Consider the following 56,273-nt stretch of genomic DNA (forward strand, 5'->3'; position numbering starts at 1 on the left):
CGCAGCACGGCAGTTGTGGCCGCGCCAGAAGCACGAGGCGGCCGATCCCGGCACCGCCACGAGCCGTTCGGCCGGCGCCGACCGGCAGGAACAGCAGCTGTTGCGCGCCGTGTTCCAGCGGCTGCCGCTGCCCGTGGCCCTGGTGGACCGCGAGGCGGTGGTGCGCCGGATGAACTTCGCCGCGACGATCTTCACCGGGGTCCGCGCCGGCTACGCGACCGGCCGGCCGCTCACCGGCCTGTTCGCGCACGCCGACCGGGCCGCGTTCCGCTCTCAGGTCGCGGCGGTCGCCCGCGGCGAGGGCGACCGGGGGCTCACCGTGCATCTGCAGCAGGATCCGCACGCCCCGGTCCACACGGTCCTCACGGGGCTGCGCCCGGGCAACGAGCCGCGCACCACCGTCCTCGTCCTGCTCCACCCGGAGGGCGACGGCACCGCCAGGGCCGCGGGCCCGGCCGCCGCGGGGGCACCGGTGCCCGACCTCGCGGAGACGACGCGGCACACGGCCCAGCTCGACCTCATGGACCTGATGACGCGGGAGCTGCTCGGCGCGCCGGCCGGCGACCCGGCCGAGGTGCTGCGCCGCGCCGCCCGGGCGCTGTACGTACGGTTCGCGGACTGGGTGATCGCCGACCGCGGGGCGGCGCGAGTGACGCGTACGGCCGTGCTCGGCGGGGACGACGACGTCGCAGAGGACATCGCCGCGCAGGATCCCGCCGCGAGCCCGCTCGTCATGGAGGCGGCGCGCGGCGGTTCTCCGGCGCTGCTCGTGCGCCCCGAGGACCTGGAGGCGCTCGGCGCGGACGCGTCGGGCGCGCCGGTCCTGGTCCGCGCGGACGTCACGTCCCTGTTGTGCGTGCCGCTGATCGCGGCGCCCGGCGAACCGGTCCAGGGCGTGCTCACCCTGTTCCGGTCCGCGGGCCGCCTGGCGTTCTCCATGGCGGAGGCCAGGGCGCTGGATGTGATGTCCCGTCATATCGCGTTGGCGATGCGCAGATAGGCGCGACGGGACGGTCAACTGGGCTGCTGACTAGGCGGCGTCGGCGAGGACTTCGTCGCGCAGCCGGTGGCAGCAGCGGTTGATGAGCCGGGACACGTGCATCTGGGAGATGCCCAGCTCTTCGGCGATGCGGCTCTGTGTCATGTCGCCGAAGAAGCGCATGTACAGGATCCGCCGTTCGCGCTCGGGCAGCGCGGCGATGCGGGGTTTGACGGCCTCGCGGTCGACGACCACGTCGAGCGCGGGGTCGGCCGAGCCGAGCGCGTCGGCCAGCGAGTAGCCGTCGTCGCTGCCGGGCAGCTCCGCGTCGAGGGAGAGCGCCGTGAAGCTGTCCAGGGCCTCGAGGCCGGTGCGCACCTCGTCCTCGGTCATGTTGGCGTGCGCGGCGATCTCGGCGAGGGTCGGGGCGCGGCCCGGGATGCTCTGGGAGAGCTCGTGCTGCGCGAACCTGACGCGGTTGCGCAGGTCCTGGACGCGGCGCGGTACGTGCAGCGTCCACATGTGGTCGCGGAAGTGCCGCTTGATCTCGCCGGTCACCGTCGGGACGGCGTAGCTCTCGAAGGCGTTGCCGCGCTCCGGGTCGTACCGGTCGACGGCCTTGACCAGGCCGAGCGCGGCGACCTGGCGCAGGTCCTCGTAGGACTCACCGCGGTTGCGGAAGCGGCCGGCCAGTCGCTCGGCCATCGGCAGCCAGGCCTCGACCGTGTCGCGGCGCAGCCGGTCGCGCTCGGGCCCGTCGGGCATGGCGGCCAGTTTCGCGAAGGCCGCGGTGGTGTCGGGCGCGTCGTCGTGCGGGTGCCGTCGACCGGATTTCACCGGGTTCACGGGTGTGCTCGTAGGCGTGCGCATGAATCGCAACTCCCTGGAAAATGTGCCCTGGGTTCGGTGGTCACCGTGGGAGTCGCGCGCCTCAAGGCGGCATCGGACACACCCGGGGCGCATACGCGAGGTAGCTCTCCCACGGACGTGCCTCCTGTCCGAAGCACTGACTTCCGCCTGCCCCGGCCGCTGCCCGGCAAACACGCATGGGCACCGGTACGAGGGGTACTGCGGCCTGGGTCACACCCGGCACGATCGCGCCCCAGGAAGCAGAAAGGCCGAAGGCGATGGCCCATGCGGTGAGGTTGGTGAGGGACGTCATGACCGAGGGCGTCGTGGCGGTGCGCCCCGACGCCTCGCTGGTGGAGGCCGCTCAGTTGATGCGCGCGCAGGGCACCGCGGACGTCCTGGTGACGGACGGCGGCCAGCTCGTCGGGGTGCTCACGGACCGGGACATCACGGTGCGGGCCGTCGCCGACGGCGCGGATCCGCTGACGGTGAGCGCGGACGCCGTGTGTACGCCCCGGCCGGTGACGGTGGGGCCCGACGAGGCGGTGTCCGCGGCGGCGACGCTGATGCGCGCGCACGCGGTGCGGCGGCTCCCGGTCGTGCAGGACGGCCGTGCGCTCGGCACGGTGAGCCTCGGCGATCTGGGCGCACCGACGGGCCCGGTGCATGATTCTTCGAGGGGGAGCCCGGGCCCGCAGGCGGATGCCGGCCCGGCGGGGTAGGGCCGGGCCGGGCGTCGCCGGAATCCGTCACGGCCTCCGGTCCGGGAGCGGCAAGCACCCGGGTCCGGTGACCGGCCCCCGACAACACTTCGACGCTAGACCAGGGTCCGTCCCACCGGCGATCCGGCGAACGAGCCCGCTGTCCGCATAGCGCGGCGGCCCGTCAGGCGTCGCCGTGCCGCACCGCGGGCTCCCGCAGTGTCGTCGAGGGGAGCCGCCCGTACTTCGCCCGGTACTGCTCGGCGAAGCGGCCCAGGTGCCCGAAGCCCCAGCGGTACGCGACGTCCCCGACGGTGGCGGTGCCCGCGGGGTCCGCCGCGCGGAGGTCGGCGTGGGCCCGCTCGAGTCGGATCGCGCGCAGGTACGTCATCGGGGGCATGCCCACGTAGCGGGCGAAGGCCTCTTGGAGCCAGCGCACGCCCACCTGGGCCTCGGCCGCCAACTCGGTGGTGGTGAAGGGGTGTTCGGGCCGTTCGCGCATCGCGTCGATCGCCCGCTTGACCGGCGCGGGGCGCAGCCGGCTCGCGGGGTGGTCGAGTTCCTCGCGGTAGCGGTGCCCGGCCGCCAGCAGCAGCCCGTTGAGCACGGCGTCCTGCAACGGGGCGGCGACCAGGGGGTGTTCGAGCAGCCGCGTCGCGTCGTGCAGGTCGTCGATGAGGACCTGCACGAGGCGGGCCCAGTCCTTGCCGCGCCCCCGCGTCAGGTCGAGTTCGGGGTCGAGGACGACGGGGGTGCGCGGCGGGCGCCCGGTCAGTTCCTCGACGCGGCGCTCGACCAGTGCCCGGTCCATCTTCAGGGCGAGCACCCTGCCCGCCCCTGCCCAGCGGTCGACGACGGTGGTGCCGACGGGCTGGAACAGGGCCGCCCGGCCGGGCATCGTGCCCAGCTCGGGCCGGTGCGCCTGGTGCCAGACGAGGGGTTCGCCGAGCGGGATGTTGACGTGGTAGGCGCCCAACTCCCCGCAGCGGACCCGGACATCGGCCCCGCAGGCGAGTTCGCCGACGGTGATCCCGCCGAGGTCGAGCACCTCGAGGGCGGCCCCGAAGCGCTCGGGGGCGGCCAGTACGTCCAGCCGGTTGGTGTAGAAAGCGGCCTTGATCGCTTCCATCGCCCGGTCGACGTCACTCGTGCGGAAGGACGTCCTCACCACCGCGTCTCCTCACGCCTCGAGCCATCTCGTCGTACGCCCGACTCAGCAGCGTACGACGAGATGTGAGGCGTGACGACAGGGTCTGGGGCCTGTCGTCACAAGGTCCTAGGGCATGTCTTCAAACTCCCGTCGTCGCCCGGAGGGCGGCCTTGCGGCGTCTGGTGCGTGCTCTCGGCGTGCCGGGTGCCGACCCTCGTACTGGATGTACTTGGGTCTGCGCCCGGTGCGGCGAGAGTGCGTGCCAGGCGTCGTGAGGCAGACGGGAGTTTGAAGACACGCCCTAGCGGCTGCGCTCCACCCGGCGCTCGTCCCAGACCGGTTCCGATGTCTCGCGCACGTTCCCGTCCGAGCCGAAGACCAGGTAGCGGTCGAAGGAGCGCGCGAACCAGCGGTCGTGGGTGACCGCGAGGACCGTGCCGTCGAACGCCTCCAGGCCCTCCTGGAGCGCCTCGGCGGATTCCAGGTCGAGGTTGTCGGTGGGCTCGTCGAGCAACAGGGCGGTGGCGCCCTCGAGTTCGAGCAGGAGGATCTGGAAGCGGGCCTGCTGGCCGCCGGAGAGCCGCTCGAAGTTCTGCTCGGCCTGCGCCGTCAGTTCGTAGCGGCGCAGCCGGGACGAGGCGGCTCCGCGGTCCTGCGCGTGGTCGCGCCACAGGATGTCGAGGAGGGTGCGGCCCTGCAGCTCGGGGTGGGCGTGGGTCTGGGCGAAGTGGCCGGGCACGACGCGGGCGCCGAGCTTCCACTCGCCCGTGTGGGACACGGACGCGTCCCCGGCGAGCAGGCGCAGGAAGTGGGACTTGCCCGAGCCGTTCGACCCGAGGACCGCGACGCGCTCGCCGTAGAAGACCTCCAGGTCGAAGGGTTTCATCAGGCCGGTCAGCTCAAGTCCCTTGCAGGTCACGGCCCTCACTCCGGTGCGGCCGCCCTTGAGGCGCATCGTGATGTCCTGCTCGCGCGGCGGCTCGGGCGGCGGCCCGGCCTCCTCGAACTTGCGCAGCCGCGTCTGGGCGGCCGCGTACCGGGACGCCATCTCGTGGCTGACGCTCGCCGCCTGCCGCAGGGTGACCACGAGCTTCTTCAGCTGGGCGTGCTTCTCGTCCCAGCGGCGGCGCAGCTCCTCGAAGCGGGCGAAGCGCTCGCGCCGGGCCTCGTGGTACGTGGCGAAGCCGCCGCCGTGCACCCAGGCGTCGGCGCCGCCGGGGCCCGGCTCGACGCTGATGATCTTCTCGGCGGAGCGGGCGAGCAGCTCGCGGTCGTGCGAGACGAACAGGACCGTCTTGCGCGTCTCGCGCAGCTTCTCCTCCAGCCAGCGCTTGCCGGGCACGTCGAGGTAGTTGTCCGGCTCGTCGAGGAGGAGGACCTCGTCGGTGCCGCGCAGCAGCGCTTCGAGGACCAGACGCTTCTGCTCGCCCCCGGAGAGGGTGCGTACTTCACGGAACTGGGCCTTGTCGTACGGAACGCCGAGCGCGGCCATGGTGCACATGTCCCACAGCGTCTCCGCCTCGTACCCCTGCGCCTCGGCCCAGTCGGAGAGCGCCTGCGCGTACGCCATCTGCGCGGCCTCGTCGTCGACCGTCATGATCGCGTGCTCGGCCTTGTCCACGGCGGCCGCGGCCTCGCGGATGCGCGGGGTCGCGACGGACACGAGGAGGTCGCGCACGGTCGTCTCGTCGCGCACGGAGCCCACGAACTGGCGCATCACGCCGAGCCCGCCCCCGACGGTGACGGAGCCGCCGTGCGGCTGGAGCTCGCCCGAGACGAGCCGCAGCAGGGTCGTCTTGCCCGCCCCGTTCGGCCCGACCAGGGCGACGACGGCGCCCTCGCCGACACGGAAGGAGACATCACCGAGCAGCGCCCGCCCGTCCGGCAAGTAGTACTCGAGGTGTGCGGCTTCCAGATGTCCCATGATCCCGCATTGTGGACGCCCGTGCGGGTGACGGGCAAACGAATAGGACCTCCGGCCCTGGGTGCGGGTGTCCGCGTGGGGTACTCGTCGTTCCATGTGTGCCGACTTCGACCTCACCGATGCCCCGACGACCGTGGCCCCCGCGTCCCTGCGGGGCCGCCTTGCCGCGCTCGACTCGCGCGTGTTCGACTACGCCGCCAGTGCCCGCTGGCCGGGCGCCGAACGGGTGCTGCCGAAGCTGAGCCGGGCCGCGAACCACGGGGTGCTGTGGTTCGCGGTGGGCGGGGCGCTTGCCCTGAGCGGCTCGCCGCGGGCCCGTCGCGCCGCGGTGCGCGGGGTGGCCTCGCTGGCCGTCGCCTCGGCGACGATCAACACGCTCGGCAAGCGGTCGGTGCGCAGGCCGCGGCCCGCCCTGGACGCCGTGCCGATAGTGCGCCGGCTGAAGCGGCAGCCGTTCACCACGTCGTTCCCTTCGGGGCACGCCGCCTCCGCCGCGGCGTTCGCCACGGGCGTCGCCCTGGAGTCGCGCGGGTGGGGTGCGGCCGTCGCCCCGGTGGCGTTCTCGGTAGCTGCCTCGCGGGTGTACACGGGCGCGCACTTCCCCGGTGACGTGCTCGCGGGCGCGGCGCTCGGCGTGGGCGCGGCCTTCGCGGTACGCGGTCTCGTGCCGACGCGCGACCAGCTGCCGTCGCCGGGGCGCCCGCTGGTGGACGACGTGCCGGCGCTGCCGGGCGGCGAGGGCCTGGTGATGGTGGTGAACACGGGGGCCGGTACGCCGGAGAAGGTGCGCAGCCTGCGGGACGCGCTGCCGCTGGCCGAGTTCGTGGAGTGCGAGGGCGAGGAGATCCCGGAGGCGCTGGAGAAGGCGGCGCCCCGGGCCAGGGCGCTCGGCATCTCCGGCGGTGACGGCTCGGTGAACACGGCCGCGCAGGTGGCGCTGCGGCACGGCCTGCCGCTCGCGGTGTTCCCCGGCGGCACCCTGAACCACTTCGCGTACGACCTCGGCATCGAGGACACCGGCGACCTGGTGCGGGCCGTCGAGGGCGGGGACGCGGTGGCGGTCGACGTCGGCCGGTTCCGCTCGGACGACGCGTCGGGGATCTTCCTCAACACGTTCAGCCTGGGTGTCTATCCGGAGCTGGTGCGCGAGCGCGAGCGCTGGTCGGCGCGGATCGGAGGGCGGCTCGCGGATGTGGTGGCGGCGCTGCACGTGCTGCGTCGCGACCATCCGCTGGAGGTCGAACTGCACGGCGAGAAGCGGCCGTTGTGGCTGCTGTTCGCCGGGAACTGCACGTACCGCCGGATGGGCCTCACGGCGGGCAGGCGCGCGGACCTCGCCGACGGCCTGCTCGACGTGCGCACCGTCAACGGCGGCCGGCTGCCCGGCGTACGGCTGATGGCGGCGGCCCTCTCGGGCCCGCTGTCCCGCTCCCCGTTCCATGCCGCGACCCGGTTGACGCGGTTGCGCGTCTCGGGCGTCACGCCGGGCACACCGCTCGCGTACGACGGTGAAGTCACGGAGTGCGGACGGGAGTTGACGGTCGACAAGCAGCACGAGGCGCTGCGCGTATACCGCCCGCTGACCATACTGTGAGACAGGTATCTCAATATTCGGCCCACCCGCGTACGGTGATCACATCGCCCGGAGCGCTCGCTCCGGGCGAGCCGTCGCACCGTGAAGGGGATCGGGCCATGTCGCAGGAGACCGCCGTGTACACCCACGGCCACCACGAGTCCGTGCTGCGTTCGCACACCTGGCGCACCGCCGCCAACTCGGCTGCCTACCTGCTCGGTTCACTGAAGCCGCACATGAAGATCCTCGACATCGGCTGCGGCCCGGGCACGATCACCGCGGACCTGGCCGCACTGGTCCCCGACGGGCACGTCGTCGGCGCCGACCACGCCGCGGGCATCCTGGACCAGGCGCGCGCCACGGCGGCCGAACGGGGCCTGGACAACGTCGAGTTCACCACCGCCGACGTGCACGCCCTGGACTGGCCGGACGACACGTTCTGCGTGGTCCACGCCCATCAGGTGCTGCAGCACGTCGGCGACCCGGTGCAGGCGCTGCGCGAGATGCGCCGCGTCACGAAGCCCGGCGGCATCATCGCGGTCCGCGACTCCGACTACGCGGCGATGACCTGGTACCCGCAGTCGCCGGGCATGACGGACTGGCTGGACCTGTACCGGCGCGTGGCGCGGGCCAACGGGGGCGAGCCGGACGCCGGGCGGCATCTGAAGTCCTGGGCGCTGCAGGCGGGTTTCGCCACGGCGGACATCACGTCCACCGCCGCCACGTGGTGTTACGCGACGCCGGACGAGATCGACTGGTGGAGCGGACTGTGGGCGGACCGCACCGTCGCCTCGGCGTACGCGGACCGGGCGACCGAGGGCGGCCATGCGACGCCGGAGCAGCTGACGGCGGTGTCCGAGGCCTGGCGGGAGTGGGGCACGCACGAGGACGCCTGGTTCACCGTGCTGCACGGGGAGATCCTGTGCCGTAAGCCCGAGTAACCGATCGCCCTTCGCACAAGGGGAGTTCAGCTGCGCGGGAGCAGCGGGCCGAGCGGCCCGAGGTCGATGTTCAGGTCCTCGGGCCCCAGGCCGTAGCGCTCGCGCAGCTGCTCCATGCGGTCCTCCAGGAGCATCAGTGTCAGACCGATGCGCTCCTCTTGATCCTCCGTCAGATCACCGGTGTCGAAACGGCGTACGGCCTGCCGCTCCATGAGCTGCCGCAGCAGCTCCACGACCGTGAGGACGAGCTTCATCAGGTCACGCTCGACCGTGTCGGGTTCCAGCTCGATGCGCCGCCGCGATTCGCTCATGTCGACTCCGGCCAGGGTGAGGGGACTTGTTCGTTCACCGAGCTGATGAGGGCGTTCAGGTCGATGCGGACGAGGTCGACGTCCGCGATGCGCAGGGTCACGTCGCCCGCGAGGACGACGCCGCCCGCGAGCAGCCGGTCGAGCAGGTCGACCAGGGCGATCTCGCGGCGCTCGATGACGGTCATCGCACCTCCTCCCCCGCGTCCGCTTCCTCGTTCGCGTCCGCTTCCTCGTTCGCGTCCTCGTTCGCGGTGAACGAGTAGCCGGCCCAGGGCCCGGTCAGCTCGACGCGCAGGCCCGGCTCCCTGTGCTCGGCGTCCGCCACCCGCTCGACGAACTCCTCCGAGGCCGAACGGTCGACCAGATAAGCCGAGTTCAGGATGTTGCGGCCCGTCGCGCGGGCCAGTTCGCCATTCTGCGGCGGGTGGACGCGGGCGGCCGCCGCATGGTCGCTCAGTTCCGTGTGCAGCACCTGCGCGAAGCGTTCGGCGCGCTGCCAGGTCTCCTCGGCGGCGGCGCGCTCGGCGCGGCGGCGGCGCAGGTAGTCACGGCCCGACGCGGCGCGGGGCGCGGCGGCAACCGCGTCGGCCTTCTCGGCCTCCCCAGCCTTCTCGGGCTCCCCAGCCTTCTCGGCCTTCCCAGGCCCCTCGGATTCCGCGGGTTCCTGCGTGTAGACCTTCACCCCCCACTCGACCCGCCCGGCGAGCCGGTCGAGGCCGGCCCGGAAGCGCTCGCCCTCCTGTTCCAGCATGGCCCGTACGCCGCTGTCGTCACGGAAGACGGTGGCCAGACGCAGCGGCAGCGGGCTGGTGAGCGTGGTGAGGGCGGCGATCACGCTCTCGTGGGCGCGGGCCGTCGCCGCCAGCCAGTCGAGGTCCTCCAGGTGGCTGCGGAGCGGCCCTTCGGCGAAGTCCGCCTCCGGCACGGAACCGACGACGGCGACGAGGCCGTGGTGCGCGAGCTGTTCGGGCGGGGTGCCCGCGACTCCCGTGAGCTCGGCCTGCAACGGGGCGCCGAGCGGCCGGCAGACCGCGTACACGTAACGCAGGGCGGCGGTCCTCGTCATGCGGTGTCCCTCTCCCTCCGAGGTTCTCCCGCCTCCTCCAGCTCGGCGAGGCGCTGCTTCAACTCCGCGTTCTCCCGGGCGAGTTCCTTGCGGCGGGCGCCGGACGACAGGGCCGGGTCGTCCTCCCACCAGTCGATGCCCATCTCCTTCGCCTTGTCGATCGAGGCGACGATCAGCCGGAGTTTGATGGTGAGCAGTTCGATGTCGAGGAGGTTGATGCGGATGTCGCCCGCGATGACGATGCCCTTGTCGAGGACACGCTCCAGGATGTCGGCGAGATTGGCCCCGCCTCCTTCACCACCCCGGAGCGCTTCCGGATAACGGCTGGCCATGGTCATCGGGCGGCCCCGCTGCCGGCGCGCTGCCGCCGACGGGCCCGCTCACCCTCACGCCCGTCGGACTCGCGCTCCGGTTCCGGCTCCGGCTCGTCCTCGTAGGCCTCCTCGTACTCCTCCTCGCCCTCGAACTCGTCGTCGTAGCGCTCCGGTTCGTCCTCGTCCTCGGTGTCGTCCTCGGTGTCGTCGGCGACGTCGTCCGCCTCTTCACCGTCCTCGTCCTCGTCCTCGGACTCGAAATCGTGCTCGGACTCGTACTCGTCCGACGGCTTGCCGGTCTCCTGCTCCCGGCCCTCCTGATCTTCCTGATCTTCCTGTTCCTGCTGTTCCTGCTGTTCCTGCTGTTCCTGCTGCTCGCGTTCCTCCTCCTCGACCGCGTCGTCATGGGTCGTGACGACCTCGCCGTCGCGGATCTCCCCGCGCCAGCCGTCGCTCGCCTCGCCGCGCAGCGTCACGAAGCGGGAGAAGTGCTTCAGGTCGAGCCGGGCCCTGCGGCCCTGGGCGCGCCAGATGTTGCCGGTCTTCTCGAACAGGCCCTTGGGGTAGTACTCGACGACCAGCAGGACCCGGGTGAGCCGATCGGCGAGCCGGTGGAACGTGATGACGCCCTTGGTCGTGCCCTTCGCGCCCTCCGACGTCCACTGGATGCGGTCGTCGGGCACCTGCTCGGTGGTGTGCGCCTTCCAGCTGCGGCTCGACCAGAAGATCTTCATCTGCCAGTCGGAGGTGACGTCGTCGGCGCGGTTGGCGTTCTTGACGCCCCGCGCGAACGTGGAGAACTCCTGGTACTGCGTCCACTGGTCGTACGCGGTGCGCAGGTCGACGCCGACGTCGATGAACTCCATGATGACGGTCGGCTTCTTGCCCGCGCCGCCCTTCTTCTTGCCGCCCTTGCCGAACAGGCCCTTGACCCCGCCGACGACTTTCTCCTTCAGGTGTCCCGCGCCCAGTTCCACGGCGCTGCGCATGGGGCCCTTGCCCTCGGCGATCTTGCGGCCGCCGTCGAGTGCGAGCCTGGCGAAGCCGGGGCTGTTGCCCTCCGCGATGTCGTTGAGCTTCACCGTGGTGGCACCGAGCTTGCGGCCGGCGCCCACCAGCAGCTTCTGGGCCTGCGCCGCCAGGAAGTCCTGTGCCTCGCTCTTGAGGTGGTCCACCGCCGCGCTCTTCGCGAGGCCACTGACCGGGTTCTTCGGGGAGTCAGCCACGGCCGCCGCCTCCCTTCGCGGTGCGGGTCGCGGTGCCCGCGGTCTTCTTCGCGGCGGGCACCTTGGCGGCCGTCTTCTTGGTCGCGGACGTCCTGCCGCCGCCGGACCGCCGCGCGGCGGCCGTCTTCGCGGCGGGCCGCTTCGCCGGTGCCTTGCGTTCCTCGCCGGAACCGCGGCCGGAGGGGTTCTTCTCGGCCGACCGGGTGCGTCGGCCGGAAGACTCTGACGCACGGCGCCGCGGCTTCTCGTCCTCGACCTCGAGCTCGTCCTCGGCCTCGTCCGCGTGTCGCTCGCTGTCGTCCTCGTCCTCGTACCTGTCGTCGGTGTCGGCTTCCGCTCCGGCGTCACCGCCGTCCTCGTCGTACGGCTCCTCGTCGCGGCCTCGGCCGCGCCTCGACACCACGCCGGTCACCTTCTCCCCCGCACCCCGTACGTCGTCCACGTCGGGCACGTCGGGGGCGACACCGGAGATCTGGTCGCGCACGCCCTGCGTACGGGAGTGGAGCCGGCCCGCGAGGCCCTCGATCTGGCGCTCCACGAGCGCACCCGTGGCCGCCTTGCCCACTCCGCGCAGATCCTGCCGGAGCTGGTCGCCGATCTCCTTGAACTGCGGGTTGTTCTCCAACTGCGTGCTCACCATCTCGGCGAGCGCACGGGGGCTCAGCTTCATGCGCTTGCCCGCGACCATCGTGCCGACGGCGAACGCCAGCTTCATCTTCTTCGTACGTCCCAGGACGTATCCGGCCCCTACCGCGAGGCCGAGAGCTGCTCGATTCACTTTCCCTCCAGCCGGTCGAGGAGCTCGTCCTCGACTCGGTCGAATGTCTCCTGGTCGATCTCTCCGGATGTCAACTGCTCCTCGAGACGGGCCAGTTCGGCGCGCACGGCGCCGGGGTCGTAGTACTGCCGCTCGGCCTCGGCGAGCACTTTCTCCATGGCCCACAGGGACCCGCGCACCGGCGCGAGCGGCAGCAGCAGCACTTCCGAGATCAGTCCCACGCGCTCACTCCGCGGCCTCGGCGGGGCCCGGCTCCACGAAGCTGTACGGCGGAAGCGGGCCGTTGACCGTCAGGCCGATGTGGGAGTGGCTGCGGCGGATCTCCTCGATCGCGGCGAGGAAGTGCTCGGACTCCTTCTGGGGCACGAGGAACGAGAGGTTGGCCAGCCAGCCGGTGCTCTCGGGCCCGACCGAGACCGCCTCGGCCGCGGGTTCGAGGAGCCGCCGCAGCTCGATCGCGTCCTCGACCTCGCGGTTCTGCACCGCGGCGACGACCATCTCGCCGAGCCGCAGCCGCTCCTCGTAACTGCCGCCGCCCGCCTGCCGGTTGGCGTCGGTCATGGTGCGGACCTCGGAGTTCTCCGCCATCACGCGGTGCAGTACGGCCTCTTCGTCGTGCTGCGCCTTGACGTTGTACTCGACCTTGCCGTCGAGGGCGTGCAGCCGTTCCCGGTAGTGCTCGACGCGCTCCGCGAGCACGTCCGCGACCGCCTTGTCGTCGGGGGCGAGGCTGCCGAACCGCATGGGCAGGACCGGGCCGCCGCCGCCCGCCTCGGCCAGCACGCTCTGGTGCGCGAGCAGGTCACGGCGCTTGGGCCGCAGGTCGTCGGGCGCATCGCTGACGACGGCCGCGAGCGGGCCCTCCTTGACGATGCGCACCGTGCGGGGCGGTTCCCCGATGCCGCCCATGCCGTCGGGCAGCGAGGGGTGCTCGGAGCCGGCGATGCCGTAGATGTAGGTGCTGCTCACTCCTGCTCCTCCTTCCGGCGGCTCGGGGCGGCGCGCCGGGTGCGCTTCGGCTCGGCCTGGCCCTCCTCGCGGGCCTGGTTGAACGCCTCGGAGATGGTCTGCGCGGCACCGGACAGCGCGCCCTTCGACTTGCCGCGCGCACCGGACTCGGTCATCTCACCGACCAGGTCGGGCAGTCCGGGGCTGCGGTGCGGGCCGGCCTCCAGGTCGAGCCGGTTGCAGGCCTCGGCGAACCGCAGATACGTGTCGACACTGGCGACGACGACCCTGACGTCGATCTTCAGGATCTCGATGCCGACCAGTGAGACACGGACGAACGCGTCGATGACGAGCCCGCGGTCCAGAACGAGTTCGAGAACGTCGTACAGGCCGCTGGTGCCACCACCACCGCCTGACTGTTGTGCCGGGACAACGGTCATGGAGACCTGTCCTCCTTGTCTGTCTTTTTCGTATGTTCCGTCTCTGTGTGCTTCACCTCGGGCGGGCGGCGGTCTAACGGCCGCCGGGCCTGCTCGACTCCGCGCGTCCCCGCTCGTAACGGCGGACACGCCGGTAGCCCGTGAGGACCCCCTGCGGGTCCAGGCTCACCTGGTAGCTCGCCAGCAGGCTCATGGTGTCGGGGACCCGGGCCACTTCGAGGACCTCGATCTCCAACTCCCAGCCGTCCTCGGTGCGTTCGAAGGACGACACGGACTCGGCCGCCATGCCGGTGAGCTCCGCCAGCTGGGCGCGCGCCTCGCGCAGCACCTCCATGGGTCCGGGCTCCCGGCTCGCGTCGCCCTGCGTCTTGTTCATGCGGGCCGAGTCACCTCATGAGCCGTGGCCAAACCTTCAACTCACCCGGTGTGTACGGAGTTTGCGGCGCGCCGGGCCGAGCGAGCGGCCCGTGCCGAGCAGCCCGGACCAGGGGTTGGTGCGGGCCTGTTCGGCGGCGTCGGCGACGGTCCAGCGGCGGGCGTGGACGGCGGGGTCCGCCAGCTGCTCCCAGGTCAGCGGCGCGGCCACGGGGGCGTCGGCCCGGGCCCGCACGGTGTAGGGCACGACGGCGGTCTGGGCGTAGCCGTTGCGCAGGACGTCGAGGTAGAGGCGGTCGCCGCGGTCCTTCTTGCGGGCGGCGGTGGTGAGCGCGTCGGGATGCTCGGCCACGAGCGTGTCCGCGACGGCCCTGGCGAACTCCCGCGTCTCGTCGAAGTCGTGGTGTCCGTTGATCGGTACGACGACGTGGACCCCGCGGGATCCGGTGGTCATCGGGGCCGCGGGCAGCCCGAGTTCGGCGAGGAGTCCGTGCAGCTGCCGGGCCGCGTCGCGCACCGCGGCGAAGTCGTCCTCGGCCGGGTCGAGGTCGAAGACCAGGCGGTCGGGTCGGTCGAGGCGGCCGACGCGCGACTGCCACCGGTGCAGGGTGACGGCGGCCTGGTCGACGAGGTACATCAGGGTCGCGGTGTCCTCGCACACCGTGTGGGTCACCGTGCCGCCCTCTTTGGTGACCTCGACGCGGCGGATCCAGTCGGGGTAGTGGCCGGGGGTGTCCTTCTGCATGAAGCGCGGGCCGTCGGGCCCGTCGGGCCTGCGCTCCAGCATCAGGGGCCGCCCGCGCAGGTGCGGCAGCATGAACGGAGCGATCTGCCGGTAGTAGTCCGCGAGGTCCGACTTGGTGATGCCGGGGAGCAGTTCCTTTCCGGGTTTGTGCACCTCGACGCTGCGTCGACCGGCACGGACGGTGCGCGCGTCCGTCATCAGGAGCCGCCGGGGATGTTCTGCTCCAGGAGCAGCGCGACCCCCGCCACGATCGACTCCGCGTCGATCCCGGCCGCCCGCAACTGCTCCCCCGGCGAGGCCGAACCGGGCATCACGCGTACGGCGAGCCGCACGAGCCGCGGCACGGGTGCGCCGTCGTCGAACGCCTCGGCCACCGCGTCCCCGAGTCCGCCCTCGGCCCGGTGGTCCTCCACCGTGACCAGGCACCCGGTGGCCCGGGCGGCGTCCCGCAGGGTGCGGCGGTCGACGGGCTTCACGGAGTACAGGTCGATGACCCGCACCGGGATTCCGGCCCGCCCGAGTTCGTCGGCCGCGCGGAGCGCCTCGTGCACGGTGACGCCCGCCGCGACGAGAGTGAGGCGGTCGTCGTCCCCCGCCCGCAGCACCTTGCTGCCGCCCACGGCGAACTCCTCGTGCGGCGGATAGATGACGGGGGTCGCGCCGCGGGACGTGCGCAGGTAGCGGATGCCGCCCAAGTCGGCCGAGAGTGCGAGGAGTTGGGCGGTCTGGTTGGCGTCGCAGGGGTACAGGACCGTCGAGCCGTGCACGGCCCGGAACATCGCGAGGTCCTCCAGGCCCATCTGCGAGGGCCCGTCCTGCCCGATGGCGACCCCGGCGTGCGATCCCGCCAGGTTGAGGCCGGCGCCGGTGACCGCCGCCATGCGGATGAAGTCGTGGGCCCGGGTGAGGAACGCCGCGAACGTGCACGCGTACGGGAGCCGCCCGCGCAGCGCGAAGCCGATGCTCGTGGCGACGAGTTGCTGTTCGGCGATGTAGCACTCGAAGTAGCGCTCGGGGTGCTCCTTCGCGAAGTACTCGGCCCGGGTGGAGTCGCCCACCTCGCCGTCGAGCACGACGACGTCGCCGCGCGCATTGCCGAGCGCGGCGAGGGCCTGCCCGTAGGCGTCGCGGGTCGGGACCTCGTCGCCGATCTCGTAGCGCGGCAGGTCGAGGTGGCCGCTGCGCACGGCGTGCAACGTCCGTGCGGCGGGGGGCTGTTGGACCTCGACGCGGATACCGCGGTCGCCGCCGAGTTCGGCGACGGCCTCGTCGGGGTCGGCCAGCGGTTTGCCGTGCAGGCCCTCGCGGTCCTCGGCGGCGGCGACGCCCTTGCCCTTGAGCGTGCGGGCGAGGATCGCGGTGGGCTGCCCCGCGGTGTCCCGCGCCTCGGCGTAGGCGCGGTCGACGGCGGTGACGTCGTGCCCGTCGATCTCGACGGTGTGCCAGCCGAAGGCGCGGAAGCGGCGCGCGTACGCGTCGAGGTCGTGGCCGTGCCGGGTGGGGCCGCGCTGGCCGAGCCGGTTGACGTCGACGGTCACGGTGAGGTTGTCGAGGTGCTCGAACCCGGCGTGCTCGGCGGCCTCCCAGACCGAGCCCTCGGCCAACTCGCTGTCCCCGCACAGGACATGGACGCGGTATCCGATCCGTTCGAGGCGCTTTCCGGCGAGTGCCATGCCGACGCCGACCGGCAGGCCCTGGCCGAGCGAGCCGGTGGCCGTCTCGACCCAGGGCAGGCGCTGCGGCGTGGGATGCCCTTCGAGTCGGCTGCCGAGCCGCCGGAAGCTCAGGAGTTCGGCGTCGTCGATGGCGCCGGCCGCCTTGTAGGCGGCGTACAGGAGCGGCGAGGCGTGGCCCTTGGAGAGGATGAAGCGGTCGTTGCCGGGGTGGTCGGGGCGGTCGAAGTCGTAGCGGAAGTGGCGGGCGAGGAGGACGGCCATCAGCTCGGCCGCGGACATCGACGAGGTGGGGTGTCCGGACCCGGCCGCGGCCGCCGCGCGGACGGAGTCGACCCTCAACTGCTGGGCGAGCGCGTGTAGTTGGCTGTCGGTGTACGTGGTCACTGGGTACCTCCGTCGGATGGGTGGGGGGTGTCGTCGGGGACCCTGGCGAGCTCGGGCGAGGCCGTGTCGAGGGGTACGGCGCCGGACCTGACGAGGCCCAACTGCACGCCCTGGCGCGGGAGCAGGGCCTCCAGGAGCCAGTCGGCCGCGACCCTGATCCGGTTGCCGGGCAGCGCCACGAGGTGGTGGCCGCGGGTGACGGCGCCCGCGAGGGGTCCGGCCAGCGGGATGCCGAGCGGGTTCGCGGCCGCCTGGGCGCCGCCGAGGTCGACGGTGAAGCCGAGGTCCTTGTGCCGGTAGGAGCGCGGGGCGCCGTGGCCGAGGGAGGCGACCACGTTGAGTCCCGCCACCCGGCCCTGGCGCCAGGCGTGTTGGGCGGTCATCGGGGTGTACTCGCCCGGGTTCGCGAGGTCGGGCACGGCGGCCGCGTCGCCGCACGCGAACACCTCGGGGTGTCCCGGCACGGTGAGGTACGGGTCGACGAGGAGCCGCCCGCGCTCCAGCGGGATGCCGAGTGCCGCGACCAGCGGGTCGGGGCGGACGCCGACGCACCACACCAGGGTGCGGGTGTCGACGGACTCGCCGTCGTCCAGGAGCACGCCGTCGCCCGTGGCCTCCTTCACGGAGGCGCCGGTGCGCACCTCGACGCCGCGGCCGTGCAGCACCTTGCCGGCGGTGCGGGACAGCCGTTCGTCGAGTTCGGGCAGGACGCGGGGTGCGGTGTCGAGCAGCAGCCAGCGGGGCCGCACGCCGTGCGGCAGCGGCCGCCTGCGGACGAGCGCTGCGGTCAACAGCTGTCCCTGCGCGGCGACTTCGGTGCCCGTGTAGCCGGCGCCGACCACGACGAAGGTGGCGCGGGCCCGGCACGTGTCGGGGTCGTCCGCGACGGCGGCGAGTTCGATCTGCCGGGTCACGTGGTCGCGCAGGTACAGCGCTTCGGGCAGGCCCCGGAAGCCGTGGGCGTGCTCGGCGATGCCCGGCACGGGCAGCAGCTTGTTGACGCTGCCGACGGCGAGCACGAGCCGGTCGTAGCCGAGGGTGCCGCGCTCGCCCTCGGGGCCCGCGTAGCGCACCGTACGGGCATCGAGGTCGACGCCGTCGGCCTCGCCGAGCACGAGCCGGGTGTGCGGGAGGGTGCCGGTCAGCGAGACGGTGGCGCGGCGCGGTTCGAGGACACCGGCGGCGACCTGCGGCAGCAGCGGCAGGTACAGGAAGTAGTCGGTCGGGTTGAGCAGTGTGACGTCGGCGTTGCGCCTGGCGACTCGGGCGAGCGTGCGGGCGGCCCGGTACCCGGCGAATCCTGCTCCGACGATCAGAACGCGCGATCGGCTCACGGTTTTCCTTCGGGGGGCGCGTGACGGTTCGCATGGCGGTTCGCATGGCGGTTCGCATGGCGGTTCGCGGGAGGGGAGCTTCCCGCGTCCCCGCGATCGCCGGGAGGCAAACACCCGGGGTCTACGCTCCCGCCATGGAGATCACGGGGAACCGCACCGAGCTGCTGCTCGTCGGGGGACGCTCGGGGGCGGGGAAGACGTCCGTGGGGTGGGAGGTGGCGGCGCTGCTGCGCGCCGCGGACGTCCCGCATGCGTACATCGAGGGGGACGCCCTGGACGCGGTGCATCCGGCGCCGCCGGGCGACCCGGACCGCTCGGGGATCACCGGGCGCAATCTCGCCGCCCGGTGGTCCAACTACCGTGCCCTGGGCCACCATCGCCTCGTCTGCACCAACACGGCCTCCGTCCTGGCGAGCGGGGTTCGGAGCTCGAACGGCAGCTGCGGCGCAGCGCGTTGACGGCCCTGCGCCTCGATGCCGGGGTGCCGCCGGACACCCACCGGGTGCCCACGGACGGCCGCACGGTGACCGAGGTGGCCCGTGCGGTGATCGCCGCGGCGGGGTGGATTCCCTGACGGGGGCGGGGAGTTCACGCTCCGGGCGGCGGTCCCGTCGGCATCGGCGGCGCGGCGGGGGCCGCGGGCTTCGCGGGCCGGGCGGCGGCGCGCAGCAGGTGGGCGGCGACGCCGAGCACCGCCGCGACGACCAGGGCCGCGCCCCAGTCCGGCAGACCCAGGGCGAGCACGAGCCCGAGGGCCAGGGCCAGCGCGGCTCCGGCGTACAGCGCCGCCGCACCGGCCCCCGCGTACAGGGCGGCCTTGCGGCGCTGCCCCCGGGCGCCCTCGCGCACGGCGTCGCGCAGCTCGTCCCGCACCGTGGCGCGGACGGCCCGGGTCAACTCGTCTGTCAGTCGTTGGTCCAAGCGTTCCATGGCGGCCGGGTACCCGCGCCGCCCGCCCCGTAACGACGCCTTCCGGGAAGTGATCACGTCGCGGACAGGCGCCAACTAGGCTTCCCCGTATGGAGATCCTGGGCACCACGCTGCGCATCTGCGTCGAGGACCTGGAGTCCTCGGTCGCGTTCTACGAACGGATCACGGGCAGCCGGGCGCTGCGCTTCGAGCGCGGCGGGGTCTCGGTGGCCGCGGTCGGCTGCTTCCTGCTGATGAGCGGTCCCGAGCAGGAGATCGAGGTGCTGCGCAAGGTGTCGGCCACGGTCGCCGTGCGGGACGTCGTCGAGGCGGGCGCGGTCCTGACGGCATCGGGCGCCCGGGTCATCGCGGGCCCGGTGCCGACCCCGGCGGGCCGCAACCTGATCGCCGTGCACCCCGACGGCTCGGTCTTCGAGTACGTGGACCGGCAGGGGCCCGGCAGGGGCCCGGTCAGTCCTGAGAGCCGTCCGTGAACCCCGCCCGTGCCCGTATCCTCGCCCGCAGTACGAGGTGAAGGACGGTGCGCACGTGGCGGCCAGGCAGGACGGACCGGGACAGGGGCGTACGCCGCTGAGCGCGCAGGCGCGCGAAGAGGTGCGCCGGCGGATCGTCGACCGCCGCTACCCGATGGGCGCCCGCCTCGTGGAGCGCGAGGTCGCCGAGGAGCTGCGGATGTCCCGGGTGCCGGTCCGCGAGGCGCTGCGCGCACTGGTGACGGAGGGCCTGCTGGAGCTGCTGCCGCACAGCGGCGTACGCGTGCGGCACCTGGAGCGGGACGACGTACGGCATCTGTACGAGGTGTGGGAGCCGCTGGCCGTCCAGGCGTCGCGGCTCGCGGCCCGCGCGGTGACGGCGGCCGCCCCGCAGGACCCGCCGGGCCTGGCCGCGCTGCGGGACCTGCTCGACCGGGCCGAGCGGGCCGCCGCCGAGGACGAGGGACCGCGCGAGGTGGCGGCGCACACCGCGTTCCACGAGGAGGTCGTCGCGCTCGGCGGCAATCCGCTGCTCGCCCGCACCATGGAACAGCTGAGCTGGCAGCTGCAGCTGCTCTTCGGCCTGCGGGAGGAGCCCGCGCACATGCGGGCCCAGCACGCCGACATGTTCCGGCACATCGCGGCGGGCGACGAGGAGGCCGCGGCGGCGAGCACGCTGCTGCACGTCAGGGACAGCCGCACGGTGGCGCTGAAGTCGCTCTTCGGCGACGCCGATTTGTATACCAAAAGGGAACGGCCCGACGGGACCCTGGATCGAACCCGCTAGAATATCCGGGCATAAGCCGCGCAAGCGTGCCCGACTCCTCGCCGACGCCTCGGGGTGTCCTTGCCGCGCCCTCCCCCTTGGTATACAAAAAGGCGGGCCAGCTCAGCCCTTCCCCCTCAAGGAGATTCCGCCATGACTCCTCCTCCCCTGTCCCGGCGCGGCGTTCTCGCCGGTGCCGCCTCGCTCGGTGCGGCCATGGCCCCGACGGCGGCCTCCGCGTCGACGGCCGAGTCCGGCGGCGGCGCGGCCCACCGCCCGAAGAAGGCCGTGGTCTTCCGCGACGTACGCCCCTTCGGTGCCCGGGAGGCCGTGGACCTGGTCGTCGTCGACGGCCTGATCAGCGACGGGCCCGCCCCCAAGGGGGCCAAGGTCGTCGACGGCGGCGGACGGCTCGCGCTGCCCGCGCTCGTCGACGCGCACATCCACCCCGACAAGACGAGCTGGGGCGGCGACTGGGTCACCCGCAAGCCGGCGAGCGGCATCGCGGAGTACTGCGCGCAGGACGTGGAGCTGTTCCGCTCGCAGAAGCGGCCCGTCGGCGAGCGCGCGTACGGTCTGATGGCGCACGCCGTGACGCGCGGCACCCGCGCGATGCGGGCGCACGCCGACGTGGCGCCCGCCTACGGCCTGGCCGGCGTCGAGGGCATCGCCGAGGCGCGCGAGCGGCTCGCGGACGCGCTCGACGTGCAGATCGTCGGATTCCCGCAGCACGGTGTCGTCCGTACGCCCGGGACGGCGAAGCTGCTCGAGGACGCGGCGCGCAGCGGCCTCGTCGACATGATCGGCGGCATCGACCCGATCAGCTTCGACCACGCCCTCGACGAGCAGCTGGACCTGGTCTTCGACCTCGCCGACCGGTACGGCGTCGGCGTGGACATCCACCTGCACGACCGCGACGAGAAGGGCACGAAGGTGCTGCGCGGCATCATCGAGCGCACCCGCGCCCTGTCGCTGCGCGGCAAGGTGACCGTCAGCCACGTCTTCTGCCTGCCGTTCCTCTCCGAGGGCGAACTGGCCACCATGGCGGGCGACTTGGCGGACCTGGACATCGCCCTGACCACGGTCGCGCCGAACGAGTCCCTGGTCCTGCCGATCACCGAGCTGAAGAAGCACGGGGTGCGGGTCGGGCTCGGCTCGGACGGGGTGCGCGACTCGTGGAGCCCGTTCGGCAACGCGGACATGTTCCACCGCGCGCACATCCTCGGCTGGGTCACGGACGTCCGCCTCGACGACGAACTGACGTCGTGCTTCACCGTGGGTGCGCACGGCGGCGCCGACGTGATGGGCCTGCCCCACGCCGACCTCACGCCCGGGTCGCCCGCGGACTTCGTCCTGCTGCGCGGCGAGTGCGTGCCTCAGGTCGTGGTCGACATGCCGCAGCGCGACATGGTCGTGCACGGCGGTCACGTCGTGGCCAGGAACGGCGAGTTGGTGTAACTCGGCCCATCCGGCCGACCCGGCCGACCCGACCCGGGTCTAACTCGGGCGCATCCTGAAGTCGTACCGGGCGGGCAAGGGCTCGTCCGGTGCGACCTGCGCCCAGACCTCCCCGAGGATCTCCGCGCCTTCCCGCAGGTCCGCCACCTCGAACCCGGCCTCGAAGACCTCCCGGGCCGCCGCCAACTCCCCTTCTGCAACCAGGAGTTGTGCCTCAAGGAGCCGGAACCGGCCCCGGGCCCGCGTCCCCGCGTGCAGCCGCGTCCACACCGCCCGGGCCTCGGCGAGCCGCCCCACCAGGAGCAGCGACTCGATCGTCTCCCGGCCGAGCGCGGCCGTGGCGGCGACCCAGGCCTCCCCCTCGTCCCGCCGCTCGGCGCACAGGTCGGCGAACGCCTCGGCGTACCGGTCCGCGGCCCGCTCGCGGTGCCCGTCCGTCGCGTCGGCCACCGCGAGGCAGCGCAGGAACGGCCAGTCGGACGCGGCCAGTTCGAGCCCGCGCTCCCAGCTGCGCACGGCCTGCGCCCGGTCCCCGGCGTGCCACTGCGCGACGCCCAGGTGGTACTCGGACAGCGGCCTGGCCGGTGCCGTCTCCAGCATGTCCCGCCAGGCGGGGGCGACCAGGGTGGGTCCGGGCGCGCCGACGCGCCGCGGCTCGGGGAAGGCGCCCGTCTCCATGAGCGCGCGCCACGGCGCCTGCTCCGCGCCGAGCGTCGACTCGTCGAACGGGGTGCCCGCGGGCTTCCAGCCCGTGCGCAGCACCTCCAGGGCGCCCCATCCGGAGCCGACGGCGAGCCGCTGTCCTGGTTCGGCGTCGGCGTGCGCCCGCCACTCCTCGTACGCCGCGTCCACGTCGGCCCGCGGCAGCGCACGCTCGAGACGCCCCTCGACCTCGTCGACGACGCGGCCCCAACTCCCCACGGAGCGAACCGTTTCCGCGTCCGCCGACAGCGGCCCGTACGCCTCCAGCCAGCTGATCTCGCCCTCCGACTCCAGGCGTACGTGTTCCAGCTGCGTGCGCGCGAGGCCCGCCTGGATCTCCGCGTATCCCCCGGTGCCGGGCTCGGTCAGCCACTCCTGCCAGCGCCTGCCGCCGCCCCCTGCGCCCCACAGGAACAGCTTCCGGCCGCGCAGCGCATCGGTCGACGTCTGCACGAGCCCGTGGCCCTCGCCGTCGAGCGCGGCGATCCAGCGCCGCCGGCCGTCCTCGACCTCGTAGAAGTAGTCGGCCGGGAACTCGCTGTTCAGCGGGTACGTGCGGTCGATCCCGTCGAGCTCCGGCACCGGGACGCGGCGCAGCGCGCGCTCGTACCCGAAGTGCCAGGCCTCCCGCGCGGGCGCGACGACGCGGCGCTCCTCGGGCACGGCGATGTTGGACCACCAGTACACCGGGGCGGCCTTCTCGTGCGGGTTGCGGATGCGGACGCCGACGTGGAGGAAGTCGGAGCCCTCCGGCAGCCACAGGTCGACCTGGAAGGGGAGGTCGCGCAGCCGCTCCCACTCCCACAGGCGCACCATCTCGCCGCCGTCGGGCGCGGTGACGCGCGCGGCGTGCAGGGGTGCGCAGGACAGGGTGGAGTGGCCGGTCGCGCCGATGTTCCACTCGATGCCGCCGGAGAACCAGGCGCCGTTGAGCGCGAAGGCGGCGGGCTGGAACACCGGGTTGCGGTACAGGAGTTCGCGGCCGGTCGGCTTGTGGAAGAGGGACGCCACGCGGCCGCCGAGGCCGGGCAGGACGGTCGCCCGCAGCCGGTCGTTCTCCAGCACGATCGTGTCCAGGTCGACGGGTCCGCGCCGCCGGCCGTAGCCGTCGCGCAGGCGCTCGGGCAGCAGGCTGCGCAGCGGCTGCCAGCCGAGCTGGCGGGCCATGTCGAGCGGCAGGTCCTCCTTGGAGCGCTCGTCGAGCTCGTGCACCTCGTCGAGGGGGCGCAGCGGCGGCAGCGGGTTCACGGGGCCGAGCTCCACGCCCGGCAGGGTCAGTACCTCACGTCGTACGACGGTCACGTCTGCCTCCCGTTGCCGCGGGGCGGACGCCCCCGACCGCCATGGAACATGATCACCGCCGTCCTGACCAGGGGCTGCCCCGGTCAGGATTGCGCAAAGGCGGCAGGGGCCGATATTCCGCGTGGGCGGCGCCGCGGTCGACGTACGCTGACGCCTTCAGCAGCCGCGCAAGCCGAGGAGTCCCGCTCACCATGGCCGAGAGCCACACCTACCGCGTCATCGTCCGCGGCACCTTCGACGGCCTGACCGACGCGGCGCGGGAGCGGTTGCTCGCCGAGGTCGCGGAGCACGAGGGCATCGCCGGGATGCGGTTCGGCCCCGAGGGCTCGCTCGCGTACGACCGGACGCTCAAGCACTTCTCGATGCGGTACGTCGTCGAGTCCGACCCGGACGACGGGGACGAGATGGCGGGCGCGCTCGCCGAGGAGCGGGCCGAGGCCCAGCTCGGGGAGCGCGGGTACGGGCACGCGGGGCTGCGTTCGACGGTGACCGACATGGACACGATGAAGATCAACCGGAAGGCTTCTCGGCCATCTCCGCGGTGATCGCCCACCGCTCGTGGTCGCGCCAGGCCCCGTCGATGAAGAGGAAGTCCGGTGAGAACCCCTCGAGGCGGAATCCGGCGCGGCGGGCCAGCGCGAGTGACGCTGCGTTGCCGGGCTGGGCGTTGATCTCCAGGCGGTGCAGGCCCAGCGGCCCGAAGGCGTACCGGACGACGAGTCCGAGGCCCTCGGACATCAGGCCGCGCCCCGCGGCGTGCGCGAAGGCGCCGTAGCCGAGGGCGCCGCAGCGGAAGCCGCCCTGGACGACGTTGTTGATGTTGATGAACCCGGCGATCGCGCCGCTGTCGCGCTCGCACACCAGGAAGCCGTGCTTCGCGGGGTCGTCGACGAGCCCGCCCGCGTACGCGGCGAACGTCTGCGTGCTGAGCGGCGGAAAGAGCCAGGGCCTGTGCAGGTCCTGGCTCTCGCGCGCCCGGGCGGTGAACTCGTCGGCGTCGTCGCGCGTGATGTGCCGCAGGGCGACACGGGGTCCTGCGCTGAGCGTGGGGTGACCGGCCATCCGGTCACCCTACGCAGCCGCTACTTCGCGGGGGCCTTGGGGCACTTCTCGTCGTTCTTGACCACGCCGACGCGGACGGTCGAGTCGCCGATCTCCTTGCCGACGGCCGGGGACTGGGTGCACACCTTCCAGCTCAGCGGCCACAGGACGTGCCGGTGGGTGCCGCTGACGTCGCTCACCTCGACCCGGGTGCGGTAGTCGACCGTGCTGAAGACGTGCATCAGGCCGCGGCCGCGGAAGTCGGGCATCTTCGGTCCGTCGGCGGCCACCGCGGCGCCCACCGGGACCGTGAGCGCCAGCAGGGCCCCGGCGGTGATGGTCGCCACTCGTCTCACGTGCGTCACTTGCGTCTCCTCGCCATGAAGTAGCCCCCGCAGATCCCGCCGATGACGAAGACGAGACCGAGCACCAGGTACAGCGGCATGGAGACTTCCGGGATCAGCAGCCGGATCTTCACCTGTCGGGTGTTCTCGAAGATGAAGATCACGGCGAGGACGAACAGGACCAGGACCCCGATCCTGGCCGGCGTGAACGCGCTGGAGCCGCCGCTCTTCGAGGAGCTCGCGGTGTCCTTGGGGCTCATCGGTGGACCCTTCCGTCGTTCCCCCGGAGGTCGTCGCCGCCTCCCCGCCCAGCATGGGCGGGCAGACGGCGATCGCGCATCGGCCGGAGGCCCGTACGGGTGACGGGCGGGTGACGGGCCTACTGGGGCACGACGGGCAGCTCCACGGTTCCGGTGTCCCCGGGGGCGCTGGTGACGGTGACCGGCTTGATCCCCTTGTTGCCGCCGTACGCGTCGTCGCTCGCGGCGATCACGAACTGGATCCGGTGCCCCTTCTCGTAGCGGTGGACGATGCCGGGCAGGGTCACGGTGAAGGGCCGGGTGACGTCCGGGACGCGGACCGGGGAGACCAGCCGGTGCACCAGCGTCTTCGTGCCGTCCGGCGCGATGTCGTACAGCTTGGCGAAGAGGACGAGCTTGTCGGCGGCGTCCGCGGAGTTCTGCACGCGCTCGGTCCTCGGCGAGATCACCTTGAGGGTGGCCTTGGGCGCTCCGACCACGTCGGTCGCGGCGGCCAGGGGTTCGGTGGTCCAGCCGAGGTAGGTGCCGGGGGTGTCGTGCGGGGCGGGGTCGGGCAGGCCGATCATCCCGGCCAGGGACGACTCGGAGTGGCTGGTCGGGATGAGCCAGTTGCGGTACTCGCGGGCGCCGCGGGCGACCTTCTTGCGGTTGTCGACCAGCTTGCCGTCGCCGGACAGGTACAGCTTCCGCGTCAGGGCGGGCACGGCGGAGGCGGTGCCGTACGTCTGGTTCGGGTCGCCGATCCAGTCCCGGTAGTAGGCGAAGGAGGGTCCGGTATCGACGCCCTTCTTGTGCTGCAGGTACCGGTCGAACCAGGCGAGGACCCGCTTGCCGACGTACGAGGTCTCCAAGTTGCCCGCGGACAGGTTGAGTTCACCGCTCGCGGGGTCGGTTACTCCGCCGCTGTGCCCCCACGACTGCCAGATCATCTTGGCCGTGGTGCCCTGCTTGCGGAGGGTGTCGTACGTCGCCCGGGCCTCGTTCAGATTGAACAGGCTGTCCGTCTGCCCCTGCACGAGCAGCGTCGGCGCCTGCACGTCCTTCAGGTACGAGACCGGGGACACGCTGCGTGCGTAGTCGAGCAGCGCCTTGGTCTTGTCCGCCGGGTACCGGCCCGAGTTGAGGGTGCGGATGGTGTCGCAGGCGTCGTCGACGAAGTGCAGGCAGGTCAGGTTGTTGAAGCGGGAGGGGTCGAGGGAGGGTTCGAGCAGCGGCTGGCCCTCGCCGATCAGGTAGAACCCGTTGGTCCACTGCCACTTGAAGACGCCGGGGACGTTCCGGTCGGCGGCGTTCTGCGGGTCGAGGGAGTACGCCAGGTCGTTCCAGGTGATCAGCGGGACGAGGGCGTCCACCCGGTGGTCGACGGCGGCCGTGGCCATCTGGATGGCCCCGCCGTACGACCCGCCGATCATGCCGACGCGCGGGTCGCCCTTCTTGTCGGTGGTCACGTAGTCCACCTTGGTGCCGTCGTCGGCGGCGCGGGTCCCGGCGAGGAAGTCGACGAGGGCGGAGGCCGCCCTGCCGTCGATGCGCGGGTCGTCGAGCGAGATCAGACACCCGGACTTGCCGAAGCCGAGCCCCGAGTAGACGAGCCCGACGTACCCGCGCTGCGCGAACGCCTTGCCGGTGCCGGCCGTGCTGCCGTCCGACTTGTTGCCGCCGAAGCCGTTCGTGGCGAGTACGGCGGGGGCGGGGTGCGCCGCGTCGACCCCGGCGGGCCGGTAGAGATCGGCGTCGACGACGCAACTGCGCCCACCGGCCTCGACGGTGAACTTCAGGGCGGTGACGGTGTACTCACCGGTGGCGGGAGTGGCGGCACCTGCCGGTACGGCGAGCGCGAGAGGCGCGGCGAGCGCTGCTGCCGCGGTGCCGATGGCTGCGGCGAGCAAGGGACGGGATCTGGGCACGACTGACCTCCACGCATGGTTTTACCGACCAGTAAGTTTGCGCGCGAAGTCATGGTGTGACGCGTGTCAGTTGGGGGTCAATGGTCGTGCGGGTTCTTTCTTGCGCGGCTCAACTGCCGTGGGAGATACAGGGCTTTGACCGGGGGCCCCGGGCGGCCCCCGATCGCCGGGCCTTCGGCCTCAGATCGCCGAGATGCCGCCGTCCACCGACACGTGGCCCCCGGTCGCGAAGGAGGACCGGTCGCTGAGCAGCCACAGCGCCGCCTGGGCGATCTCCTCGGAGGAGGCGATCCGCTGCTGGATCTGACGGGCGACGAAGTCCTCCTTCAACTCCGGGTTCAGCCGGATCGCCTGCTCGATCATCTCGGTCATCGTGGTGCCCACCACCAGCGAGTTGACCCGGATGCCGTGGGCTCCGTACTCGGCCGCCGCAGCCTTGGTCAGTCCCATCACGGCGTGCTTGGACGCCACGTAGGGAGCCGGGGCCCCCGTGGCGATCAGGCCCGCGGAGCTCGCGGTGTTGACGATCGACCCGTGCCCGGCCTCGAGCATCACGGAGATCTGACGGCGCAGACAGTTCCAGGTACCGCGGACGTTCACGTCCATCACGCGGTCGAAGTCCTCTTCGGGCAGCTCGTGCGTCCGGCCCAGGGTGGAGCCCCCGTACCCGGCGTTGTTGAACGCCCCGTCGAGCGAGCCGAACCGCTCCACGGTGGTGTCGACCGCGCGCGCGACGTCCCCGGCGTCGGTGACGTCCCCCGCACGGAAGGCCGCTCGGCCGCCCGCGGCCTCGATCTCGGCGACCACCTGCGCCAGGCGGTCCTCGCGTCGCGCCATCACCAGCACCGCCGCGCCCTCGGCGGCGAACAGCCGGGCGGCGGCCGCACCGATCCCGCTCGACGCTCCAGTGATCATCACTGCCTTGCCGGCAAGGAGCCCGGAACCGCCGGAAAGCGGGGCGCGGCGGGAATTCTGATCCGTCATGATCGCAAGTTAGCCGGACTGCGCCCGTGCGGCCAACATCAATGGGTCATGCACGCGAGGTCACCTCAGGGCGGGCTCGTCGAGCGTCAACGTCCCGGCCTCCGCGTCCAGTTCACCCGGCACTCCCAGCGGCAGCGTCAGCGCCCCGTCGCAGTGCCCGAAGCCGAACTCCTCGACCATGGGCACCCCGAGTCCGCCCAGCCGGTCGATCAGGAGGGTGCGGACCGGTTCGCACTCCGCCCAGGAGCCGAGCAGCACCCCGGACGCGCCGTCGAACCAGCCTGCGCGCAGCAGCTGCGTCAGATACCGGTCGATGCGGTACGCCTCCTCGCCGACGTCCTCCAGGCACACGAGACCGCCCCGGGCCGAGTCGCGCGCGCCCTGCGCGCCGAGGTCCGCGGCGAGCAGGCACAGGCACCCGCCCAGGGTGACGCCGCGCGCGGTGCCGGGCACGAGCGTGGCCCAGCCGGGCGCCCCGGTGACGACGCGCACCGTCTCCGGCGCGAACAGCGTGGCCCTCAAGTGGTCCTGCGCGCGGGGGTTCTTGAGGAAGTCCGCCGCGGCGACCATCGGCCCGTGCAGCGTGCTCACTCCGAGGCGGAGCGCGAACGCCTCGTGCAGCGTGGTGATGTCGCTGTACCCGACGAACGGCTTGGGCCGGGCCGCCCGCATCGCCTCCCAGTCGAGGAGGTCGACCATGCGCGGTGCACCGTAACCGCCCCGCGCGCACAGCACGGCGTCGATCTGCGGGTCGCACCAGGCGCTCTGGAGGTCGGCCGCGCGGCCGGCGTCGGAGCCCGCGAGGTAGTCGAACTCCCCGTGCACGTCCAGGACATGAGCAGCGACGACCGGGTCCAGGTCCCAGCCGCGCAGGATGTCGAGGCCCGCCTGCAGCCGGTCCTCGGGGACGGGCCCGCTCGGCGCGACGACGGCGACGCGGGCACCGGGCGCGAGCCGCTGCGCGCGGATCAGTGACGTCACTTGGTGAGCTCCAGGGTGGGGATGCCGCGCGGGTTCAGGCCGAACACCTGGGCGTACAGGGAGAGTTCGGCCTCGAGGGCCCGGATCATGGTGTCCGCCCTGCGGAAGCCGTGGCCCTCGCCCTCGAAGGCGATGTACGCGTGCGGCACGCGCCGCCCCTCGCTCTCGACCCGCGCGAGGAACCGCTCGCACTGGACCGGCGGGCAGATCACGTCGTCGAGGCCCTGCAGGAGCAGGAAGGGGACGGTGAGCCGGTCGGCGTGCTCGGCGGGCGAGCGCTCCGCGTACCGTGCGGGCACCTCGGCGAGCGGGCCCACCAGGCTCTCCAGGTACTGCGATTCGAAGTCGTGGGTCTCGCCCTCGGCCCAGCCGGCGAGGTCCAGGATCGGATAGATGACGGTGCCGCAGGCGTAGACGTCCGTGCTGGTCAGGGAGGCCGCACTGGTCCAGCCGCCGGCGCTGCCGCCGCGGATGGCGAGCCGGTCGCCGTCGGCGGTGCCCTCGGCGGCGAGCGCGAGGGCGACGGCCGCGCAGTCCTCGACGTCCACCACGCCCCACTGCTCGCGCAGCCGGCCCCGGTACTCCCGCCCGTACCCCGTCGAGCCGCCGTAGTTGACCTCGGCGACGCCGATGCCGCGGGAGGTGAAGTAGGCGATCTCCAGGTCGAGGACGAGCGGCGCGTGCCCGGTGGGGCCGCCGTGCGCCCACACGACGTAGGGCGGGAGCTCGTCGTCGGGGGCCACGTGGGTGGGGCTGTGCGGCGGGTAGATGTGGGCGTGGATGTCACGGCCCTCGGGTCCGGCGAAGGTGCGGATCTGCGGCTCGGGGTAGTACGCCGGGTCGACGGGGTCGCTGTGCGCGGCGCCGATCACGCGGGTCCGTCCGGTGCAGGTGTCGAGCTCGACGACCTCGGGCGCGGTGCGCGGGCTGGCGGCGACGCCGATGACGCGGGTGCCGTGCACGGCGAGCGTGGACCCCCAGTCCGTCCAGGGGCCCGCGGTGTCGACGACCTCGCCGGTCTCCGGGTCGAGTATGCCGAGCGCGGTGGCGCCGACGCCGTGCACGACGGCGACGAGCCCGGCCTCCAGCGGCTTGAACCAGCTCAGGCCGATCTTCCACAGCGGCCCGCCGAACTCCTCGTCGCGGGCGCACAGCGGGCGGGCCGCGGCGAGCGTGGGCCGGGCGAGGGCGCCCTGGGGCGTGGTGGGCACCGACAGCGCGGGCGCCGGGCGGACATCGGCGCCGTGCCCCGGCCCGCCCTGCGCGGGCGGCACTTCCCAGCCGCCGCGCACGTCGAGCCGGTACAGGTTCCACCAGCCGCTGCGGTCGCTGGAGTACAGCAGTGCCCCGGCTGTGCCGGCTCCCGCCTCGGGGGCCCATTCGACCTGGCAGACGGATTCCTCGGGTCCGCCCGCCACCACCTGCGCCGGGCCGAACACGCCGTCGTCGCCGACCTCGGCGAGCAGCAGCTCGGTGCCGTCCCAGGGCATGCGCGGGTGGTCCCAGGCGATCCAGGCGGCGCGCCTGCCGTCCGGCGAGAGGCGGGCGCTGGTGACGAACCGGTGGGCGTCGTCGGTGAGTTCGCGCACGGCGGCCCGGTCGTCGGCCGCCGAGCCGTCGAGCGGAACGGCGGCGACCACGCGCCGCACGTCGCTGGGTCCGTCGCCGGTGAACTCCTCGAGGACGCACCAGACTTCGCCGCGCTCGAGGTGGAGCTGCGGGTCGACCCAGCGCAGGCCGCCGCCGACCGCGGACTCGGGGGTGAGCGGGCGCGGCACCGCTCCGGGGGCCTCGAGCTCGTACGCGTACAGGCGCTGGTCGGCGAAGTTCACGAACACGAGCAGCGGACCCTCGGGGCGGTCCGCTCCGGCCCAGGGGCGGCCGCCGTACTCGATGACGCGGCTGCGCACGTTCCACGGCGCGGGCAGCACGGACTGCTCCGTGCCGTCGGGCCTGCGCCGCACCAGGGCGCGGCGGCCTCCCTCGGCGGGCCGCGGCTCGGTCCACCAGGCCTCGTCCCCCACGAAGCCGACGTACTCGGGCCGTCCGTCGTGCGCCGCGGCCAGCGCGGCGTCGATCGGCGACGGCCAGGAGCCGTGGCCCTGCGTCTGCACCATGTCGTCCCCGCCCCCCATTGACTCTCCGGCCCCCATGTTCTTCGTGTCCTCCCTGTTTTCCTAGTGCGTAGCGCGTCTACGGGCCGTGCCTATGCCGAGCGCAAGAACCGGTCGAGGACCCGCACCCCGAAGTGCAGTGCCTCCACGGGGACCCGCTCGTCGACACCGTGGAACAGCGCCTGGTAGTCGAAGCCCTCGGGGAGCTTGAGCGGGGCGAAGCCGTATCCGGTGATGCCGAGGCGGGAGAACTGCTTGGCGTCCGTGCCGCCCGACATGCAGTACGGGACGGGATGCCCCTCGGGCGCGAACTCCTGGACCGCGGCCCGCATCTTGGCGAACGTGGGTGAGTCGACGGGCGCCTGGAGCGCGACCTCGCGGTGGTAGTAGTCCCAGTCGACGTCCGGTCCGGTGAGCCGGTCGAGGGTGGCGCGGAACTCGTCCTCGGTGCCCGGCAGATAGCGGCCGTCGACGTGCGCGACGGCCTCGCCGGGAATCACGTTGATCTTGTAGCCGGCGGACAGCATCGTCGGGTTGGTGCTGTTGCGCACGGTCGCCTCGACGAGGGAGGCGGCGGGGCCGAGCCGGGCGATCAGGTCGTCGACGTCGAAGTCCGCGGCGTGCACGTCCGTGTCGATGCCGTACAGGGCCGCGAGTTCGGACAGGGCCGCGCGCACCGTGGGCGTGAGCCGGATCGGCCACTGGTGCTCGCCGATGCGGCTGACGGCGGCGGCGAGCCGGCTCACCGCGTTCGCCGGGTTCACCTTGGAGCCGTGGCCCGCCTTTCCGTGCGCGGTGAGCTGCAGCCAGCCGGTGCCGCGCTCGCCCGCGCCGATCGGGTAGATCTGCCTGCCGCTGCCGTCGTGGAAGGTGAACGCGCCGGACTCGCTGATGCCTTCGGTGCAGCCCTCGAAGAGCTCGGGGTGCTGGTCGGCGAGGAAGCCCGAGCCGTCCTCGGCGCTGGCCTCCTCGTCGGCGGTGAAGGCGATCACGATGTCGCGCCGGGGCCGGAATCCGGCCCGTGCCCACTGCCGTACGGTCGCGAGGATCATCGCGTCCATGTTCTTCATGTCGACGGCGCCGCGGCCCCACACGACGCCGTCGCGGATCTCGCCTGAGAACGGGTGCACGCTCCAGTCGGCGGCCTCGGCCGGTACGACGTCCAAGTGGCCGTGGACCAGGAGGGCTTCGGCGGTCGGGTCGGTGCCCTCGATGCGGGCCACCACGTTGCCCCGGCCCGGGGTGCGCTCCAGGATCGTGGGTTCGAGCCCGGCCTCGGCGAGTTTCGCCGCCGCGTACTCGGCGGCCGGGCGCTCCTTGCAGTCGCCGCCGCCCCGGTTCGTGGTGTCGATCCGGATCAGCTCGGAGGTGAAGGTCACGACTTCGTCGAGGGCCTGTCCGTCAACGCCGGAGCCGGTGGAAACGAGCTGCTCAGCCATACTGTTCCTCCACCGCGGCCGAGGCGATCGTGGTGACCGCCTTGAAGGTGCGGATGCCTTCGTACATGGTCTCGTGCGTGTACGCGATCCTACGCTCGGCGATCCTCTCGACCCCGGGCACGACGGTCGCCGCCATGGCGAGGTGCTCGGCGTCGAACTCGACCTCGACCGTGAACGGGCCCGCCTGGACGGGCGCGTGGCGCACGGCGATCGACGCGGCGTCCTTCGCGGCGGCCCGGATGTCGGCGGCGGTGCGGGCGGGGGTGCGGCACACCGCCGCGTACCGGGACACGTGGTCCTTCACCGCCACCTTGCGGGCCTCCGGCGCATAGCCGAGGGCGTCGTCGCAGGCGTGGTCGTCCCCGGTGACGAGGACGACGGGAACGCCGAACTCGGCCACCACGTGCGCGTTCAGCAGGCCTTCGCTCGCCCGTACGTCGTTGACCCACACGCCCGTGATCTGGTTCGCCAGGTACGTGTGCGCGAGGACGCCCTCCATGCCCGCACCCGCGTGGTAGCCGACGAACGCGATGCCGTCGACGTCGCCGTGCTGCACGCCCTCCACCATGGACAGCGACTTGTGGCGCCCGGTGAGCATCTCCACGCGCTCGTCGAGCCGCTCCAGGAGCAGGTTGCGCATGGTCCAGTGCGCCTCGTTCACGAGCACCTCGTCGGCGCCGCCGTCGAAGAAGCCGAGCACCGCCGCGTTCACGTCCGAGGTGAACATCGCGCGGCAGCGCTCCCATTGCGGCGTGCCCGGCAGGACGTCGGCGGGCCAGGTGACACCCGTGGCGCCCTCCATGTCCGCGCTGATGAGGATCTTCATGGCGAGCACCGTACGCGGATCCGGGCACACGCCACCAGGCCTGTGGATAACTCTCAGGGGTCTAGACCAATCTCGCACCCGTTCGCCACGACTCCCGCTCCCGCGAGGGCAATTACGTGGCACGAAAGGCCGATCACATGGCTTCCCAAGGCGTCACGTGACACGCACCTTCCACTGCCATGTGAGGTGTGCAATGGTACATGTCACACACTTCCGGTGTGCATGACAGCCACGGGAGCCGACACGCCCAACTCCCGTTGCCAGCACGGTCCGCAATCCCCCATCGCCGTGCCCCGCGCACGGCGGCGACCGGCCTGGAGGCCATCTTGCGATCCAGATCGACCACATCGCCCGCATCACCCAAGCTGAGACGCACCGCCCAGCTCCTGATATCCGGGCTGACCCTCTGCCTCGGCCTGAGCACGCTCACCCCCGCCGCACAGGCGGCGCCCACCCCGGCCGGGGTGTCCCGGTCGCACCCGGGCCCGGCCCCGCAGGCCGCCACGCCCACCTCGGCCGGTGCCGCGCTCCTGCCCGAACAGCCGGGCACGGCCGCGCAGTTGACGGACGCGGCGCAGCCGCTCCCGCTCCGTACGACGAAGCAGGCCCCGGCCCATCGGGCCCGCTCCGCCGCCGCGGCCTGCAACGTCGCCGACTTCACGTCGAAGACCGGCAGCGCCCTGGTCGCGCAGATCAAGGCCTCGGACACCCCTTGCGTCAACACGCTCTTCGGCGTGAGCGGCACGAACGCCGCCGCGCTGTTCCGCGAGGCGCAGATGGTCACGGTCGCCGACGCGGTGCGCGCCACGGCCGCCAACTACCCCGGGAACAACAGCGGTTCCCTCACCCAGCTGGTGCTCTACCTGCGGGCCGGCTACTACGTCCAGTACGGGCAGCCCGACACCGTCGGCTCGTACGGGCCGGCCCTCAAGAGTGCCGTCCAGGGCGGCCTCGACACCTTCTTCGGCTCCGCGCACGCCTTCGACGTCAGCGAGGCCAACGGCGAGACGCTCGCCGAGTCGGTCACCCTCATCGACAGCGCCGGCGAGAACGCCCGCTACCTGTCGTCCGTGGTGAGCCGCCTGCTCAAGGGGTACGACGCCTCGTACGACCCCTACTGGTGGATGGTCGCGGCGGTCAACAACACGTACACGGTGCTGTTCCGTGGCCACTACCTGCCGGAGTTCGTCTCCGCCGTGCAGTCCGACCAGAGCGTCCTCGCGACGCTGCGCGACTTCGCCGTCGCCCACGACAATCTGCTCGGCACGGACAAGGCGTACCTGACCGCGAATGCCGGTCTCGAACTCGGCCGGTTCCTACAGCACTCGGCGCTCCAGACGCCGGTCCGCCCGCTGGCCAAACAGCTCATCGACCGCAGCACCATCCCGGGCCGCACCGCCGCCCTGTGGGTCGGTGTGGCCAGGATGACCGACGCGTACGACCAGGCGAACTGCGCGTACTACGGCACCTGCGACCTGCGGACCCGGGTCCGCGACGCCGTCCTGACCGTGAAGCACACCTGCGCGCCGACGCTGCGGATCGTCGCCCAGGACATGACGACGGCCCAGCTCGACGCCACCTGCACGAGCCTGCTCAGCCAGGACGCCTACTTCCACGGCGTGGTCAAGGACAACGGGCCGGTGGCGGACGACAACAACACCACCCTCGAAGTCGTCGCCTTCGACTCCAGCACCGACTACCAGACGTACGCGGGCATCGTCTTCGGCATCGACACCGACAACGGCGGCATGTACCTGGAGGGCGACCCGGCGGCGGCCGGGAACCAGCCGAGGTTCATCGCCTACGAGGCGGAGTGGCTGCGCCCCGACTTCCAGATCTGGAACCTCAACCACGAGTACACGCACTACCTCGACGGCCGGTTCGACATGTACGGCGACTTCGCGGCCGGGCAGTCCACCCCGACCGTGATGTGGGTGGAGGGCTTCGCCGAGTACATCAACTACAGCTACCGCGGCGCCACTTACGACAAGGCGATCACCGAGGCCGGCAAGAACACGTACCGGCTCAGCACGCTCTTCGACACCACCTACGAGAACACCGACACCGTCCGCACCTACCAGTGGGGCTATCTCGCGGTCCGCTATCTGATCCAGTCGCACCCGCAGGACGTGGCCGCGCTCCTCGGCCACTACCGCGCAGGCGACTGGAACGCCGCCCGCACCCTGCTCACCTCCACCATCGGCACCCGCTACGACGCCGACTTCGCCGGCTGGCTCACCAGGTGCGCCGCCGGTGACTGCGGCGGCTCCGGCAGCGGCGGGGCGCCCGAGTGCACGGCGTCCGACACCCGTGAGCTCGGGCAGGACTGCGCCCGCACGGGCCTTGCGGCGACCAACGGGAACTACAAGTACTTCTACGTGAAGGTCCCGGCCGGCACCGCCTCCCTCACGGTCACGTCCGGGGGCGGCACCGGTGACGGCGACCTCTACTACAACCCCTCGGCGTGGGCGACCACCAGCGCCTACACCGTAAGTTCCGTGCACAGCGGCAACGCGGAGACCCTGACGGTCCACAACCCGCCGGCCGGCTATGTGTACGTCAGCCTGTACGCGAAGGAGGGCTTCGACCGGGTGTCGGTCACCTCGCGGTACTGAGCGGCGGCCGCGGCCGAGCGTGCCCCGTCCGCCCTCCGGCGGGCGGGGCTCCTTCAGCGCCCCACGACCAGCCACCGCGACGGCAGCTCGATCCGGTTCCCGTCGGCCGCGAACTCCGTGGTGATCAGCGGCAGTTCACCGGACGCGAGCACGCGAAGACCCGCCGCGGCCACGTACTCGGGCACGGCGGCATCCGACACCTCGCCCGGCGCGATGCCATGGGCGAAGACCGGGGCGAGCTTGGGCGGCGGCCCTGCCGGGTGCTGCGCGAGCCCGAGCAGGACCGGCCGCGCCCGCTCCGACAGCTCGACGACGAAGGCGCGCCCCCGCTCACCGATCAGCGCGGCCACGGCGTCGACCAACGGCTGCCGGTCGACGGTCTCGCTCTGGTGCAGCACGCCCCGCACGTAGACGTTCGCATCACCCAACTCCCCGTGCAACGCGGCCACTTGCCCCTTGTCGGTGGCGTCGAGCTGCCGGTAGTCGCTCCGTTCGGCGCCCTCCGCGCGGCGGGCCCGGTCCAGGGCGGCGGCCGACAGATCGGCGCCGACCACCTTCGGGTAGCGGTCGGCGAGGAAGCGGGTCTGCGTGCCGTTGCCGCACCCGAGGTCCACGAAGGGCAGCCCGACGTCGGTCAACCTCGGTTCCAGCAGGGCGAGATGGAGCCCCACGGTCAGGGCGGGTTCCGCATCCCAGAACACACTCCCCGGCTCGTCGGGGGCGTCCTCCCAGAAGCTCTCCCACGCCTCTTTGTAGCGCTCGGTCACGCTCATGGGCCCTCCCGGGGTGCGGCGGCGAACCGGCCGGCGTGCCCCTCGGTCTACCGCTGCGGGGTGTGCGCGACAAGCGGCGTGACCGACGTTCGCGCGAGCCGCTCAGATCCGTGCGCGCCCGGTCGTCAGCTCGAACCACACGGTCTTGCCCGTCGCGGTACGGCTCGTGCCCCACTCCCGCGCGAGATGCGCGACGACGCGCAGGCCGCGCCCGAACTCGTCGTCGGCCCCCGCGCCCCGCAGCGCGGGCAGCGCGTGCTCGGCGTCCTCCACCTCGCACAGCAGCGTCCCCGAGCGCACCAGACGCAGCCGCACCCGGTCGCCACCCGCGTGCCGCACGGCGTTCGTGACGAGCTCACTGACCATGACCTCGGCCGCGTACGCGACCGCCAACAGCCCCCACTGCTCCAGCTGCTGGCGTACGAGAGCACGGGCGTGCGGCACCTGTGACGGTTCGGGCGTCAGCTCCCACTGGGCGACGTCGCCGCTCTCGATGCCGCTCATGCGGACCATGAGGAGAGCCACGTCGTCCTTGCGGCCGCCGCGTCCCGCGAGCGAGCGGATGATGGTGTCGCAGGCATCGTCCATGGAGGCCGCCGGGTGGGCGGCGGACTCGCAGAGCGTGGCGAGTCCGACCCCGATGTCCTCGCCGCGCACCTCGACCAGGCCGTCGGTGCACATCACGAGGCGGTCGCCCGGTTCGACGCGGATCGTCAGGGACTCGAAGGGCACGCCGCCGACGCCGATCGGTGCGCCCGTGGGCAGGTCGAGGAGTTCGCTGCGGCCGTCGGCGGCGCGCACGATCACCGGCGGGATGTGCCCGGCGTTGGCGAGGTGCAGCTCACCGGCGATGGGGTCGTACACCGCGTACAGACACGTGGCGAGGTAGTGCTCGCCCAGGCGCTGCGCCAAGTCGTCGAGGCCGCGCAGGAGTTGCACCGGCGGCAGGTCGAGGGCGGCCATGGTCTGCACGGCGGTCCTCAACTGGCCCATCATCGCGGCCGAGTTGAGCCCGTGCCCCATCACGTCACCCACCACGAAGGCCGTCCTGGCACCCGGCAGCTTCACGGAGTCGAACCAGTCGCCGCCGACCCGGCCGAGCAGCGTGCCCGGCAGATAGCGGGTGGCGACGTCACAGCCAGGCAGGTGCGGCTCGATGTGCGGCAGCATGCTGTCCTGGAGGGTCTCGGCGACCGACTCCTGGTAGGTGTACATGCGCGCGTTGTCGAGCACGAGCCCTGCGCGCGCGGCGAGTTCGGCGCCGGTGACGCGGTCCATGTCGTTGAAGACGGGCCGCTCCTGGTGGCGCAGCAGGATCATGAACCCGAGGACGACGTTCCGTGCCTTCAGCGGGACGACGAGCATGGAGCGGTGGGTGATCAGCGGCCGGATGTCGCGCTTCTCGAACTGCGCGGCGATCGCACCGCCCATCTCCTCGGAGATGTACGGCACCAGGACCGGCTCGCCCGTGGTCATGCACTGAAAGAACGGCGTGTGCACCGGGAACGGCATGGACTCGCCGACCGGCACGACGTCGTCCCAGCGGCCCGGCTCGTCCGTGTGCTCCAGCGCGACGCGGTGCCACATCGTCGTGGCGTCGGGCGGGCCGTCGGGGAAACCCTCGCCCGCGACGACCTGCTCGCGCAGATAGGTGCCCGCGACATCGGTGAAGCGGGGCACCACGGCGCGGCTCACCTCGACGATCGTGCGGGACAGGTCGAGCGACGAACCGATGCGCCCGCTCACCTCGTTGAGGAACTCGAGCCGCTCGCGCACCGCCGCGTACTCAAGGTCATCGCGGTCATCGGCCAGGTCGTCGAGCGGCGCCCGCGGGCCCGGCACCCCGGCCGCGGCCGCCCGCGCCGCCTCGGCCCGTCGCGCCTTGCGCTCCGCACGCCGGGCGACGCCCCAGTCGGCGGTCACCGGGACCCGGTCGTGGTGGCTGAACTCCAGGACGGGATAGCCGAGTTCAAGCACCTGCGCCACTATCCGGGCGCTCTCCCGCACACTCATGCTGGGCAGGATGCCGGGCAGCTCACGGGCCAGTTCGTCGGCGGCGGGGAAGTCCGTGTACAGGGCGAACCCGGGGGCTGTGCGCTCGCCCTCGCCGCTCAACTGCCGTGCGTCGGCGGCCAGTACGAGCAGCCGCTCGGGTCCCGGGCCCACCAGGGGGTACGCCCACCAGAGCACGTCGATGCGGTCGCGCGGCCCCGCGCTGGTGTCGAGCCTCGCCCGGCCCGCGGAGGGGTAGCAGGTGCGCCCGCCGAGCGACTCGACCAGGTCCTGCCCGGTCCCGTCGTACAGCCCGTACGCGCCCTCGTCCTGCGGCAGCGCGCCCGACACCGGCAGCAGGTCCGCGGCGGGCCGCCCCACCGCGTCCTCCCTGGCCGGGCCGAACAGGCGGCGGGCGCCTGTGCTCCAGTGCGAGACGCTGCCCGCCTGGTCGACGACGACCACGGCCAGGGGAACGCGGCCCTGCGGGGCTTGACCCGTCTCATCCATCTCGGCGCACTTCCCTCCGGGCCGCCAGTCGTACGTGCCGCCTGTTTTCACGGTACGGGGCGGTGAGCGCGCCGGGGGCGCCAACGGGTTTATTCCCGGGGCGCTTTCCCGTGCGGCCCGCGCCGGGTGGGGCGCCGCCGTAGCTCCGGTGGTCCCGTTGCCGGGTGCGGCCCGGTGGGGCTTCTCGCGCAGTTCCCCGTGCCCCTGAAGGCATGCGGCTTCGCCGCGCCTTCAGGGGCGTCTCTGGAGATCGCGCACGAAGTGCGCATCTCAGGGGCGCGGGGAACTGCGCGAGCAACCACGACGGCGCCGCCCCGGCGATCAGTCCTCGTGCCCGAGCTGAAGATCCCGCTCCGTGCGGCCGCCCCCGGCAACCTGGAGGACCGTCGCGACCGGAGGGTAACCCGCCGCGATCACCGTGTACTCCCCCGACGAGAGATCGACGAAGCGGAACGTCCCGTCCGGCCCCGTCGTCAGCGTGTCGACGACGTTGCCCGCGGCGTCGAGCAGGGTGACCCGGGCATCCTCGACGGGCCGCCCCCCACTGGCCCGCACCGTCCCGCGCAGCACCGCCCCGCCCGCCAGCTCCACGTCCTGCCGGGTCTCGCGCGAGGCCATCACGGTGACGGGCAGGGCCGCGGGGCGGAACGCGGGGGCGCTCGCCGCCAGGGTGTACTCGCCCGCGACCAGCTCCGTGATGACGTAGCCGCCTTCGCGTCCGCTGCGGGTGGTCGCGACGACCTCCCCGTGCACGTTCGTGAGCGTGACTGTCGCGTCGCGTACGGGAGTTCCGTCCGCGGTGAGGACGGAACCTGCGAGGCGTCCCGCGCCGCCGAGGACCACGTCGAGCTCGACGGGCCGCTCCCCCACGGTGACCGTCACGGCCTGCGGCTGGTGCCCGCCGGCCGCCGCGATCAGGACGTACGAACCCGTGCCGGGCGTCGACAGCGCGTACCGCCCGTCCTCACCGCTCGCGCCGCGGCCGATCTGCGTACCGCCGACGTCGATGAGGGTGAGCGCGGCGCGTGGCACGGCGGTGCCGTCGGAGTGCTGCACCGTGCCGCAGACCGGGACTCCGGCGGCGTACGCGGCACGTTCCTGGGCGGGGACGACGGGGGTGACGGCGTTCTCGGGGGAAGGGGCGGCGCTGGACAAGAGGGGTGTCTCCTTGAGGAAGAAGGCGAGGACCAGGCCCAGGACGAGGACCGGCACCAAGTAGAGGAAGATGCGGGGCATCGCGTCCGCGTACGCCTCGATGTACGGCTCGCGCAGCGCGGCCGGCATCGCGTGCACGAGCTGCGGCGTGATCGACTCCGCGTCGGGCAGCCCGGCCCCGGTCGCCGGGAGCCGGTCGGCGAGCGCGTCGGTGAGGCGGCCCGCGAAGAGCGTGCCGAAGACGGCGGCGCCGACGCTGCCGCCGATCTGCCGGAAGTAGTTGTTGGCGCTGGTGGCGGTGCCGAGGTCGGAGGGGCGCACCGAGTTCTGCACGGCGAGGACGAGGACCGGCATGATCAGACCGATGCCGGCGCCCAACACCGCCATGTAGACGCTGTATTCGAGGCGCGCGGTGTCGGCCTCCATGCGGGACAGCAGATACATGCCGAGCGTGGAGAGCGCGCCGCCGAGGATCGGGTAGAGCTTGTAGCGGCCGGTGTGGCTGATGAGCTGGCCCGAGATGATCGAGGCGCCGACGACGCCGCCCATCATGGGGAGCATCAGCAGGCCCGACTCGGTGGCGGAGGCCCCGTCGACCATCTGCAGGAACGTCGGCAGATAGCTGGCCGCGCCGAACAGGGCGACGCCGACGACCATGCCGACGAGGCCGCTGAGGTTGAAGACGGAGTCGCGGAACAGGCGCAGCGGGATGAGGGGTTCGGCCGCGTACTTCTCGGCGACGACGAACAGGACGCTCGACACGACCGCTCCGGCGCCGAGGCCGACGATGACCCGGTCGCCCCACGCGTACTCCGTGCCACCCCAACTGGTCAGCAGCACCAGGCAGGTTGACGCCGCCGCGAGCAACAGGCAGCCCAGGACGTCGAGTCGGGCCCTGGCCGTCGGCTTCGGCAGTTTGAGGACCACGGCCGTCACGGCGAACGTGACGAGGCCGAAGGGCACGTTGATGTAGAAGCACCAACGCCACGAGAGGTGGTCGGTGAAGTAGCCGCCGAGCAGCGGGCCCGCGACCGAGGCGAGGCCGAACGCGGCGCCGATCAGGCCCATGTAGCGGCCGCGTTCGCGCGGCGGCACGATGTCGCCCATGATCGCCTGGACGCCGATCATCAGGCCGCCCGCGCCGACGCCCTGGATCGCGCGGAAGGCGATGAGCTGGTCCATGTTCTGCGCCCGGCCCGCGAGCGCGGAGCCGATCACGAAGACGGCGATGGCGAACTGGAAGACGCCCTTGCGGCCGAAGAGGTCGCCGAGCTTGCCGTAGACCGGCAGGCCGATGGTGGAGGTGAGGAGGTACGCGGTGATCGCCCAGGACATCTTGTCCAGGCCGTGCAGCTCACCGACGATCTTCGGCAGCGCGGTGGCCACGATCATCTGGTCGAGCGCGGCGAGCAGCAGCGCCAGCATCAGCCCGACGAAGACCATCCGCACGCGGCTCGGGCTGAGCCCGTGTGCGGGCAACCGCGAAGGTTCCGGGGCGGGTTGGGCCGGGGTGGGCCGCGGAGGGGTGCTGACCGGATCCCCGACCCTGGCCGGATCCCCGACCGCCTCGGTCACCAGAGTCGTCGTGCCCACCTGCTGCTCCCCTCGTCACACTTGCGCCGCCCATTTCTCGCATTACGCGACAACGGGGGGCAAGCGCGACGAGGCGCAGTTCAGCGGGGTCTGATCAACGTATGCGCCGGTCGGAGCCCTACGGCGTACAACCGGCGCGAAACGAAAACCACTCGAAACGGTGAGCTACTTCTCGACCTCGGCGGCGAGCTTCGCGAGCACGGCGTCGTAGATGCGGCCGAGGCCCTTGGGGGCGAAGGTCTTCTCGAAGAAGCCGCCGATGCCGCCCGCACCGTTCCACACGGTCGAGACGACGACGCGGGACTGCCCCTCGCCGGCCGGGGTCACCCGCCACGTCGTCACCATCGACGAGTTGCGGTCCTTCTCGACGAGCTCGCCGTCGGTGGGCTCGGACACCTCGAGCAGGCAGTCGCGGATGCGCTTGCTGGTGGCCTGGAGCTTCCAGTGGACGAGGGTGCCCTCGCCGTCGCCGCCCTCGCGCACCTCGTACTCGCTGAAGTGCTCGGACAGCAGCTTCCCGCGGGTGCCGTTGTAGTCGGCGAGGGCGTCGAACACATCGTCCGGCTTCGCGGCGACGACCCGCTCCGTGGTGGCCTCGACCTGCGCCATGACTGTTCCTCCAGCACTTGGTTCCTCAGGGGTTCGGCCAAGCCAACCACCCCGCGCACCACCGGCCAAAATCGGGGGTCGCACGATCAAGGGAACATGTGTTCTATTCTGTGGTCAGTGCTACCGAGGAGGCCTCATGCGCTGGGAGAACCTCACGCCGGACGCCGCGCTGTTCGGCGCGGACGCGGTGACGACGAGGACCTTCGACACCCCCGAGTTCCGTGGCGTCACGTTCCACGAGATCCGGGCCCGCTCGATCGTGAACAAGGTGCCCGGCGCGTCCCGGATGCCGTTCGAGTGGACGGTCAACCCCTACCGCGGCTGCACCCACGCATGTGTCTACTGCTTCGCCCGGGGCACCCACCGCTACCTGGACCTCGACACCGGACTCGGCTTCGACAGCCAGATCGTGGTGAAGGTCAACGCGCCGGAGCTGCTGCGCCGCCACCTCGCCTCGCGCCGCTGGCACGGCGACCACATCGCGATGGGCACGAACGTCGACTGCTACCAACGGGCCGAGGGGCGCTACCAGTTGATGCCCGGCATCATCGAGGCGCTGCGCGACCACGCGAACCCGTTCTCGATCCTCACCAAGGGCACGCTGATCCTGCGCGACCTCCCGCTGCTGCGGCAGGCCGCCGAGGTGACGGACGTCGGGATCTCGGTGTCCGTCGGCTTCGTGGACCCGGAGCTGTGGCGCACCGTCGAGCCGGGCACGCCCGCGCCCGAGCGGCGGCTCGACGTGGTCCGCGCGCTCACCGACGCCGGGATCGGGTGCGGGGTCCTGATGGCCCCGGTGATCCCCTTCCTCGGCGACCGCCCCGAGCAGCTGCGGGCGACGGTGCGGGCGATCGCGCGGGCCGGGGCGACCTCGGTGACGCCGCTCGTGCTGCACCTGCGGCCGGGCGCCCGCGAGTGGTTCATGGCGTGGCTCGGGCAGCACCACCCGTATCTGGTGCGGCGGTACGAGCGGCTGTACGCGGAGGGCGCCTACGCCCCGAAGTGGTACCAGCGGCGGGTGACGCGGCAGGTGCACGAACTGGCCGAGGAATACGGGATCGGGCCCTCGCGGGCGGCGCAGCGGCGCCGCGTCCGCGTACCGGAACAGGGCGGCCCCGCCCCGGCCGAGCCGCACGGACCCACCCAGCTGACGCTGCTCTGACGGCCGGCGGGTGTGCGATCGGGTCAACTTCCGGCAGAACGGATTCCTCCGCCCGGGGTTTACGGGAACATGCCGCACGGGCCGTGGACTCACGGCCCTGCACCCTCCGTCCCGGGAGGCTCTATGAAGAAACGTGCAGTCGCTCTGTGCGGCGTCGCGGCCCTGGTCGCCGCCACGGTCGCCACGACCACGGCCGCGGCGGGCTCCGGTGCCGAGCCGGCCCGTTCGACCACGCACCCGACCTCCGTCAGCAGCTCCGTCGGCAGCTCCGTCAGCTGGAAGAAGTGCGGCACCACGGACTATCCGACGCTGCAGTGCGCGTCGTTGAAGGTGCCGCTCGACCACGACCGTCCGCACGGGCGGCAGATCACCCTCGCCCTGTCGCGCGTCCCGCACACGGCGAAGAAGTCCCAGGGCCCGCTCCTGGTGAACCCCGGCGGCCCGGGCGGCAGCGGCCTCACGCTCGCCGGGTTCGTCGCCACGAGCCTGCCGAAGGCCGTCGCCGCGCAGTACGACGTCATCGGCTTCGACCCGCGCGGCGTCGGCAAGAGCACGCCGGCCCTCGACTGCTCACCCGGTTACTTCAATCCCGTACGCCCGCCGAGCGTGCCCAGGACCAAGGCGATCGAGCAGGCGAACCTGAAGCGGGCCGCGTCCTTCGCGCGCTCGTGCGCCAAGAAGTACGCCGACGTCCTGCCGTTCATCGACACGGTCAGCGCCGTCAGGGACATGGACGCGATCCGGGCGGCGCTCGGCGCGAAGCGGATCAACTACTTCGGCTACTCGTACGGCACGTACCTGGGCGCGGTCTACGCGAAGTACTTCCCCGGGCACGTGCGGCGCCTGGTCCTCGACTCGATCGTCGACCCCGACGGCGTCTGGTACGACGACAACATCGGGCAGGACTACGCCTTCAACGCCCGCCACCAGGCGTTCATGGCCTGGGTGGCGAAGTACAACAGCACGTACAAGCTGGGCACCGATCCCGCGAAGATCGAGGCCAAGTGGTACGCGATGCGCGACGCGGTCACCAAGAAGCCCGCGGGCGGCAAGGTCGGCGCGGGCGAGCTGGAGGACACGTTCCTGCCCGGCGGCTACTTCAACGGTTACTGGCCCTACCTGGCCGAGGCGTTCGCGGCGTACGTGAACGACAAGAACGCGGACCCGCTGGTCGAGGCGTACGAGAACTTCGCCGCGATCGACGCCTCCGGGGACAACGGCTACAGCATCTACACGGCCGTGCAGTGCCGCGACGCATCGTGGCCGCGCGACTGGAACCAGTGGCGCGACGACAACTGGAAGGTGCACGCCAAGGCGCCGTTCTCCACGTGGAACAACGCCTGGTACAACGCGCCGTGCGCGTTCTGGCCGACGAAGACGCTGCACCCGACGGACGTGGCGAACTCCTCGCTGCCGCCGGTCCTGCTCTTCCAGGCGACGGACGACGCGGCCACCCCGTACGAGGGCGGCGCCAGGGTCCATCAGCTGCTGCGCGGTTCGAGCCTGGTCGTCGAGCAGGGCGGCGGCAACCACGGCATCACGCTCAGCGGGAACGCGTGCCTCGACAAGTACCTCGCGGACTACCTCGCGTCGGGGAAGGTGCCGCGCAGCGGTGGCGAGATCGACGCGGTGTGCGCGAAGCTGCCGGACCCGAAGCCGCTGACCACCAAGGCGGCATCGGGCACCTCGGGCGGCGCGACGCTGCACGGGCTGCTCGGCTTCCGCGGCTGAGTCGCACCCCGGCCCCGGTCCGCCTCAGCTCTCCGGGAGGCGGGCCAGGGCCGCGGCCGCGGCCATCGCCAGGCGCGGGTGGGCGCTCGCCCGGGTGAGGACCTCCCGTGCGCTCGGGTCCGCGAGGCTGCCGAGGCCCTCGACGCAGGCGAGCGCCACCTTGCGGTACGGGTCGTGCGGGGCGAGGCGGCGGCCCAGCGTGGTGATCAGGGCCGGGGCCGATTCCGGGGCCCTGAGCTGGGTGAGGAGGCGGACCGGGTACAGGGCGTAGGCCACGCGCAGTTCGTTCGTGGCCAGCGCGGCCGCGGCGCGGGCCGTGCGCGGATCGCCGAGGATCGCCAGGGCCTGCGCGGCGGCCGCGCAGCGCTCCGGGTCGCGGTGGTTCAGGAGCAGGACGAGGGCTTCGAAGGCCCGGGGGTCCCCGGCGACGCCGAGCCGGTACGCCGCCAACTCCCGGGCCCACAGCGGCTGTCCGGGTGCGGTGAGGACCTCCGCGAGCTCGTCCCCGTCGCTCGTGGCGGCGAGTTGCTCGAAGGCGGGGGTGCCGCCGGCTTCCTTCCGGATGCGTTCCGTCACCGTTCGCGACTCTTCGTCCATGAGGACGAGGGTAGACGCGCCGGGCCTGCGGCGACGTAGATCACACGGACTGCTCAACACCTGGGACTGGCGCGCTCGTTACTCGCCGGTTAATCTCAGGTGAGCGGGGCACACTTCCCGCAGTACCACTCAGGGCGGCCTGGTGACGCAGCCGCCGAGAGTGTCAGTCGGTTCGGTACGCGCTACCGAAGTTCCTGCAGTACGACGCGGTCCCGGGACAGGGCCGGTCAACTCCCGCACGCCGCGCGCCCTTCGGCGTTCCCGCGCGCGCCCCTCAGTCGTCACCCTCACTTCTGGAGTTCCCGGATGGACGCTCCCCTGTCCCGCATCGCCCCCCTTTCGAAGGTCGCCGTCGTCGGCCTCGGCACCATGGGCACCGGCATCGCCGAGGTCCTCGCCCGCGCAGGACGCGAGGTCATCGGCATCGACATCAGCGAGGCCGCCACCGCGCACGCGGTCGCCTCCCTGGAGGCCTCGACGGCGCGTGCGGTGCGCCGCGAGCACCTCACCGAGGACGAGCGGGCCCAACTGCTCGCCCGTTTCCGTACGTTCACCGATCTGCAGGCCGCGGCCGACGCCGATCTCGTCATCGAGGTCGCCCCGGAGTCGTACGAGATCAAGCAGCAGATCTTCCGGGCCCTGGACGACATCGTGCGCCCCGAGACCGTCCTCGCGACCGGGACGAACGCGCTGTCGGTGACCCGGCTCGCCGCCGACTCCGCGCGGCCCGAGCGCGTCCTCGGCCTGCACTTCTTCAACCCGGCGCCCGCGATGAAGCTCGTCGAGGTGGTCTCCTCGGTGCTGACCGCGCCGACCGCCGTCGCCGCGGTCACCGACCTCGCGATCGAGCTGGGCAAGGAGCCCGTCGCGGTCGGCGACCGGCCCGGCTTCGTCGCCGACGGGCTGCTCTTCGGCTACCTCAACCAGGCCGCCGCCATGTACGAGGCCAAGTACGCCTCGCGCGAGGACATCGACGCCGCGATGAAGCTGGGCTGCGGCCTGCCGATGGGCCCGCTGGCGCTGCTCGACCTGATCGGCATCGACACCGCGCGCACCGTCCTCGACGCGATGTACGCGGAGTCCCGCGACCGCCTGCACGCGCCCGCGCCGGTCCTCAAGCAGCTCAGCGAGGCGGGCCTGACCGGCCGCAAGACCGGCCGCGGCTTCTACACGTACGAGGAGCCGGGCAGCTCGGTCGTGGTGCGGGACGCGCTGACGCCGCTGACCGGGGAGGCGGCGACGCCGGCCCGTCCGATCCGCTCGGTCGGTGTCGCGGGCTCGGGCACGATGGCCTCCGGGATCGCCGAGGTGTTCGCGAAGGCCGGCTACGACGTCGTGCTCGCCGCGCGCAGCGAGGAGAAGGCGGAGCAGGCCAAGTCCCGTATCGGCAAGTCGCTCCAGCGCTCTGTCGACAAGGGCCGGATGACCGCCGAGGTCGCGGCCACGACGCTGGCGCGCATCTCCCCCGCCGGGTCCTACGACGCGTTCGCCGACGTCGACCTCGCGCTCGAGGCCGTCGCCGAGGACCTGGAGATCAAGCAGCAGCTGTTCACGACGTTCGACAAGGTCTGCAAGCCGGGCGCGATCCTCGCGACCACGACCTCGTCGCTGCCCGTCGTCGCCTGCGCCCGCGCCACCTCGCGCCCGCAGGACGTGATCGGCATGCACTTCTTCAACCCGGCCCCGGCGATGAAGCTCGTCGAGGTCGTGCGCACGGTGCTGACGAGCGACGACGTGCACGCCACCGTCCGCGATCTCACCACACGGATCCGCAAGCACCCGGTGGACTGCGGGGACCGGGCCGGGTTCATCGTGAACGCTTTGCTGTTCCCGTACCTGAACAACGCGATCAAGATGGTCCAGGAGCACTACGCGACCCTGGACGACATCGACGCCGCGATGAAGCTCGGCGGCGGCTACCCGATGGGCCCGTTCGAACTGCTCGACGTGGTGGGCCTGGACGTGTCGCTGGCCATCGAGAAGGTGCTGCACCGCGAGTTCCGCGACCCGGGTCTCGCGCCCGCGCCCCTGCTCGAGCACCTGGTGGCCGCGGGCTGCCTCGGCCGCAAGACGGGCCGTGGCTTCCGCGAATATGCCCGGCGCTGAGCCGGGGCCGGGCGGCGGGGCCGACTGGGGCGGGCTGCTCGGGGGACCGGGCGGCCCGCTTACCGGGGAGCGTCTTGGAACGTACATGCAGTACGTTCGGGGCATGACGCCGCCCGCTCATAAGGCCGACCAGCCCTCCCGCGCCCCCGCCCCAGCCGCCTCCTCCGGTTCCGCTGGTTCCTCTGGTTCCGCTGGTTCCTCCGATGCCCCGGAGAGCGCCGCCGGCACCCGGGCCGCCGCCCAGCGGCTCAAGATGCGCCGTGAGCTGGCGGCCGCGGCGATGGAGCTGTTCGCCACGAAGGGGTACGAGGCGACGACGGTCGACGAGATCGCGGCGGCGGCCGGGGTCGCCCGCCGCACCTTCTTCCGCCACTTCCGCTCCAAGGAAGAGGCGATCTTCCCGGACCACGACGACACCCTGGTGCGCGCCGAGGCCGTGCTGAACGCGGCGCCGCCGCACGAGCACCCGCTGGACACGGTGTGCCGCGGCATCAAGGAAGTCATGAAGATGTACGCGGCCTCGCCCGCGGTCTCCGTGGAGCGCTACCGCCTGACCCGCGAGGTGCCCACGCTGCGCGAGCGCGAGATCGCCTCGGTGGCCCGCTACGAGCGCCTTTTCACCCGCTATCTCCTCGGCCACTTCGACGAGCAGGCGCACCACGACGGCAATGACGACCCGCTGCTCGCCGAGGTCGCCGCGTCCGCCGTCGTCACCGCGCACAACCACGTGCTGCGCCGCTGGCTGCGCGCGGGCGGCCAGGGCGACGTGGAGAACCAGCTCGACCACGCCTTCGCGATCGTGCGCCGCACGTTCGGCACCGGCATCGGCGCGGGCCGCACGCCCGCCGCCCCGGCGCCCGCGCAGGTCTCGTACTCCGGCGAGGTGCTGGTGACGGTGGCCCGTACCGACGCTCCGCTGCCCGAAGTGATGCGCACTATTGAGGAAGCTCTCAGAAACCGCTGACCGCCAGAGCCGGTCGGTCCCCTTCCGGAGTGCGGCTCCTTTTGCCGCACTCCCTCTCTTACGTCCACCGTCTCCACCACACCTGTACGAGCCTTTTCGATGTCTCGCCAGTTACCTGAACCCCGTGGCATGCTGACGCTTTGTGCCGCACCGATGGATGTCGCATCAGGCGGCGTTCCTATCCGCAGTCCTGGGGGGACCGGATATCGGGGGAACGGGGATCAGGGGGATTTCCAGTGGGCGCTTCCCAGTTGTTCACTCATGCCGATTCACTTCACGCCGATGCACCACATGCCGATGCGCCGGTCGTCGGCATCATCGGCCTTGGATACGTAGGACTGCCGACCGCTCTCGCCCTCCTGGAATCGGGGGTGCGGGTCATCGGCCTCGACGCGGACGAGCGGCGCCTCGCGGCGATCCGCGCGTACGACGTGGACCTGCTCGCCGCCGACCACGCCCGATTACGTCGGCACGTGCCCGGCGAGCGGTTCCTGCTGACGTCGGACCCGGCCCGGCTGCGGGCCGCCGAGACCGTCGTGATCTGTGTGCCGACGCCGGTCGACGACCATCTCGTACCGGACCTGCGGGCCCTCGAGGGGGCCTGTGCCACCGCCGTCGAGCAGGCCGTGCCGGGGCAGGCCCTGGTCCTGACGTCGACGAGTTACGTGGGCACCACCCGCGATCTGCTGCTGCGGCCGCTGGCGGCGCGGGGTCTGACCGTCCCGCAGGACGTGTCCGTGGCGTACGCACCCGAGCGCATCGACCCGGGCAACGCGGCGCACACGCAGGACTCCACGCCCCGCGTCATCGGCGGCGTCAGCCCCGAGTGCACCCGGCGCGCGGCCGACGTGCTGCGTCGCACCGGGGCCCGCGTGCACGAGGTCCTGTCGCCGGAGGCGGCGGAGATGACGAAGCTCCTGGAGAACACCTTCCGGGCGGTGAACATCGCACTGGCCAATGAATTCGCCACGATCTGCGGCGAGTTGGGCCTCGAGGCCATCGAGGTGATCGAGGCCGCGGCGACGAAGCCGTACGGGTTCATGGCGTTCTTCCCCGGCCCCGGCGTCGGTGGGCACTGCATCCCGTGCGATCCGCACTATCTGCTGTGGCAGTTGCGCGAGCGGCGGGTCGCCTCGCCGCTGATCGACGCCGCGATGACGGCGATCGCGACCAGGCCCCACCAGGTGGTGCGCCGGGCCCGCGAAGTCCTCGCCGACGGCGGCACGGCGCTGCGCGGGGCCCGGATCCTGGTCGTCGGCGTCGCGTACAAGCCGGGGGTCGCGGACGTGCGCGAGTCGCCGTCGATCGAGATCCTCGGGGAGCTCGCGGAGGCCGGCGCCGAGGTGGCGTTCAGCGATCCGCTCGTGGCCGAACTCGCCGTCAGCACACAGCTGTTGAGGGCCGAGCAGAACCCGGGCGAGCTGACCTGGGACCTGATCGTCATCCACTCCGTGCACCCCCTGCTCGACCTGTCGTGGGTGCCCGACCGGGTGCCGGTCCTCGACACCACGTACCGGCTGCAGGACTTCAAGCGCAGGGCGGTCGTATGAGCCTGGAGGCGGAGCGCTTCCCCGACCCCTGGGCGGCGCCGCCGGCCCCGCCGGCCCCGCCGTCCCCGCCGTCCAGGTCCGTCGGGCTCGCTCCGGCACGGGGGCCGGTGCGCCCCGGGCGGCACCGGGACGCGGGCACGCGCGGGCGGCTCGCCCGCTTCGCGGACCGGATGGACCCGGGGGTGCGGCACGCCGCGCGGCGCCTGGTCGTCGTGGTGGTGCTGCTGCCGCTGCTGCTCGTCCTGGCCCGCGAGGCGCCGCGCCTGGTCCAGGCGCCGCTGCTGCTCGGCTACGGATTCATGGTCCTGCTGGTGACGATCGGGATGCTGTTCATCGCGTACAGCCGCTACGACGACCCGTCGGTGCGTCTGCTGCACCGCAGGCCGCGCAGGCTCGACCGGTTCCCCGCGCTGCCCGAGGTGCCGCGCGTCAGCTTCCTGGTGGCGGTCAAGGACGAGGAGGAGGGCATCGAGGCGTGTGTGCGCTCGATGGCCGCCAGCGACTATCCGGACCTGGAGGTGGTCGTCGTGGACGACGCCTCGCAGGACGGGACGCGCAAGATCCTGTGGCGGCTGCAACACGAACTGCCGCTGAAGGTCGTCTACTTGGACCGGAACGTCGGCAAGAAGCACGCCCTGGTGAAGGCCGCCGAGCGGGCCCGCGGCGACGTCATCGCCTTCACCGACTCCGACTGCCTGCTCGCGCCCGACGCGCTGGGGCGCTGCGTGACGGCGCTCGTGCACCATCCGGAGCTGGGTGCCGTCAGCGGTCACGCGCGCGCCCTGAACCCGCACGACTCGCTGCTGTCCCGGACGCAGGACGTCTGGTACGAGGGGCAGTTCAGGGTCGCGAAGGCGGCCGAGTCCGCGTTCGGCTCCGTGTCGTGCGTGTCGGGGCCGCTCGCCGTGTTCCGCCGCGACGCGATCTACAACTACCTTCCCGCGTGGGCGGGCGACCGATTCCTCGGCGGCGAATTCCGTTTCGCCACCGACCGGCAGCTGACGGGATATGTGCTCGGACAGCGCTGGAAGGGCCGTAAATTGAAGCGGCGTTACGCGGACTCCCCTTTTGTCAAAGAAGCCGATCACCCCGAACTGCCGTGGCGCATCGGCTATGTGCAGTCCGCGAAGGTATGGACGACGGTTCCCTCCCGTTTCCGTCCTTTCATGCGACAACAAGTGCGCTGGAAGAAGAGCTTCATCCGCAATCTGTTCTTCACCGGGACTTTCATGTGGCGCCGCGGACTCGGTCCCGCGGTGCTGTTCTACGGGCATGTGCTGTGGGTCCTTTGCGCGCCGCTGATGGCGGTGCGCCACCTGGTGTGGGCGCCGTACCACGGGCTGTGGTTCCTGACCGGCCTGTACCTGGCGGGGATCGTCCTCAAGGGCACGGTGTGGGGCCTCGCCTTCAAGGTCGACAACCCGGGCAACCCGCACTGGCGCTGCCGTCCCCTGATGAGCCTGCTGTCGTCGCTGCTGCTGTCGTGGCTGCTGCCGTACTCGCTGCTGACGATCCGGCGCGGGGTGTGGTCGAGGAGCCAGTCATGAGGCAACTGCTGCGCGACCTGGGCCGGTTGGCGGCCGCCGTGCTCACCACGGCCGTCGTGGTGTTCGTGTACCTGCTGGTGCTCACCCGGGGGAGCTGGCCGCCATGGTCTCTGCTGTGACCCGGGTCAAAAGGCCCCGGTTCGCGATCCGGGTGACGCGGCGCGGGGTGCGCCTCGTGCTCTCGCTCGTGACGGTCGGGGTGCTCGCCGTGCCGTTCCTGGTGGCGTGGCGGCTCTATCAGAACCAGCTCAACGTGACGCGGCAGGAGGACACCGCGGCCGCCCGCGTGGACACCGCGACGCAGGCACGCTGGCAGGCGCTGACGGCCGGGCTGCCGAAGAGGGCCGCGCCCGTCGTCCTCACGTACCACGACGTCGCGCCGGGCAGCCCCAGCAAGTACGTGGTGGGCCCGGACACGTTCGAGCGGCAGCTGGCCGCGCTGAAGACGGCGGGCTACCGGACGCTCACGGTCGACGAGTTCGTCGCGTACCTGCTCGGCGGCCCGGTCCCGGAGCGCTCGGTCCTGCTCACCTTCGACGACGGCACGCACGGGCTGTGGACGTACGCGGACCGCATCCTGGCCCGGCACGGCATGCACGCGGTGTCCTTCCTGATCACCGGGAGCGTGTCGGTGCGGCGGCCGTACTACCTGTCGTGGCAGGAGATCGCGCGGATGGACCACTCGGGCCGCTGGGACTTCCAGGACCACACGCACGACCTGCACTCGCGCACCCGCACCGGGCCCGGCGGGCAGACCGGTTCGCTGCTGACCAACCGGCGCTACCTCGCGTCCACCGGCACGCAGGAGTCGCAGGCCCGCTACGAGCGGCGGGTCCGCGAGGACTTCCGCAGGTCCCTTGAGTCGTTCGAGGACCACGGCCTGCCGCGGCCGCGCCTGTTCGCCTACCCGTTCTCGGAGAACGCGCGACCGGGCGCGCACAGTTCGTCGTACGTCCACGACCTGGTCAACCGTCTTTTCGCGGCGGCCCTTTCGGACAAGACGCGCTCGCCCGAACCGGCCGGCCGGCGCTCGACGATCGCCCAGCAGTACCAGCGCCTTGAGGTCTTCGCGGACACCACGGCGGACTCGCTCCTGCGCCAGATCACGACGCGGACGCCGGTCCCGGCGACCGGTGACCCGCTGAGCGCGCCGCAGCGCTGGACCGGCGACAACTGGAAGCCGCTGACCGGCGACGACCTCGGGTTCCTCACCGGCAAGGGCCCCTATCCGCGGACCGAGCCGTACAAGTTCGCGGCGTACGCACCGTACGGGTCGGCCGACTGGGACCACTACACGGTGGACACGGACGCGCAGGAGCTCGACCCGGGCGGCGGCAGCGTCAGCGTCTTCGCGCGGGTCGGGTCCCCGGCGCAGATCGCGGCCCGGGTGTCGTACGGGACGGTGCAGCTGGTCGGCGGCGCCGGGGGCAAAAAGGTGCTGGCGGAACGGGAGTTGATGCCCGCGGCCGCGCACTCGGTGCGGCTGCACGCGGACGGGGCGCGCACGACCGTCGTGGTCGACGGCGCGGTGTCGCTGACCGCCGGGCACACCGAGGGCGCGGGCGGCACCGGAGGCACGGCCCTCGCCGTGTCCCGGCAGGGCGCGCGCGACTGGCCCCGGGTGGGCGCGGTGCACCTGGCCCGGTCCGCGGTCGCCGCGCAGCCGCCCGTGACGGTCGCCGGGGCCCGCCCGTTCGACGGGGCCGGGCCGTGGGTGACGTCGGGTCCGCGCGGCAAGGGCTGGGAGCGGACGGACGTGGTGACCGGCGGGGGCCGGGTGCAGCCGGTGGGCGTGCGCGGCTGGCTGTACGCCGCCTACGACCCGACGAGGACCGGGAGTTGGACGGACTACACGCTCCGTACGACGGTCACGGGACTCGCCGAGGACGGGGTGCACGGCAACCTCACCGCGCGCCGCGGCGCTCCGGAGCAGGTGACGGTCCGCGTCTCCAAGGGCTGGCTGTCGATCCTCACCGGGCCCGACGCGACGGCGCGGCAGGTGCTGGCGCGCAAGCTGCCCGAGTCGGGGGAGAAGACGGTGACGATCACGGTGCGGCCCGACATCACGCTGGTGAAGGTGGGCACGACGGTGTCCCTGGAGATCCCCGCGCGCGGCGGCAGGGGCGGCATCGCGCTGAGCGCGTACCGGCAGTCGCCGCTGCAGCCGTGGCCCGCGTTCGAGGCGGCGTCGCTGCGGGGCGCGCCGTGAACCCCGCGAGAGTGCTGGCGCTGCTGCGCCGTGGCGGCGCGCGGCGGTGGGCGCTGCTCGCCGTCGTCGCCGTACTCGCCGCGGTCGGGGGCCTGTTGGTGGCGCGGCCGTTCGCGGGCGGGGGCGACGACGACGGCGCGTTCCGTCCCCGCTTCCCCCAACAGGGCCTGGTCACGAACGAGTTCGCGTACTGGCATCCGAACGAACCGCACGTACGCCACTCCCCCGACTGGGTCATGACCAGCGGCTCCCTGTTCGGCAAGGACGGCGCGGGCTGGACCGGCGCCCCCGACGGCGCGGGCCCGGACGCCCGCTCGGCCGGCGCCACCGACTCGGCGGTGTTCCGACTGACCAGCCGGGAGCGGGACTTCGGCGACACGACGGTCCGGCTGCGGCTGCGCGTGGAGGACCTGGTCACGACGGCCCGCACGCCCGCGCAGCCCTACGACGGGGTGCACATCTGGCTCCGCTTCCGCAGCGAGCGGGAGACGTACGCGGTGAGCGTGGCGCGCCGGGACGGCGAGGTCGCGGTGAAGCGCAAGACGCCGGGCGGCGCGTCCAACGGCGGTACGTACGTGACGCTGGCGCACGCGCATTCCCCTGCCCCGCAAGGGAGTTGGCTCGAGGTCGCCACGTCGGCGCGCACGCTCCCGGACGGCCGGGTCCGCGTCACGCTCGACCTCGCGGGCCGGCGCGTCCTGGACGTCGTGGACGACGAGCCCGGGGGGCTCGCGCGGCCGGGTGCGGTCGGGATCCGCGGCGACAACACGGAGTTCCTGTTCACGCACTTCTCTGCGCGCGCCGCGACCTAGGCCTACGGTGCCGTGCCGTGCCATGCCATGCCATGCCATGCCATGCCGTGCCGTGCCGTGCCGTGCCGGGCCATGCCGTCAGGGCCGGTACACGCACTCCGCCAGCGTCGCGTACGTCTTCCAGCCCAGCGCCTCGTACAGGGCGCGCCCGGCGGCGGTCGCACCCAGGACGCCGAGCGTCGCACCCCGGTCGAGGGCGTCGTCGGCGAGCGACCGCATGACGAGACCGCCCAACCCCCTTCTGCGGTGGGCCTCTTCGGTCCGCACCCGGTCCACGACGACGGTGTCCCCGAGCAGCGCCATCTGCCCCTTAGCGGCGACGTCACCGCTGTCGTCCAGGACCCGCACGTGGACGACGTCACCAACGGTCCGCACGGTCGCGCGGTACCCCTCGGGCGCGACCGGGCCCGTGGCCACCAGGTCGACCGCCATCAGATATCCGGTGTCCTGCCAAGCCATGACCCAGCCCGGCGGCAGCCAGGGCGCGACGTCCTCCGGCTCGGCGGGCATCTTCATCCAGGTCCGCGGCGCGCTCACCGTGGCGGCGGCGTCCCGCACCAGCCCCTCGGCGGCGACCGGCAGCACGTGCCGCCCCACTTCGCCGGGATCGTCGGCCACTTCGATGTGCACGCCCCACGGCTTGGCGGCCGGCTCGGGCGTGCCTCGTGACACGGCCCAGCCGGCCGCCCAGGTGCTCACCATGTCCGCGATCATCGAGCCTCCCGTAATAGCCACAACGCCGTAGTGCATGTTACGCACAACCGCCCCGCAGCACACCCGTTCACACCGGAACCGTCGGGGCCCGCAGCCGCACACGGGCCCGCGCCCCCCGCACGCCCTGCGCCCGCCGCACACGTTCTGCGACCCCCCTTCGCGCGACTACTGTCACGCACCGTCGCAACGACACACATCTCACGAAGGGGTCCAACTCCCCATGAACAGAAGGCAGTTACCCTTAGTCCCCCTCCTCACTCTGCTCGCGGCCCTTGCCGCCCTGCTGCTGCCCCTCGCCCCCGCCGCGCACGCCGCGCCCGGCCCGGTGACCGTCTCCCTCACCTTCGACGACGGATCGGCGGACCACTACTCGGCGGCCCTGCCGATCCTCGA

Annotated in this window: 52 protein-coding genes and 1 pseudogene (2 of these 53 only partly in view); 20 read left to right on the forward strand and 33 right to left on the reverse strand. The window is 72.4% G+C overall.

What is annotated here, in order from left to right; translation table 11 throughout:
• Positions 1–1,000: the 3' portion of a GAF domain-containing protein gene (locus ACIBUY_RS02365; protein ID WP_365568128.1), read on the forward strand. The gene continues 134 nt to the left of window position 1, outside the view; the window shows 1,000 of its 1,134 coding nt (coding positions 135–1,134); its start codon lies beyond the left edge, outside the window; the stop codon is at positions 998–1,000.
• A 30-nt stretch (positions 1,001–1,030) separates the two neighbouring features.
• Here the strand turns inward: ACIBUY_RS02365 and ACIBUY_RS02370 are convergent, their stop codons facing one another.
• Positions 1,031–1,849 (reverse strand): RNA polymerase sigma factor SigF, encoded by an 819-nt coding sequence (locus ACIBUY_RS02370; protein WP_365568131.1) that lies wholly within the window; start codon positions 1,847–1,849, stop codon positions 1,031–1,033.
• A 290-nt stretch (positions 1,850–2,139) separates the two neighbouring features.
• Here ACIBUY_RS02370 and ACIBUY_RS02375 point away from each other — a divergent pair, with 290 nt between their 5' ends.
• Positions 2,140–2,550: a CBS domain-containing protein gene (locus tag ACIBUY_RS02375; protein ID WP_365568134.1), complete on the forward strand. Its 411-nt coding sequence runs from the start codon at positions 2,140–2,142 to the stop codon at positions 2,548–2,550.
• Positions 2,551–2,713: 163 nt separating this feature from the next.
• Here ACIBUY_RS02375 and ACIBUY_RS02380 read toward each other — a convergent pair whose 3' ends face one another.
• Complete coding sequence (locus tag ACIBUY_RS02380; protein WP_399151464.1) at positions 2,714–3,700, reverse strand: AraC family transcriptional regulator; 987 nt, start codon at positions 3,698–3,700, stop codon at positions 2,714–2,716.
• A 280-nt stretch (positions 3,701–3,980) separates the two neighbouring features.
• Positions 3,981–5,603 (reverse strand): ATP-binding cassette domain-containing protein, encoded by a 1,623-nt coding sequence (locus ACIBUY_RS02385; protein WP_365568140.1) that lies wholly within the window; start codon positions 5,601–5,603, stop codon positions 3,981–3,983.
• 94 nt (positions 5,604–5,697) lie between these two features.
• Here ACIBUY_RS02385 and ACIBUY_RS02390 point away from each other — a divergent pair, with 94 nt between their 5' ends.
• Positions 5,698–7,197 (forward strand): bifunctional phosphatase PAP2/diacylglycerol kinase family protein, encoded by a 1,500-nt coding sequence (locus tag ACIBUY_RS02390; RefSeq protein WP_399151465.1) that lies wholly within the window; start codon positions 5,698–5,700, stop codon positions 7,195–7,197.
• Between the two features lie 98 nt (positions 7,198–7,295).
• Positions 7,296–8,117, forward strand: coding sequence for a class I SAM-dependent methyltransferase (locus ACIBUY_RS02395; protein ID WP_399151466.1), 822 nt, complete (start codon positions 7,296–7,298; stop codon positions 8,115–8,117).
• 26 nt (positions 8,118–8,143) lie between these two features.
• Here ACIBUY_RS02395 and ACIBUY_RS02400 read toward each other — a convergent pair whose 3' ends face one another.
• The 13 genes from ACIBUY_RS02400 to ACIBUY_RS02460 form a co-directional block, all read right to left on the reverse strand.
• Positions 8,144–8,428, reverse strand: coding sequence for a gas vesicle protein K (locus ACIBUY_RS02400; RefSeq protein WP_399151467.1), 285 nt, complete (start codon positions 8,426–8,428; stop codon positions 8,144–8,146).
• Entirely contained in the window at positions 8,425–8,613 is a 189-nt protein-coding gene (locus tag ACIBUY_RS02405; protein ID WP_399151468.1) for a gas vesicle protein, read from the reverse strand. The genes ACIBUY_RS02400 and ACIBUY_RS02405 overlap by 4 nt, the downstream gene beginning before the upstream one ends.
• The gene (locus ACIBUY_RS02410) at positions 8,610–9,494 is read right to left on the reverse strand and encodes a GvpL/GvpF family gas vesicle protein (protein WP_399151469.1); all 885 of its coding nucleotides are present in this window, start codon (positions 9,492–9,494) and stop codon (positions 8,610–8,612) included. Before ACIBUY_RS02410 ends, ACIBUY_RS02405 begins: the two co-directional genes overlap by 4 nt.
• Positions 9,491–9,832, reverse strand: coding sequence for a gas vesicle protein (locus ACIBUY_RS02415; protein ID WP_365568154.1), 342 nt, complete (start codon positions 9,830–9,832; stop codon positions 9,491–9,493). Before ACIBUY_RS02415 ends, ACIBUY_RS02410 begins: the two co-directional genes overlap by 4 nt.
• Positions 9,829–11,034, reverse strand: coding sequence for an SRPBCC family protein (locus ACIBUY_RS02420; protein WP_399151470.1), 1,206 nt, complete (start codon positions 11,032–11,034; stop codon positions 9,829–9,831). Before ACIBUY_RS02420 ends, ACIBUY_RS02415 begins: the two co-directional genes overlap by 4 nt.
• Entirely contained in the window at positions 11,027–11,812 is a 786-nt protein-coding gene (locus tag ACIBUY_RS02425; protein WP_399151471.1) for a DNA primase, read from the reverse strand. Before ACIBUY_RS02425 ends, ACIBUY_RS02420 begins: the two co-directional genes overlap by 8 nt.
• Positions 11,809–12,033: a gas vesicle protein GvpG gene (locus ACIBUY_RS02430; protein WP_365568163.1), complete on the reverse strand. Its 225-nt coding sequence runs from the start codon at positions 12,031–12,033 to the stop codon at positions 11,809–11,811. Before ACIBUY_RS02430 ends, ACIBUY_RS02425 begins: the two co-directional genes overlap by 4 nt.
• A 4-nt stretch (positions 12,034–12,037) precedes the next feature.
• Entirely contained in the window at positions 12,038–12,781 is a 744-nt protein-coding gene (locus tag ACIBUY_RS02435) for a GvpL/GvpF family gas vesicle protein (RefSeq protein WP_365568166.1), read from the reverse strand.
• Positions 12,778–13,200 carry a gas vesicle structural protein GvpA gene (locus ACIBUY_RS02440; protein ID WP_365568169.1) on the reverse strand — a complete coding sequence of 141 codons (423 nt, stop codon included), beginning with the start codon at positions 13,198–13,200 and terminating at the stop codon, positions 12,778–12,780. The genes ACIBUY_RS02435 and ACIBUY_RS02440 overlap by 4 nt, the downstream gene beginning before the upstream one ends.
• Before the next feature lie 73 nt (positions 13,201–13,273).
• Positions 13,274–13,576, reverse strand: coding sequence for a gas vesicle protein (locus tag ACIBUY_RS02445; RefSeq protein WP_365568172.1), 303 nt, complete (start codon positions 13,574–13,576; stop codon positions 13,274–13,276).
• Between the two features lie 36 nt (positions 13,577–13,612).
• Complete coding sequence (ligD, locus tag ACIBUY_RS02450; protein ID WP_399151472.1) at positions 13,613–14,518, reverse strand: non-homologous end-joining DNA ligase; 906 nt, start codon at positions 14,516–14,518, stop codon at positions 13,613–13,615.
• Positions 14,518–16,380, reverse strand: coding sequence for a transketolase (locus ACIBUY_RS02455; RefSeq protein ID WP_365568178.1), 1,863 nt, complete (start codon positions 16,378–16,380; stop codon positions 14,518–14,520). Before ACIBUY_RS02455 ends, ligD begins: the two co-directional genes overlap by 1 nt.
• Positions 16,377–17,714, reverse strand: a complete 1,338-nt coding sequence (locus ACIBUY_RS02460) for an NAD(P)/FAD-dependent oxidoreductase (RefSeq protein WP_399151473.1) — start codon at positions 17,712–17,714, stop codon at positions 16,377–16,379. Before ACIBUY_RS02460 ends, ACIBUY_RS02455 begins: the two co-directional genes overlap by 4 nt.
• A 134-nt stretch (positions 17,715–17,848) precedes the next feature.
• On the opposite strand from ACIBUY_RS02460, the pseudogene ACIBUY_RS02465 reads away from it, so the two are divergent.
• Positions 17,849–18,288 (forward strand): annotated as a pseudogene (locus tag ACIBUY_RS02465) (hypothetical protein).
• A 14-nt stretch (positions 18,289–18,302) separates the two neighbouring features.
• On the opposite strand, the gene ACIBUY_RS02470 reads toward ACIBUY_RS02465, so the two are convergent.
• Positions 18,303–18,644 (reverse strand): phage holin family protein, encoded by a 342-nt coding sequence (locus ACIBUY_RS02470; protein WP_399151474.1) that lies wholly within the window; start codon positions 18,642–18,644, stop codon positions 18,303–18,305.
• 89 nt (positions 18,645–18,733) lie between these two features.
• On the opposite strand from ACIBUY_RS02470, the gene ACIBUY_RS02475 reads away from it, so the two are divergent.
• From ACIBUY_RS02475 to ACIBUY_RS02485, 3 genes are all read left to right on the forward strand, one after another.
• Complete coding sequence (locus ACIBUY_RS02475; protein WP_365568187.1) at positions 18,734–19,117, forward strand: VOC family protein; 384 nt, start codon at positions 18,734–18,736, stop codon at positions 19,115–19,117.
• 55 nt (positions 19,118–19,172) lie between these two features.
• Positions 19,173–19,904: a GntR family transcriptional regulator gene (locus ACIBUY_RS02480; protein WP_365568190.1), complete on the forward strand. Its 732-nt coding sequence runs from the start codon at positions 19,173–19,175 to the stop codon at positions 19,902–19,904.
• A 132-nt stretch (positions 19,905–20,036) separates the two neighbouring features.
• On the forward strand, positions 20,037–21,341 hold the full coding sequence (locus ACIBUY_RS02485) for an amidohydrolase (RefSeq protein ID WP_365568193.1): 1,305 nt from the start codon (positions 20,037–20,039) through the stop codon (positions 21,339–21,341).
• A gap of 39 nt (positions 21,342–21,380) precedes the next feature.
• On the opposite strand, the gene ACIBUY_RS02490 is transcribed toward ACIBUY_RS02485, so the two are convergent.
• Positions 21,381–23,345, reverse strand: a complete 1,965-nt coding sequence (locus ACIBUY_RS02490; RefSeq protein WP_399151475.1) for a DUF5107 domain-containing protein — start codon at positions 23,343–23,345, stop codon at positions 21,381–21,383.
• Between the two features lie 191 nt (positions 23,346–23,536).
• Here ACIBUY_RS02490 and ACIBUY_RS02495 point away from each other — a divergent pair, with 191 nt between their 5' ends.
• Positions 23,537–23,890 carry a DUF6204 family protein gene (locus ACIBUY_RS02495; protein WP_365568198.1) on the forward strand — a complete coding sequence of 118 codons (354 nt, stop codon included), beginning with the start codon at positions 23,537–23,539 and terminating at the stop codon, positions 23,888–23,890.
• Here the strand turns inward: ACIBUY_RS02495 and ACIBUY_RS02500 are convergent.
• The 9 genes from ACIBUY_RS02500 to ACIBUY_RS02540 all read right to left on the reverse strand — a co-directional run bounded on the left by ACIBUY_RS02500 (position 23,856) and on the right by ACIBUY_RS02540 (position 33,241).
• The gene (locus ACIBUY_RS02500) at positions 23,856–24,407 is read right to left on the reverse strand and encodes a GNAT family N-acetyltransferase (protein WP_399151476.1); all 552 of its coding nucleotides are present in this window, start codon (positions 24,405–24,407) and stop codon (positions 23,856–23,858) included. The two genes, ACIBUY_RS02495 and ACIBUY_RS02500, sit on opposite strands and share 35 nt — an antisense overlap.
• 20 nt (positions 24,408–24,427) lie before the next feature.
• Positions 24,428–24,751: a hypothetical protein gene (locus ACIBUY_RS02505; protein ID WP_365568202.1), complete on the reverse strand. Its 324-nt coding sequence runs from the start codon at positions 24,749–24,751 to the stop codon at positions 24,428–24,430.
• Complete coding sequence (locus ACIBUY_RS02510; protein ID WP_365568205.1) at positions 24,748–24,990, reverse strand: LapA family protein; 243 nt, start codon at positions 24,988–24,990, stop codon at positions 24,748–24,750. The genes ACIBUY_RS02505 and ACIBUY_RS02510 overlap by 4 nt, the downstream gene beginning before the upstream one ends.
• Before the next feature lie 119 nt (positions 24,991–25,109).
• Positions 25,110–26,897, reverse strand: coding sequence for a CocE/NonD family hydrolase (locus ACIBUY_RS02515; RefSeq protein ID WP_365568208.1), 1,788 nt, complete (start codon positions 26,895–26,897; stop codon positions 25,110–25,112).
• 180 nt (positions 26,898–27,077) lie between these two features.
• Positions 27,078–27,812: an SDR family oxidoreductase gene (locus ACIBUY_RS02520; protein WP_365568420.1), complete on the reverse strand. Its 735-nt coding sequence runs from the start codon at positions 27,810–27,812 to the stop codon at positions 27,078–27,080.
• Positions 27,813–27,941: 129 nt separating this feature from the next.
• Positions 27,942–28,862, reverse strand: a complete 921-nt coding sequence (locus ACIBUY_RS02525; RefSeq protein ID WP_399151477.1) for an LD-carboxypeptidase — start codon at positions 28,860–28,862, stop codon at positions 27,942–27,944.
• On the reverse strand, positions 28,859–30,979 hold the full coding sequence (locus tag ACIBUY_RS02530; RefSeq protein WP_399151478.1) for a prolyl oligopeptidase family serine peptidase: 2,121 nt from the start codon (positions 30,977–30,979) through the stop codon (positions 28,859–28,861). The genes ACIBUY_RS02525 and ACIBUY_RS02530 overlap by 4 nt, the downstream gene beginning before the upstream one ends.
• A gap of 89 nt (positions 30,980–31,068) precedes the next feature.
• Positions 31,069–32,415: a M20/M25/M40 family metallo-hydrolase gene (locus ACIBUY_RS02535; protein ID WP_365568217.1), complete on the reverse strand. Its 1,347-nt coding sequence runs from the start codon at positions 32,413–32,415 to the stop codon at positions 31,069–31,071.
• Positions 32,408–33,241, reverse strand: a complete 834-nt coding sequence (locus ACIBUY_RS02540) for a M55 family metallopeptidase (RefSeq protein WP_365568220.1) — start codon at positions 33,239–33,241, stop codon at positions 32,408–32,410. Before ACIBUY_RS02540 ends, ACIBUY_RS02535 begins: the two co-directional genes overlap by 8 nt.
• Before the next feature lie 326 nt (positions 33,242–33,567).
• On the opposite strand from ACIBUY_RS02540, the gene ACIBUY_RS02545 reads away from it, so the two are divergent.
• Positions 33,568–35,856 carry a M9 family metallopeptidase gene (locus ACIBUY_RS02545; RefSeq protein ID WP_399151479.1) on the forward strand — a complete coding sequence of 763 codons (2,289 nt, stop codon included), beginning with the start codon at positions 33,568–33,570 and terminating at the stop codon, positions 35,854–35,856.
• Positions 35,857–35,909: 53 nt separating this feature from the next.
• On the opposite strand, the gene ACIBUY_RS02550 is transcribed toward ACIBUY_RS02545, so the two are convergent.
• The 4 genes from ACIBUY_RS02550 to ACIBUY_RS02565 form a co-directional block, all read right to left on the reverse strand.
• Complete coding sequence (locus ACIBUY_RS02550) at positions 35,910–36,629, reverse strand: methyltransferase domain-containing protein (protein ID WP_365568226.1); 720 nt, start codon at positions 36,627–36,629, stop codon at positions 35,910–35,912.
• A gap of 102 nt (positions 36,630–36,731) precedes the next feature.
• Positions 36,732–39,131 carry a SpoIIE family protein phosphatase gene (locus tag ACIBUY_RS02555; protein WP_399151480.1) on the reverse strand — a complete coding sequence of 800 codons (2,400 nt, stop codon included), beginning with the start codon at positions 39,129–39,131 and terminating at the stop codon, positions 36,732–36,734.
• 321 nt (positions 39,132–39,452) lie between these two features.
• A complete protein-coding gene (locus tag ACIBUY_RS02560; protein ID WP_365568232.1) occupies positions 39,453–41,879 on the reverse strand; it encodes an MFS transporter in 2,427 nt (808 codons plus the stop codon).
• Between the two features lie 165 nt (positions 41,880–42,044).
• Complete coding sequence (locus tag ACIBUY_RS02565; RefSeq protein WP_365568235.1) at positions 42,045–42,488, reverse strand: SRPBCC family protein; 444 nt, start codon at positions 42,486–42,488, stop codon at positions 42,045–42,047.
• A gap of 136 nt (positions 42,489–42,624) precedes the next feature.
• On the opposite strand from ACIBUY_RS02565, the gene ACIBUY_RS02570 reads away from it, so the two are divergent.
• The gene (locus ACIBUY_RS02570; protein WP_399151481.1) at positions 42,625–43,650 is read left to right on the forward strand and encodes an Rv2578c family radical SAM protein; all 1,026 of its coding nucleotides are present in this window, start codon (positions 42,625–42,627) and stop codon (positions 43,648–43,650) included.
• 123 nt (positions 43,651–43,773) lie between these two features.
• Positions 43,774–45,381 carry an alpha/beta hydrolase gene (locus tag ACIBUY_RS02575; protein ID WP_399151482.1) on the forward strand — a complete coding sequence of 536 codons (1,608 nt, stop codon included), beginning with the start codon at positions 43,774–43,776 and terminating at the stop codon, positions 45,379–45,381.
• A 24-nt stretch (positions 45,382–45,405) separates the two neighbouring features.
• Here the strand turns inward: ACIBUY_RS02575 and ACIBUY_RS02580 are convergent, their stop codons facing one another.
• On the reverse strand, positions 45,406–45,978 hold the full coding sequence (locus tag ACIBUY_RS02580; protein WP_399151483.1) for an adenylosuccinate lyase: 573 nt from the start codon (positions 45,976–45,978) through the stop codon (positions 45,406–45,408).
• Between the two features lie 306 nt (positions 45,979–46,284).
• Between ACIBUY_RS02580 and ACIBUY_RS02585 the strand changes: the two genes are divergently transcribed.
• From ACIBUY_RS02585 to ACIBUY_RS02615, 7 genes are all read left to right on the forward strand, one after another.
• Positions 46,285–48,084 (forward strand): 3-hydroxyacyl-CoA dehydrogenase family protein, encoded by a 1,800-nt coding sequence (locus ACIBUY_RS02585; protein ID WP_365568247.1) that lies wholly within the window; start codon positions 46,285–46,287, stop codon positions 48,082–48,084.
• Between the two features lie 85 nt (positions 48,085–48,169).
• Entirely contained in the window at positions 48,170–49,048 is an 879-nt protein-coding gene (locus ACIBUY_RS02590; protein ID WP_399151484.1) for a TetR family transcriptional regulator, read from the forward strand.
• A 236-nt stretch (positions 49,049–49,284) separates the two neighbouring features.
• On the forward strand, positions 49,285–50,598 hold the full coding sequence (locus ACIBUY_RS02595; RefSeq protein ID WP_399151485.1) for a nucleotide sugar dehydrogenase: 1,314 nt from the start codon (positions 49,285–49,287) through the stop codon (positions 50,596–50,598).
• A complete protein-coding gene (locus tag ACIBUY_RS02600; RefSeq protein WP_399151486.1) occupies positions 50,595–52,145 on the forward strand; it encodes a glycosyltransferase in 1,551 nt (516 codons plus the stop codon). Before ACIBUY_RS02595 ends, ACIBUY_RS02600 begins: the two co-directional genes overlap by 4 nt.
• Positions 52,142–52,264 carry a hypothetical protein gene (locus ACIBUY_RS02605; protein WP_399151487.1) on the forward strand — a complete coding sequence of 41 codons (123 nt, stop codon included), beginning with the start codon at positions 52,142–52,144 and terminating at the stop codon, positions 52,262–52,264. The genes ACIBUY_RS02600 and ACIBUY_RS02605 overlap by 4 nt, the downstream gene beginning before the upstream one ends.
• Positions 52,249–54,354: a polysaccharide deacetylase family protein gene (locus tag ACIBUY_RS02610; protein ID WP_399151488.1), complete on the forward strand. Its 2,106-nt coding sequence runs from the start codon at positions 52,249–52,251 to the stop codon at positions 54,352–54,354. Before ACIBUY_RS02605 ends, ACIBUY_RS02610 begins: the two co-directional genes overlap by 16 nt.
• Complete coding sequence (locus tag ACIBUY_RS02615) at positions 54,351–55,166, forward strand: hypothetical protein (RefSeq protein WP_365568265.1); 816 nt, start codon at positions 54,351–54,353, stop codon at positions 55,164–55,166. Before ACIBUY_RS02610 ends, ACIBUY_RS02615 begins: the two co-directional genes overlap by 4 nt.
• 78 nt (positions 55,167–55,244) lie before the next feature.
• On the opposite strand, the gene ACIBUY_RS02620 is transcribed toward ACIBUY_RS02615, so the two are convergent.
• Complete coding sequence (locus tag ACIBUY_RS02620) at positions 55,245–55,880, reverse strand: GNAT family N-acetyltransferase (protein WP_399151489.1); 636 nt, start codon at positions 55,878–55,880, stop codon at positions 55,245–55,247.
• 220 nt (positions 55,881–56,100) lie between these two features.
• Between ACIBUY_RS02620 and ACIBUY_RS02625 the strand changes: the two genes are divergently transcribed.
• Positions 56,101–56,273, forward strand: the 5' end (the start) of a protein-coding gene (locus ACIBUY_RS02625) for a polysaccharide deacetylase family protein (protein ID WP_399151490.1). Its footprint extends 1,132 nt past the window's final position; 173 of the gene's 1,305 nt are visible here — the first part of the coding sequence; it begins with the start codon at positions 56,101–56,103; the stop codon falls past the right edge of the window.

It is taken from the genome of Streptomyces sp. NPDC050085, assembly GCF_044460595.1.
Lineage (GTDB): Bacteria > Actinomycetota > Actinomycetes > Streptomycetales > Streptomycetaceae > Streptomyces.

Excerpts from the sequence above, each read along its gene's own strand:
- ACIBUY_RS02510 (WP_365568205.1), bottom strand. The coding sequence starts at position 24,990 with ATGAGCCCCAAGGACACCGCGAGCTCCTCGAAGAGCGGCGGCTCCAGC.
- ligD (WP_399151472.1), bottom strand. The coding sequence starts at position 14,518 with ATGACGGACGCGCGCACCGTCCGTGCCGGTCGACGCAGCGTCGAGGTG.
- ACIBUY_RS02530 (WP_399151478.1), bottom strand. The coding sequence starts at position 30,979 with ATGGTGCAGACGCAGGGCCACGGCTCCTGGCCGTCGCCGATCGACGCC.
- ACIBUY_RS02375 (WP_365568134.1), top strand. The coding sequence starts at position 2,140 with ATGACCGAGGGCGTCGTGGCGGTGCGCCCCGACGCCTCGCTGGTGGAG.
- ACIBUY_RS02580 (WP_399151483.1), bottom strand. The coding sequence starts at position 45,978 with ATGGACGAAGAGTCGCGAACGGTGACGGAACGCATCCGGAAGGAAGCC.
- ACIBUY_RS02495 (WP_365568198.1), top strand. The coding sequence starts at position 23,537 with ATGGCCGAGAGCCACACCTACCGCGTCATCGTCCGCGGCACCTTCGAC.
- ACIBUY_RS02535 (WP_365568217.1), bottom strand. The coding sequence starts at position 32,415 with ATGGCTGAGCAGCTCGTTTCCACCGGCTCCGGCGTTGACGGACAGGCC.
- ACIBUY_RS02600 (WP_399151486.1), top strand. The coding sequence starts at position 50,595 with ATGAGCCTGGAGGCGGAGCGCTTCCCCGACCCCTGGGCGGCGCCGCCG.
- ACIBUY_RS02565 (WP_365568235.1), bottom strand. The coding sequence starts at position 42,488 with ATGGCGCAGGTCGAGGCCACCACGGAGCGGGTCGTCGCCGCGAAGCCG.
- ACIBUY_RS02415 (WP_365568154.1), bottom strand. The coding sequence starts at position 9,832 with ATGACCATGGCCAGCCGTTATCCGGAAGCGCTCCGGGGTGGTGAAGGA.
- ACIBUY_RS02610 (WP_399151488.1), top strand. The coding sequence starts at position 52,249 with ATGGTCTCTGCTGTGACCCGGGTCAAAAGGCCCCGGTTCGCGATCCGG.
- ACIBUY_RS02585 (WP_365568247.1), top strand. The coding sequence starts at position 46,285 with ATGGACGCTCCCCTGTCCCGCATCGCCCCCCTTTCGAAGGTCGCCGTC.
- ACIBUY_RS02575 (WP_399151482.1), top strand. The coding sequence starts at position 43,774 with ATGAAGAAACGTGCAGTCGCTCTGTGCGGCGTCGCGGCCCTGGTCGCC.
- ACIBUY_RS02500 (WP_399151476.1), bottom strand. The coding sequence starts at position 24,407 with ATGGCCGGTCACCCCACGCTCAGCGCAGGACCCCGTGTCGCCCTGCGG.
- ACIBUY_RS02390 (WP_399151465.1), top strand. The coding sequence starts at position 5,698 with ATGTGTGCCGACTTCGACCTCACCGATGCCCCGACGACCGTGGCCCCC.
- ACIBUY_RS02440 (WP_365568169.1), bottom strand. The coding sequence starts at position 13,200 with ATGACCGTTGTCCCGGCACAACAGTCAGGCGGTGGTGGTGGCACCAGC.
- ACIBUY_RS02405 (WP_399151468.1), bottom strand. The coding sequence starts at position 8,613 with ATGACCGTCATCGAGCGCCGCGAGATCGCCCTGGTCGACCTGCTCGAC.
- ACIBUY_RS02550 (WP_365568226.1), bottom strand. The coding sequence starts at position 36,629 with ATGAGCGTGACCGAGCGCTACAAAGAGGCGTGGGAGAGCTTCTGGGAG.
- ACIBUY_RS02395 (WP_399151466.1), top strand. The coding sequence starts at position 7,296 with ATGTCGCAGGAGACCGCCGTGTACACCCACGGCCACCACGAGTCCGTG.
- ACIBUY_RS02385 (WP_365568140.1), bottom strand. The coding sequence starts at position 5,603 with ATGGGACATCTGGAAGCCGCACACCTCGAGTACTACTTGCCGGACGGG.
- ACIBUY_RS02620 (WP_399151489.1), bottom strand. The coding sequence starts at position 55,880 with ATGATCGCGGACATGGTGAGCACCTGGGCGGCCGGCTGGGCCGTGTCA.
- ACIBUY_RS02555 (WP_399151480.1), bottom strand. The coding sequence starts at position 39,131 with ATGGATGAGACGGGTCAAGCCCCGCAGGGCCGCGTTCCCCTGGCCGTG.
- ACIBUY_RS02475 (WP_365568187.1), top strand. The coding sequence starts at position 18,734 with ATGGAGATCCTGGGCACCACGCTGCGCATCTGCGTCGAGGACCTGGAG.
- ACIBUY_RS02605 (WP_399151487.1), top strand. The coding sequence starts at position 52,142 with ATGAGGCAACTGCTGCGCGACCTGGGCCGGTTGGCGGCCGCCGTGCTC.
- ACIBUY_RS02590 (WP_399151484.1), top strand. The coding sequence starts at position 48,170 with ATGCAGTACGTTCGGGGCATGACGCCGCCCGCTCATAAGGCCGACCAG.
- ACIBUY_RS02410 (WP_399151469.1), bottom strand. The coding sequence starts at position 9,494 with ATGACGAGGACCGCCGCCCTGCGTTACGTGTACGCGGTCTGCCGGCCG.
- ACIBUY_RS02470 (WP_399151474.1), bottom strand. The coding sequence starts at position 18,644 with ATGGAACGCTTGGACCAACGACTGACAGACGAGTTGACCCGGGCCGTC.
- ACIBUY_RS02445 (WP_365568172.1), bottom strand. The coding sequence starts at position 13,576 with ATGAACAAGACGCAGGGCGACGCGAGCCGGGAGCCCGGACCCATGGAG.
- ACIBUY_RS02520 (WP_365568420.1), bottom strand. The coding sequence starts at position 27,812 with ATGATCACTGGAGCGTCGAGCGGGATCGGTGCGGCCGCCGCCCGGCTG.
- ACIBUY_RS02485 (WP_365568193.1), top strand. The coding sequence starts at position 20,037 with ATGACTCCTCCTCCCCTGTCCCGGCGCGGCGTTCTCGCCGGTGCCGCC.
- ACIBUY_RS02540 (WP_365568220.1), bottom strand. The coding sequence starts at position 33,241 with ATGAAGATCCTCATCAGCGCGGACATGGAGGGCGCCACGGGTGTCACC.
- ACIBUY_RS02570 (WP_399151481.1), top strand. The coding sequence starts at position 42,625 with ATGCGCTGGGAGAACCTCACGCCGGACGCCGCGCTGTTCGGCGCGGAC.
- ACIBUY_RS02370 (WP_365568131.1), bottom strand. The coding sequence starts at position 1,849 with ATGCGCACGCCTACGAGCACACCCGTGAACCCGGTGAAATCCGGTCGA.
- ACIBUY_RS02400 (WP_399151467.1), bottom strand. The coding sequence starts at position 8,428 with ATGAGCGAATCGCGGCGGCGCATCGAGCTGGAACCCGACACGGTCGAG.